This is a genomic window from Nocardia sp. NPDC051756 (assembly GCF_040681495.1).
Taxonomy (GTDB): domain Bacteria; phylum Actinomycetota; class Actinomycetes; order Mycobacteriales; family Mycobacteriaceae; genus Nocardia.
In genome coordinates, this window is record NZ_JBFAYV010000001.1 from 625,982 (window position 1) to 681,356 (window position 55,375).

General features: G+C 67.9%; 58 protein-coding genes and 1 riboswitch (2 of these 59 cut by a window edge). Of the genes, 39 read left to right on the forward strand and 19 right to left on the reverse strand.

Features of this window, described 5'->3' with window-relative positions; genetic code table 11:
- Positions 1–515, reverse strand: partial view of an RNA degradosome polyphosphate kinase gene (locus AB0M22_RS02985; RefSeq protein WP_364720306.1) — the 5' end (the start) only. The gene continues 1,645 nt to the left of window position 1, outside the view; 515 of the gene's 2,160 nt are visible here — the first part of the coding sequence; the start codon lies at positions 513–515; its stop codon lies beyond the left edge, outside the window.
- A 160-nt stretch (positions 516–675) separates the two neighbouring features.
- Positions 676–1,359 carry a 2-phospho-L-lactate guanylyltransferase gene (gene cofC, locus AB0M22_RS02990; protein WP_364720308.1) on the reverse strand — a complete coding sequence of 228 codons (684 nt, stop codon included), beginning with the start codon at positions 1,357–1,359 and terminating at the stop codon, positions 676–678.
- Between the two features lie 31 nt (positions 1,360–1,390).
- On the opposite strand from cofC, the gene AB0M22_RS02995 reads away from it, so the two are divergent.
- A complete protein-coding gene (locus AB0M22_RS02995; protein ID WP_364720310.1) occupies positions 1,391–2,386 on the forward strand; it encodes an NAD(P)H-dependent glycerol-3-phosphate dehydrogenase in 996 nt (331 codons plus the stop codon).
- Between the two features lie 45 nt (positions 2,387–2,431).
- A complete protein-coding gene (locus tag AB0M22_RS03000) occupies positions 2,432–3,535 on the forward strand; it encodes a D-alanine--D-alanine ligase family protein (protein ID WP_364720312.1) in 1,104 nt (367 codons plus the stop codon).
- Positions 3,536–3,539: 4 nt separating this feature from the next.
- On the opposite strand, the gene AB0M22_RS03005 is transcribed toward AB0M22_RS03000, so the two are convergent.
- A complete protein-coding gene (locus AB0M22_RS03005) occupies positions 3,540–4,202 on the reverse strand; it encodes a DUF3515 domain-containing protein (RefSeq protein WP_364720314.1) in 663 nt (220 codons plus the stop codon).
- A gap of 162 nt (positions 4,203–4,364) precedes the next feature.
- Here AB0M22_RS03005 and AB0M22_RS03010 point away from each other — a divergent pair, with 162 nt between their 5' ends.
- The 4 genes from AB0M22_RS03010 (at position 4,365) to AB0M22_RS03025 (ending at position 7,285) form a co-directional block, all read left to right on the forward strand.
- On the forward strand, positions 4,365–5,336 hold the full coding sequence (locus AB0M22_RS03010; RefSeq protein WP_364720316.1) for a thiamine-phosphate kinase: 972 nt from the start codon (positions 4,365–4,367) through the stop codon (positions 5,334–5,336).
- An 11-nt stretch (positions 5,337–5,347) separates the two neighbouring features.
- Complete coding sequence (locus tag AB0M22_RS03015) at positions 5,348–6,031, forward strand: uracil-DNA glycosylase (protein ID WP_364720318.1); 684 nt, start codon at positions 5,348–5,350, stop codon at positions 6,029–6,031.
- A gap of 52 nt (positions 6,032–6,083) precedes the next feature.
- Positions 6,084–6,359: a hypothetical protein gene (locus tag AB0M22_RS03020; RefSeq protein ID WP_364720320.1), complete on the forward strand. Its 276-nt coding sequence runs from the start codon at positions 6,084–6,086 to the stop codon at positions 6,357–6,359.
- Between the two features lie 62 nt (positions 6,360–6,421).
- On the forward strand, positions 6,422–7,285 hold the full coding sequence (locus AB0M22_RS03025) for an alpha/beta hydrolase (protein ID WP_364720323.1): 864 nt from the start codon (positions 6,422–6,424) through the stop codon (positions 7,283–7,285).
- Positions 7,286–7,288: 3 nt separating this feature from the next.
- Here AB0M22_RS03025 and AB0M22_RS03030 read toward each other — a convergent pair whose 3' ends face one another.
- The 3 genes from AB0M22_RS03030 to rpmB form a co-directional block, all read right to left on the reverse strand.
- The gene (locus AB0M22_RS03030) at positions 7,289–8,068 is read right to left on the reverse strand and encodes an enoyl-CoA hydratase-related protein (RefSeq protein WP_364720325.1); all 780 of its coding nucleotides are present in this window, start codon (positions 8,066–8,068) and stop codon (positions 7,289–7,291) included.
- A gap of 59 nt (positions 8,069–8,127) precedes the next feature.
- Positions 8,128–8,634 carry a GNAT family N-acetyltransferase gene (locus AB0M22_RS03035; protein ID WP_364720327.1) on the reverse strand — a complete coding sequence of 169 codons (507 nt, stop codon included), beginning with the start codon at positions 8,632–8,634 and terminating at the stop codon, positions 8,128–8,130.
- Positions 8,635–8,721: 87 nt separating this feature from the next.
- Positions 8,722–8,913, reverse strand: coding sequence for a 50S ribosomal protein L28 (gene rpmB, locus AB0M22_RS03040; RefSeq protein ID WP_011210730.1), 192 nt, complete (start codon positions 8,911–8,913; stop codon positions 8,722–8,724).
- 295 nt (positions 8,914–9,208) lie between these two features.
- On the opposite strand from rpmB, the gene AB0M22_RS03045 reads away from it, so the two are divergent.
- Both AB0M22_RS03045 and recG read left to right on the forward strand, forming a co-directional pair.
- Positions 9,209–10,858, forward strand: coding sequence for a DAK2 domain-containing protein (locus tag AB0M22_RS03045; RefSeq protein ID WP_364721622.1), 1,650 nt, complete (start codon positions 9,209–9,211; stop codon positions 10,856–10,858).
- Positions 10,859–13,141, forward strand: a complete 2,283-nt coding sequence (gene recG, locus AB0M22_RS03050; RefSeq protein ID WP_364720330.1) for an ATP-dependent DNA helicase RecG — start codon at positions 10,859–10,861, stop codon at positions 13,139–13,141.
- Positions 13,142–13,171: 30 nt separating this feature from the next.
- Here the strand turns inward: recG and AB0M22_RS03055 are convergent, their stop codons facing one another.
- Positions 13,172–13,576, reverse strand: a complete 405-nt coding sequence (locus AB0M22_RS03055) for a nuclear transport factor 2 family protein (protein ID WP_364720333.1) — start codon at positions 13,574–13,576, stop codon at positions 13,172–13,174.
- A gap of 95 nt (positions 13,577–13,671) precedes the next feature.
- Positions 13,672–15,132, reverse strand: coding sequence for an MFS transporter (locus AB0M22_RS03060; RefSeq protein ID WP_364720335.1), 1,461 nt, complete (start codon positions 15,130–15,132; stop codon positions 13,672–13,674).
- Between the two features lie 165 nt (positions 15,133–15,297).
- Here AB0M22_RS03060 and sigJ point away from each other — a divergent pair, with 165 nt between their 5' ends.
- On the forward strand, positions 15,298–16,215 hold the full coding sequence (sigJ, locus tag AB0M22_RS03065; protein ID WP_364720338.1) for an RNA polymerase sigma factor SigJ: 918 nt from the start codon (positions 15,298–15,300) through the stop codon (positions 16,213–16,215).
- A 61-nt stretch (positions 16,216–16,276) separates the two neighbouring features.
- Complete coding sequence (locus tag AB0M22_RS03070) at positions 16,277–17,215, forward strand: LLM class flavin-dependent oxidoreductase (protein ID WP_364720340.1); 939 nt, start codon at positions 16,277–16,279, stop codon at positions 17,213–17,215.
- A gap of 6 nt (positions 17,216–17,221) precedes the next feature.
- Here the strand turns inward: AB0M22_RS03070 and AB0M22_RS03075 are convergent, their stop codons facing one another.
- Positions 17,222–18,643: a short-chain fatty acyl-CoA regulator family protein gene (locus tag AB0M22_RS03075; RefSeq protein WP_364720343.1), complete on the reverse strand. Its 1,422-nt coding sequence runs from the start codon at positions 18,641–18,643 to the stop codon at positions 17,222–17,224.
- A 170-nt stretch (positions 18,644–18,813) separates the two neighbouring features.
- On the reverse strand, positions 18,814–18,987 hold the full coding sequence (locus tag AB0M22_RS03080) for a DUF1737 domain-containing protein (protein ID WP_364720346.1): 174 nt from the start codon (positions 18,985–18,987) through the stop codon (positions 18,814–18,816).
- Positions 18,988–19,122: 135 nt separating this feature from the next.
- On the opposite strand from AB0M22_RS03080, the gene AB0M22_RS03085 reads away from it, so the two are divergent.
- The gene (locus AB0M22_RS03085) at positions 19,123–19,500 is read left to right on the forward strand and encodes a limonene-1,2-epoxide hydrolase family protein (protein ID WP_364720348.1); all 378 of its coding nucleotides are present in this window, start codon (positions 19,123–19,125) and stop codon (positions 19,498–19,500) included.
- 400 nt (positions 19,501–19,900) lie between these two features.
- Here AB0M22_RS03085 and metE read toward each other — a convergent pair whose 3' ends face one another.
- On the reverse strand, positions 19,901–22,168 hold the full coding sequence (gene metE / locus AB0M22_RS03090; RefSeq protein WP_364720350.1) for a 5-methyltetrahydropteroyltriglutamate--homocysteine S-methyltransferase: 2,268 nt from the start codon (positions 22,166–22,168) through the stop codon (positions 19,901–19,903).
- 173 nt (positions 22,169–22,341) lie between these two features.
- Positions 22,342–22,481: riboswitch (cobalamin riboswitch) on the reverse strand.
- 299 nt (positions 22,482–22,780) lie between these two features.
- Between metE and AB0M22_RS03095 the strand changes: the two genes are divergently transcribed.
- From AB0M22_RS03095 to coaD, 4 genes are all read left to right on the forward strand, one after another.
- The gene (locus AB0M22_RS03095) at positions 22,781–23,656 is read left to right on the forward strand and encodes a glycosyltransferase family A protein (RefSeq protein ID WP_364720352.1); all 876 of its coding nucleotides are present in this window, start codon (positions 22,781–22,783) and stop codon (positions 23,654–23,656) included.
- A gap of 115 nt (positions 23,657–23,771) precedes the next feature.
- Positions 23,772–27,170 carry a pyruvate carboxylase gene (locus tag AB0M22_RS03100; RefSeq protein ID WP_364720355.1) on the forward strand — a complete coding sequence of 1,133 codons (3,399 nt, stop codon included), beginning with the start codon at positions 23,772–23,774 and terminating at the stop codon, positions 27,168–27,170.
- Positions 27,167–27,718 carry a 16S rRNA (guanine(966)-N(2))-methyltransferase RsmD gene (gene rsmD / locus AB0M22_RS03105; RefSeq protein ID WP_364720357.1) on the forward strand — a complete coding sequence of 184 codons (552 nt, stop codon included), beginning with the start codon at positions 27,167–27,169 and terminating at the stop codon, positions 27,716–27,718. Before AB0M22_RS03100 ends, rsmD begins: the two co-directional genes overlap by 4 nt.
- Positions 27,719–27,778: 60 nt before the next feature.
- Positions 27,779–28,264 (forward strand): pantetheine-phosphate adenylyltransferase, encoded by a 486-nt coding sequence (gene coaD / locus AB0M22_RS03110; RefSeq protein ID WP_150405507.1) that lies wholly within the window; start codon positions 27,779–27,781, stop codon positions 28,262–28,264.
- Between the two features lie 70 nt (positions 28,265–28,334).
- On the opposite strand, the gene AB0M22_RS03115 is transcribed toward coaD, so the two are convergent.
- Positions 28,335–28,853, reverse strand: a complete 519-nt coding sequence (locus AB0M22_RS03115) for a GtrA family protein (RefSeq protein WP_364720360.1) — start codon at positions 28,851–28,853, stop codon at positions 28,335–28,337.
- Positions 28,854–29,245: 392 nt separating this feature from the next.
- Between AB0M22_RS03115 and AB0M22_RS03120 the strand changes: the two genes are divergently transcribed.
- The 9 genes from AB0M22_RS03120 (at position 29,246) to AB0M22_RS03160 (ending at position 36,386) form a co-directional block, all read left to right on the forward strand.
- Complete coding sequence (locus AB0M22_RS03120; RefSeq protein WP_364720363.1) at positions 29,246–29,992, forward strand: DivIVA domain-containing protein; 747 nt, start codon at positions 29,246–29,248, stop codon at positions 29,990–29,992.
- 85 nt (positions 29,993–30,077) lie between these two features.
- Positions 30,078–30,746, forward strand: a complete 669-nt coding sequence (locus tag AB0M22_RS03125; protein WP_364720366.1) for a DUF177 domain-containing protein — start codon at positions 30,078–30,080, stop codon at positions 30,744–30,746.
- Between the two features lie 2 nt (positions 30,747–30,748).
- Positions 30,749–30,931: a 50S ribosomal protein L32 gene (gene rpmF / locus AB0M22_RS03130; protein ID WP_014987105.1), complete on the forward strand. Its 183-nt coding sequence runs from the start codon at positions 30,749–30,751 to the stop codon at positions 30,929–30,931.
- A gap of 22 nt (positions 30,932–30,953) precedes the next feature.
- Positions 30,954–31,667, forward strand: a complete 714-nt coding sequence (gene rnc, locus AB0M22_RS03135; RefSeq protein ID WP_364720368.1) for a ribonuclease III — start codon at positions 30,954–30,956, stop codon at positions 31,665–31,667.
- Positions 31,668–31,669: 2 nt separating this feature from the next.
- Positions 31,670–32,530 carry a bifunctional DNA-formamidopyrimidine glycosylase/DNA-(apurinic or apyrimidinic site) lyase gene (mutM, locus tag AB0M22_RS03140; RefSeq protein WP_364720371.1) on the forward strand — a complete coding sequence of 287 codons (861 nt, stop codon included), beginning with the start codon at positions 31,670–31,672 and terminating at the stop codon, positions 32,528–32,530.
- Between the two features lie 64 nt (positions 32,531–32,594).
- Positions 32,595–33,176: a dihydrofolate reductase family protein gene (locus tag AB0M22_RS03145; RefSeq protein WP_364720373.1), complete on the forward strand. Its 582-nt coding sequence runs from the start codon at positions 32,595–32,597 to the stop codon at positions 33,174–33,176.
- Positions 33,177–33,181: 5 nt separating this feature from the next.
- Positions 33,182–34,243, forward strand: coding sequence for a PHP domain-containing protein (locus tag AB0M22_RS03150; RefSeq protein WP_364720376.1), 1,062 nt, complete (start codon positions 33,182–33,184; stop codon positions 34,241–34,243).
- Between the two features lie 94 nt (positions 34,244–34,337).
- Complete coding sequence (locus AB0M22_RS03155) at positions 34,338–35,876, forward strand: substrate-binding domain-containing protein (protein ID WP_364720378.1); 1,539 nt, start codon at positions 34,338–34,340, stop codon at positions 35,874–35,876.
- A gap of 78 nt (positions 35,877–35,954) precedes the next feature.
- Positions 35,955–36,386, forward strand: a complete 432-nt coding sequence (locus tag AB0M22_RS03160) for a carboxymuconolactone decarboxylase family protein (protein ID WP_364720380.1) — start codon at positions 35,955–35,957, stop codon at positions 36,384–36,386.
- Positions 36,387–36,444: 58 nt separating this feature from the next.
- On the opposite strand, the gene AB0M22_RS03165 is transcribed toward AB0M22_RS03160, so the two are convergent.
- Entirely contained in the window at positions 36,445–36,741 is a 297-nt protein-coding gene (locus AB0M22_RS03165) for a hypothetical protein (RefSeq protein WP_364720383.1), read from the reverse strand.
- Between the two features lie 81 nt (positions 36,742–36,822).
- Between AB0M22_RS03165 and AB0M22_RS03170 the strand changes: the two genes are divergently transcribed.
- The 4 genes from AB0M22_RS03170 to AB0M22_RS03185 all read left to right on the forward strand — a co-directional run bounded on the left by AB0M22_RS03170 (position 36,823) and on the right by AB0M22_RS03185 (position 41,870).
- A complete protein-coding gene (locus AB0M22_RS03170) occupies positions 36,823–37,911 on the forward strand; it encodes a winged helix DNA-binding domain-containing protein (RefSeq protein ID WP_364720385.1) in 1,089 nt (362 codons plus the stop codon).
- Between the two features lie 429 nt (positions 37,912–38,340).
- Complete coding sequence (locus AB0M22_RS03175) at positions 38,341–39,444, forward strand: glycosyltransferase family 4 protein (RefSeq protein WP_364721624.1); 1,104 nt, start codon at positions 38,341–38,343, stop codon at positions 39,442–39,444.
- Positions 39,445–39,479: 35 nt separating this feature from the next.
- The gene (locus AB0M22_RS03180; protein ID WP_364721626.1) at positions 39,480–41,579 is read left to right on the forward strand and encodes a glycogen debranching N-terminal domain-containing protein; all 2,100 of its coding nucleotides are present in this window, start codon (positions 39,480–39,482) and stop codon (positions 41,577–41,579) included.
- Between the two features lie 105 nt (positions 41,580–41,684).
- On the forward strand, positions 41,685–41,870 hold the full coding sequence (locus AB0M22_RS03185) for a hypothetical protein (protein WP_364720388.1): 186 nt from the start codon (positions 41,685–41,687) through the stop codon (positions 41,868–41,870).
- Positions 41,871–41,942: 72 nt separating this feature from the next.
- Here AB0M22_RS03185 and AB0M22_RS03190 read toward each other — a convergent pair whose 3' ends face one another.
- Positions 41,943–42,155, reverse strand: coding sequence for a hypothetical protein (locus AB0M22_RS03190; RefSeq protein ID WP_364720390.1), 213 nt, complete (start codon positions 42,153–42,155; stop codon positions 41,943–41,945).
- 293 nt (positions 42,156–42,448) lie between these two features.
- Between AB0M22_RS03190 and AB0M22_RS03195 the strand changes: the two genes are divergently transcribed.
- From AB0M22_RS03195 to AB0M22_RS03205, 3 genes are all read left to right on the forward strand, one after another.
- Positions 42,449–43,549, forward strand: coding sequence for an XRE family transcriptional regulator (locus tag AB0M22_RS03195; RefSeq protein WP_364720392.1), 1,101 nt, complete (start codon positions 42,449–42,451; stop codon positions 43,547–43,549).
- The gene (locus tag AB0M22_RS03200; RefSeq protein WP_364720395.1) at positions 43,546–44,085 is read left to right on the forward strand and encodes a hypothetical protein; all 540 of its coding nucleotides are present in this window, start codon (positions 43,546–43,548) and stop codon (positions 44,083–44,085) included. The genes AB0M22_RS03195 and AB0M22_RS03200 overlap by 4 nt, the downstream gene beginning before the upstream one ends.
- A gap of 234 nt (positions 44,086–44,319) precedes the next feature.
- Positions 44,320–45,387 (forward strand): NAD-dependent epimerase/dehydratase family protein, encoded by a 1,068-nt coding sequence (locus AB0M22_RS03205; RefSeq protein ID WP_364720397.1) that lies wholly within the window; start codon positions 44,320–44,322, stop codon positions 45,385–45,387.
- A 7-nt stretch (positions 45,388–45,394) separates the two neighbouring features.
- On the opposite strand, the gene AB0M22_RS03210 is transcribed toward AB0M22_RS03205, so the two are convergent.
- From AB0M22_RS03210 to AB0M22_RS03220, 3 genes are read right to left on the reverse strand one after another with little or no spacing between them, the layout of a single operon-like run.
- Entirely contained in the window at positions 45,395–46,420 is a 1,026-nt protein-coding gene (locus AB0M22_RS03210) for a HAMP domain-containing sensor histidine kinase (RefSeq protein WP_364720400.1), read from the reverse strand.
- A complete protein-coding gene (locus AB0M22_RS03215; RefSeq protein WP_364720402.1) occupies positions 46,413–47,117 on the reverse strand; it encodes a response regulator transcription factor in 705 nt (234 codons plus the stop codon). Before AB0M22_RS03215 ends, AB0M22_RS03210 begins: the two co-directional genes overlap by 8 nt.
- Positions 47,118–47,121: 4 nt before the next feature.
- Complete coding sequence (locus tag AB0M22_RS03220; RefSeq protein WP_364721628.1) at positions 47,122–48,411, reverse strand: hypothetical protein; 1,290 nt, start codon at positions 48,409–48,411, stop codon at positions 47,122–47,124.
- Positions 48,412–48,589: 178 nt separating this feature from the next.
- On the opposite strand from AB0M22_RS03220, the gene AB0M22_RS03225 reads away from it, so the two are divergent.
- The 8 genes from AB0M22_RS03225 to AB0M22_RS03260 all read left to right on the forward strand — a co-directional run bounded on the left by AB0M22_RS03225 (position 48,590) and on the right by AB0M22_RS03260 (position 53,861).
- The gene (locus AB0M22_RS03225) at positions 48,590–49,261 is read left to right on the forward strand and encodes a glycosyltransferase family 2 protein (protein WP_364720404.1); all 672 of its coding nucleotides are present in this window, start codon (positions 48,590–48,592) and stop codon (positions 49,259–49,261) included.
- Positions 49,258–49,938 carry a DUF2064 domain-containing protein gene (locus tag AB0M22_RS03230; RefSeq protein WP_364720407.1) on the forward strand — a complete coding sequence of 227 codons (681 nt, stop codon included), beginning with the start codon at positions 49,258–49,260 and terminating at the stop codon, positions 49,936–49,938. The genes AB0M22_RS03225 and AB0M22_RS03230 overlap by 4 nt, the downstream gene beginning before the upstream one ends.
- On the forward strand, positions 49,935–50,138 hold the full coding sequence (locus AB0M22_RS03235) for a hypothetical protein (protein ID WP_364720409.1): 204 nt from the start codon (positions 49,935–49,937) through the stop codon (positions 50,136–50,138). Before AB0M22_RS03230 ends, AB0M22_RS03235 begins: the two co-directional genes overlap by 4 nt.
- Positions 50,135–50,794, forward strand: a complete 660-nt coding sequence (locus AB0M22_RS03240; RefSeq protein WP_364720412.1) for a class I SAM-dependent methyltransferase — start codon at positions 50,135–50,137, stop codon at positions 50,792–50,794. The genes AB0M22_RS03235 and AB0M22_RS03240 overlap by 4 nt, the downstream gene beginning before the upstream one ends.
- A gap of 130 nt (positions 50,795–50,924) precedes the next feature.
- Entirely contained in the window at positions 50,925–52,226 is a 1,302-nt protein-coding gene (locus tag AB0M22_RS03245; protein ID WP_364720414.1) for a molybdopterin-dependent oxidoreductase, read from the forward strand.
- Positions 52,223–52,660: a hypothetical protein gene (locus AB0M22_RS03250; protein WP_364720416.1), complete on the forward strand. Its 438-nt coding sequence runs from the start codon at positions 52,223–52,225 to the stop codon at positions 52,658–52,660. The genes AB0M22_RS03245 and AB0M22_RS03250 overlap by 4 nt, the downstream gene beginning before the upstream one ends.
- Positions 52,657–53,361 carry a flavodoxin family protein gene (locus AB0M22_RS03255; RefSeq protein WP_364720418.1) on the forward strand — a complete coding sequence of 235 codons (705 nt, stop codon included), beginning with the start codon at positions 52,657–52,659 and terminating at the stop codon, positions 53,359–53,361. Before AB0M22_RS03250 ends, AB0M22_RS03255 begins: the two co-directional genes overlap by 4 nt.
- Before the next feature lie 95 nt (positions 53,362–53,456).
- A complete protein-coding gene (locus AB0M22_RS03260) occupies positions 53,457–53,861 on the forward strand; it encodes a VOC family protein (RefSeq protein WP_364720421.1) in 405 nt (134 codons plus the stop codon).
- Positions 53,862–53,988: 127 nt separating this feature from the next.
- On the opposite strand, the gene AB0M22_RS03265 is transcribed toward AB0M22_RS03260, so the two are convergent.
- Both AB0M22_RS03265 and kdpB read right to left on the reverse strand, forming a co-directional pair.
- Positions 53,989–54,879 (reverse strand): potassium-transporting ATPase subunit C, encoded by an 891-nt coding sequence (locus AB0M22_RS03265; protein ID WP_364720424.1) that lies wholly within the window; start codon positions 54,877–54,879, stop codon positions 53,989–53,991.
- A 1-nt stretch (position 54,880) separates the two neighbouring features.
- Positions 54,881–55,375: the 3' portion of a potassium-transporting ATPase subunit KdpB gene (kdpB, locus tag AB0M22_RS03270; RefSeq protein ID WP_364721630.1), read on the reverse strand. Its footprint extends 1,566 nt past the window's final position; only the last 495 of its 2,061 coding nucleotides appear in the window; its start codon lies beyond the right edge, outside the window; it ends in the stop codon at positions 54,881–54,883.

Below are 55,375 nucleotides of genomic sequence, written 5' to 3' on the forward strand. Positions count from 1 at the left end.
ACCGCGAGCGGGGTGAGCACCGGGAACACCTGATCCTGGAAGTGCCCCGAGAGGCGTTGGCGCTCATCGTCGTTCAGGTCGGTCCAGTCGATGATCGCGATGCCCTCGGCGGTGAGCGCGGGCAGCACGTCGTCGAGGAAGACGCGCGCGTGCCGCACGGCGATCTCCTGCGCGCGGGCGGCGATCAGTTCCAGCTGCTCGCCGGGCGAGCGGCCGTCCGCGGAGCGCACCAGCAGGCCGGTCTCGGCGCGGCGCTTGAGTCCGGCGACCCGGACCATGTAGAACTCGTCGAGGTTCGAGGCGAAGATGGCGAGGAATTTGGCGCGCTCGAGCAGGGACAGCGACGCGTCCTCGGCCAGGGCCAGAACTCGGGCGTTGAAATCGAGCCAGCTCAACTCGCGGTTGAGGTAGCGATCACGTGGCAACTGTTCGATGTTCGCATCGGTCGGCACCGGGGTCGCCGCGGGTGGCGGCGTCGGAAGCAACTGCGTCTTGACGGTCTCTGTCTCGCTCATGCCGTCACCTCGCTGGGGATCGACCCCGACACGCGCGATGCGCGCTGGCGGATGGATAGCTCGCTTCGCTCACTCACGCCAACGATCATCCCCTACGAACCGGGTGGTGTGGAGCCCGACACTATGATTGCCGTGAGCGTCACCTCACTCTGGCGATCTCCTAGCACACTCGGCGAACCGGCTGGTGAACGCGATCTGGCCAGCCGATGTCGTGCAACGCGACTCTGGTCGCATTCCCCGCGCCGAGCTCAATCGCCAGGTCCAGGTCGTCGGCCGTGTCGACATCGAGCCGTAGACCGGGCCAATCACCGGTCAGGTCGACCGCGCCGGCGGCGATGTGCTTGCCCGCCGAACCGGGGCCGAACCGCGGTTCCAGGCCGGCGACCGGGTCGCGGACAAGTAGCGCGGCGGTGCCGGTGCTCGCGTGATCGACCACGATCGAGCGCAGTCCGCGCGGCGCGACGGTCAGCACGTCGGCGAGTTCCTCCGGGCGCAACGCGGGCAGGTCGGCCTGCAAGGCGAGCAGATCGACCGGTCCGTGCCGGTGCCGCAGCCCGGCCGCGGCGTCGGCCAGGGCGCTGTTGAGTGGGTCGTGCTCGCCGATCAGTGGCTCGGGATGCACCGCGGCGCCCAGCGACAGGGCCAGGTCGGCGACGGCCGGATCCGGGGTGACGACGGTGACCGAGACGATGCCCGGAACGGCCGCGGTGGCGGCCAGGGTGTCGGCGAGCATGGCGAGGACCAGCCGGGCCCGGTGTTCCGGGCGCAGCCGGTCGGCCAGTCGGCTCTTGGCCTGATCGAGGCTCTTGACCGCGATCACGGCATGCACGGCGTGCGGGCGCATGCGTCCAATCCTTCCATGGCATATTGGGCAGATGACGAGGGCGGCAGTACTGGGCGCGGGATCTTGGGGGACCGCGTTCGCAAAGGTCTTGGCGGACGCGGGAACCGACGTCACCATCTGGGCGCGACGAGCCGAGGTCGCCGAAGTACTGCACACTCAACATCGCAATCCGTCCTACCTCACCGATATTCCGCTGCCCCCGCTGGCGGCCACGCACGACCCGGCCGTCGCGCTCGACGGCGCCGACATAGTGGTGCTCGCCGTGCCGTCGCAGTCGTTGCGCGCGAATCTCGAACAGTGGAAGGGCTTGATCGCCCCGGACGCGTCGCTACTCAGTCTGGCCAAAGGCATCGAGAACGGCACATTGCTGCGGATGAGTCAGGTGATCGGCGAGGTCACCGGGGCCGACCAGGGCCGGATCGCGGTGCTGTCCGGACCGAATCTGGCCCGTGAGATCGCCGTCGGGCAGCCCGCGGCCACCGTGATCGCCTGTTCCGATGCCGACCGTGCCGTCGCGTTGCAGCACGCCAGTGCCACCGGATACTTCCGGCCCTACACCAACACCGACGTGGTCGGCTGCGAGGTCGGCGGCGCGTGCAAGAACGTGATCGCCCTCGCCTGCGGCATCGCCTCCGGAATGGGCTTGGGGGACAACACCGTCGCGAGCATCATCACCCGCGGCCTGGCCGAGATCATCCGGCTCGGGGTCGCGCTCGGCGCCGAGCCCGCCACGCTCGCCGGCCTGGCCGGTGTCGGCGATCTGGTCGCCACCTGCACCTCGCCGCTGTCGCGCAACCGCTCGTTCGGGCATGCGCTGGGCACCGGCGGTTCGATGGAGACCGCGCAGGCGGCGACGCACGGACAGGTGGCGGAGGGCGTGAAGTCGTGCACGTCGATCCGCGCGCTGGCGGTGAAACACGAGGTCGACATGCCGCTGACCACCGCGGTGAACCAGGTCTGCCACGAGGGCATGGCGGTGCGCGAAGCGGTCGGCAATCTGCTCGGCCGGCGGATCAAGCCGGAGTAGTCCCAGCGGTGCGGCGGGTGCGCCGCGACGGGTACGGTTCGGGGCATGAGTAACCGGATCCGGGTGGCTGTGGTTTTCGGCGGGCGGAGCAATGAGCACGCCGTCTCCTGTGTGTCGGCGGGCAGCGTGCTGCCGAACCTGGATCCGGAGAAGTACGACGTCGTGCCGATCGGCATCAGCACCGAAGGGGCCTGGGTCCTGGCCGATTCGAACGTCGCGGCGCTCGGGTTCCACGATCGCACGCTGCCGCAGGTGGACAGCACCGGCACGGCCTTGACCCTCACCTCGGGCCCGAGCAGCTCGGGTGCGCTTGTCGCACTCGACGATCCCGGCGCCGCCCTCGGCGCGGTCGACGTGGTGTTCCCGCTGCTGCACGGGCCGTTCGGCGAGGACGGCACGTTGCAGGGCTTGCTGGAGCTCGCCGGTGTGCCGTACGTCGGCGCGGGCGTGCTGGCCAGCGCGGCGGGCATGGACAAGGAGTTCACCAAGAAACTCCTTGCGGCCGAAGGCTTGCCGATCGGCCGGCAGGTGGTGCTGCGGCGCGGCACCGACACGCTGAGCGAGGCGGATCGGGCGCAGCTCGGGCTGCCGGTGTTCGTGAAGCCCGCGCGCGGCGGTTCCTCGATCGGCATCACGAAGGTCACCGACTGGTCCGCGTTGGACGCGGCCATCGCCACGGCCCGCGCGCACGATCCCAAGGTGATCATCGAGGCGGGCATCGTCGGGCGCGAAGTCGAGTGCGGCGTACTGGAATTCCCGGACGGCCGGGTGGAAGCCAGTGTGGTGTCGGAGATCCGGATCCCGGAGGAGTCGACCACCGCGACGAACCCCGAGTTCTACGACTTCGAGACCAAGTACCTCGACGACGTCTGCGAGTTCGACGTGCCGGCCAAGCTGGACGACGAGGTGTCCGACAGCATCCGCGAACTCGCGGTGCGGGCGTTCCGCGCGCTGGACTGTCAGGGCCTGGCCCGCGTCGACTTCTTCATCACCGCCGACGGCCCGGTGATCAACGAGATCAACACGATGCCCGGCTTCACCCCGATCTCGCAGTACCCGCGGATGTGGGAAGCCACCGGCATCGACTACCGAGACCTGGTGTCCACCTTGATCGAAACCGCGCTCGCCCGCGGCACCGGACTGCGCTGACGACTCAGTTGGGTAGTGGGCCCGGGTCGAGGGGGGTGGCCGGGAGGTTCGCGGTGATGGTGTCGGAGACCGCTTGCAGCGGGGTCGGGCCGGAGCCGTCGGGGACGGTCAGCGCGATGTAGGTCTCGCGGTCGACGGCGAACCAGGTGCTGGCTTTGGCGGCTTGGTCGCGGGCCTCGAACCACTGGACGCCGTTCACGATCTGCAAGGCCGAGGCGCGGTTGAATTCGAGCGGGCGGTCCAGGCCGCAGCGCAGCACGATCGGGTCGCCGCCGTCGCTGCGCTGCCAGGCGCGGGTGGCCGGCGGGGAGGGTTCCACCAGGGTGGATTTGGTGTAGTCGCCGAGTTCGGTGGGCAGCGCGGGGAGCAGGTTGGTGCAGGCGGGTCCGCCCGCGGCGGGAGCCGGGACCGGGCCGAGGACCAGCGGTTCGCGTTCGACAGGGGCGCGCGCGGCGAGGATCGCGAGCACCAGCACGGCGACCACGAGCACGACCGGCAACGCGACCGCGGTGGCGATGAGTGCGGGGGAGAAGTGGCGAGTGCTCACGGCCGGGTCGGTGCTCGGGGTGGCCGTGGGCTCGGTGTCGGTCGGCGTGGTGTTCTCCGCCTCCGTGACCTGCCCGGCCGTCTCCTTCGCCGAATCGTGGTCCGACGATTCCGCCGCCATGCTCACCGATCCTTCCTGTCGTGCTGAACGGGTGCGACCGCCGCGGCGCCGTGACCGGCCCGGTAGCAGTCGATTGCCCTGAAAAGGGTACCTTCGGGTCGTTTCCAGTCGGCAGCGCATCGGAAAGGACCGGTCATAATCGAGCACACGGGACCGCGGACGGTGCGTGAACTGGGGGAGTTCGCGCTGATCGAGCGGATCAACCGCGGTCGGGTCCAGGCGGCGAGCGTCCTGCTCGGCCCCGGTGACGACGCCGCGCTGGTCGCCGCGCCGGACGGCCGGTTCGTGGTGACCACCGACATGCTCGTGCAGGACCGGCATTTCCGGCTCGACTGGTCGAGCCCCGAGGACATCGGGCGCAAGGCGATCGCGCAGAACGCGGCCGACGTGGTCGCGATGGGCGCGTGGCCGAGCGCGTTCGTGGTCGCTCTCGGCTGTCCGGCCGATACTCCCCTGGACGTGATCGACGGCCTGACCGAGGGAATGTGGGCCGAGGCGAGGCGGGCCGGCGCGTCCATCGCGGGCGGCGACCTGGTGCGCAGCCGCGACCTCGTTATCTCCGTCACCGCGTTCGGCGATCTGCGCGGCCGCGCGGCGATCACGAGAGCCGGTGCGCGCGTTGGCGACACGGTCGCCGTGGCCGGACGCCTCGGTTGGTCCGGCGCGGGCCTCGCGATCCTCACCGCCGGTGCGGAGTCCGGCGAGTTCGCCGAAGCGCTTGCCGCACACCGGGTCCCACAGCCGCCCTACCCGGCGGTGCTGGACGCGCTCGAGGTCACCGGCCTGAACGCGCTCACCGACGTGTCCGACGGCCTGCTCGCGGATCTCGGTCATATCGCCCAGTCATCCAGTGTCGCTATAGATCTGGATTCCGCGGCGCTGCGCGACCCGGCCCTCGAACAACTGGCCGCGCGAATGGATGCCGATGCGGCGCAATGGATTCTGACCGGCGGTGAGGATCACGCGTTCGCCGGGACCTGGTCACCAGACTGTGACCTACCCGCCGGCTGGGTGCGGATCGGGCGCGTGTGCGCCGGTCAAGGCGTCACGGTCGACGGCGCGCCCCGGCCGGGCAGCGCCGGCTGGGAATCGTTCGGTGGGGCGGGCTCGGCGGGCGCGAGCCAACCACGATAAGTTGTGCGGTCATGGGCGCGAAACCACTGTCGGAAATCATCGATCCGGGATGGGCGAAGGCACTCGAGCCGGTGGCGGAACGCATCTCCGCCATGGGCGAGTTCCTGCGCGAAGAGAACGCGGCGGGCCGCGGTTACCTACCGGCCGGTGAGAACGTGCTACGCGCCTTCCAGCGTCCGTTCGACGCGGTGCGCGTGCTGGTCGTCGGCCAGGACCCCTACCCGACCCCCGGCCATGCCATGGGTCTGAGTTTCTCTGTCGCGCCGGATGTTTCGCCGGTGCCGCGCAGCCTGTCGAACATCTTCGCCGAATACACCAAGGACCTCGGCCACCCGACGCCGTCCTGCGGCGACCTCAGCCCCTGGTCCGATCAGGGCGTGCTGATGTTGAACAGGGTGCTGACCGTGGCCCCCGGCCAGCCCGCGTCGCATCGCGGCAAGGGCTGGGAGGCCGTGACCGAGCAGGCGATTCGCGCGCTGGTCGCGCGGGACGAGCCGCTGGTCGCGATCCTCTGGGGCCGCGACGCGTCGACGCTCAAGCCGACCCTGGTCGAGGCCGAGATCCCCTACATCGAATCCGCGCATCCGTCACCGCTGTCGGCCTCGCGCGGCTTCTTCGGTTCCCGCCCGTTCTCCCGAGTGAACGAACTGCTCGACGAACTGGGCGCCGAACCCGTTGACTGGCGCCTGCCGTGAGCCGGCGTCTGTGTGTGAGTTACCTAGATTGATTCGAGTGAGGAGCTTTTCTATGCCCAACACCACTGTTCGCGGCGCATTGCGCGGCACCACCGCCACCCTGGTCCTCTGTGCCGCCCTTGCCGGTGGCGCCGCGACCGCGAGTGCGGCGGGCCTGCCGCTGGAGCCGGCCACCGACACCACCTCGGCCCCCGCGAACACCCCCTCGACGCAGATCGGCGAGGAATTCACGTCCAACGGCTCCTCCACCATCTCCTCCTCGGTCAACGCCAAGGTCGCCTGCCTGCTGCAGCGCACGCTCAGCGCCTCCGGCAAGTGGGACTGCTGACCGGAACCGGCGTTCGGGGGCTCGCCCGCGAACCGTAACCGGTTCTATGCGATCCTCGGTTAGTGAGTAATGCGAACAATCTGCTCGACCCCGCACCCCTGCGGTTGCGCGGTTCGGGTGGGCTCGAACTGGTCGCCGACCAGTTCGGCCCGGTCGACGGTCCGCTCGTCGTCTTTCTGCACGGCGGCGGGCAGACCAGGCACTCGTGGAAACAAACCGGCGCGAAGCTCGGCGCCGCCGGAATGCGCGTGGTCACGCTGGACGCGCGCGGACACGGCGACAGCGCGTGGTCCGAAGACGGCGACTACCGCCGCGACACCATGGTGCGCGACCTGCTACTCGTGCTCGAACAGCTAGGTGCGCCTGCGGTCGTGGTCGGGGCGAGCATGGGCGGCGTCACCGCCCTGCTCGCCACCGCCGTCCCCGGCGGCGAGGCGATCACCGCGCTCGTCCTCGTCGACATCGTGACCAGGCCGGAGCAGGCCGGGGTCGCGCGGGTGATCGACTTCCTCGGCAAGCATCGCGACGGCTTCGACTCGCTCGAACAGGTCGCCGACGCGGTCGCCGAATATCTGCCGCACCGGCCGCGGCCGAAGAACACCGACGGCCTGCTGCGCAATCTGCGTCAGCGCGACGGCCGCTGGTACTGGCACTGGGATCCGGACATGCTGGCCCAGCGCGTCGAGGATCCGTCGGACATGACCGAACAGATGGAAGCGGCCGCCCGCAAGCTGACGATTCCGGTGCTGCTGGTCCGCGGCATGCAGTCCGACGTGGTGAGTTCCGAAGGGGCAGCCGCGTTTCAGGAGCTGGTGCCGCACGCGCAGCTGGTCGAGATCGGCGGCGCGGCGCACACCGCCGCCAGCGACGACAACGACTCCTTCACCGACGCGGTCGCGAAATTCGTTGTCCAGACCGCGTCTTAGCCACTACACGTAGTTCGGCTTGCGCTTCTCCACGAACGCGTCGACGCCCTCGCGGCCGGTCGCACCGTTGGCCGCGGCGGCGATCGCGTCGCGCTCGCGGTCGAGCTGATCGCCGAGCGCCGACGAAGACGACAGGGCCAGCAGCGTTTTGATGCTCGAGTAGGTGGAACGCGGTCCGGCGGCCAGGGTTCGGGCCAGGGTCAGCGCCTCGGCCTGTACTTCCTCGTCGGCGACCAGCCGGCTGAGGATGCCGAGCCGCACCGCCTCGTCGGCGTCCAGAATCGCGTCGGTGAGCAGGATTTCGCGGGCTCGGCCGAGTCCGACGATGCGCGGCAGCGTCCAGGACATGCCGCCGTCGGGGCTGAGGCCGATGCCGGGGTAGGCGGGGCGCAGCTTGGTGCTCGGCCCGCCGAGCGCGATGTCGGCCGCGCAGACCAGGCTCATGCCCGCGCCGGCCGCCCAGCCCTGCACGCCGACGACCACCGGGACCGCGGTCGCGTCGAGCGCGCGCACGAAGTGGTGCAGATCGGTGGCCAGGCCGTAGATGTGCGCGGCCCGATCGGGCGCGGCGGCGAAGCCGCGCACGTTGCCGCCCGCGCAGAAGTTCGCGCCGGTGCCGGTCAACAGGACCGCGCCGACCTCCGGGCTCAGTGAGCGCAGCGCGGCGGTGCCCGCGACGATCCCGCCGAAGTCCATGGACGTGCCGTTGGCGGCGGTCGCGATGGTGATCTGCAGAACGCCGTCGACGGTGCTGACGTACCCGGCTTGCTCGGTGGAGGTCATGATCAGCACCCTATCGCGTGGAAATGTGGGGCTCGGACGGGTGCGGAGGAGGCTGGTGCTCAGTGCCAGGGGCCGGGCGCGCGCAGCATCCTGACCTCGATCGACGGCGAGAACGCTTCGACGCGGCTGGTGCCGTCCAGCGCGAATCCGTGCTTGCGGTAGAAGGATTGGGCGCGCGGATTCTGCTCGAACACCCACAGCGAATACGTCGCCGACGGATCGACCGCGGCGTACAGCAGTTCGCGGGCAACGCCCGTGCCGTACCAATCCGAACGGATGTAGAGCGCGTTCAGCTGGAGTGCGGGTTCAGGCGGATCATCGAGGGTCGCCCCCGCGCTGGCGAAGCCGATCACCGTGGTGCCGACGAGCGCCACCCACGTGCGTCCGGGGTCCTTGACCCGATTGCGCTCCCATTGCTCGGCCCGTCGATCGACGTCGAAGGCGTCGAGCAGGTGTGCGGGCACCAGGTCGCGGTAGGCCTCGCGCCAGCAGGCGATGTGGCATTCGGCGAGACTGTAGGTGTGCTCGGCGGCAAGTGGGGCGATGCGCCAGTCGGACGGGGTCATGGTCCCCTGTCAATGACTACGCCCCGGACCACCCGTGATGGGTGCCGGGGCGTGCGTCAATTCTCGTACTCGGGTCGGCCGTGGCAATCAGCCGCGGACGACCTTGCCCGCCTTGAGGCAGGAGGTGCACACGTTCATGCGACGGGTGTTACCCGGCGCAACCTGGGCGCGAACGGTCTGGATGTTCGGGTTCCAGCGACGGTTGGTGCGCCGGTGCGAGTGCGAGACCGACTTCCCGAAGCCGGGGCCCTTGGCGCAGACGTCGCAGACGGCAGCCATAGTCGCGAACTCCTTCATGTCATGTGGAGGACCGTCGCCCGCGGGCAACATGTCCGGAAACAATGTTTGACGTACCCCTGCCGACAGACGTCGGCCAGCGCAAACCGGCAACGGCCACGCGAGGCAACCCTGCAAGGGTAGCGGGACCGCCCCCGATCCACCAAACCGGGTGCGCTCCGGACGTAGCCGGAACACGTGGTGGGTACCAGCAGTATGTCAGCCTCGCCCGCTAACCTTGCGGGCGGTGCAGGTGGCGACAAGTAAAGGGGTGACGGTGCCCGGAGTGCGGGATGTGATGGACGGCACGGCGTTGCTGCGCTGGGGTCGAGCCTGCCTCGACGGTCTGGAAAACCGGCGCGAGGAGATCAACGCACTCAATGTCTTCCCGATCCCGGATGCGGATACCGGCACCAACCTGCTGGCCACTATGCGGGCTGCGATGGATGCCGCCGCGGCGCGCGGTCCCGCGGAGGTACTGACGACGCACGATGTGGCCGCCGCGATGGCGCGCGGCGCGACCATCGGCGCGCGCGGGAACTCCGGCATCATCCTGTCGCAGGTCTTACGCGGCATCGCCGAGGCGGTTCGGGACGAGCCGTTGACCGCCACCACCCTGCGTGACGCATTGCATCGCGCGTCGGTCCTGGTGCGCGAGGCCTTGAGCGAGCCGATCGAAGGCACCATCCTCACTGTGCTCGATTGCGCGGCCGCCAGTGCGGCCGCGTGCCCGGACACTTCGCTCGCCGACGTGGCGTTGGCCGCCGCCGACGGTGCCGCCAAGGCGCTCGGTGACACGCCCTCCCAGCTCGGCGTGCTGCGCGCGGCCGGAGTGGTCGACGCGGGCGCGCGCGGACTCGTCGTACTGCTGGACAGCCTGGTCGCGCTCACGCTCGGCGAGATCCCCGTCCGGCCGGAATACCACCCGCCCGATCCCGTTGCCGTGCGCTCCGCCGAGGGCAATACCGAAACCGGTTCGGCGGAACCGCAATACGAGGTGATGTACCTGCTCGCCGACACCGGCCAGGACCGGATGGCGCAGCTGCGCAACCGGCTCGCCGAGCTCGGCGACTCGGTCGTGGTCGTCGGCGACGGCGACCGTTCCTGGTCCGCCCACGTGCACTGCGCGGACGCGGGCGCGGCGGTGGAGGCCGGTCTCGCCGCCGGAAAGCTCAGCGGAATCCGCATCGAGAGCTTCGCGCCGGCCAGGCACGGCGCACCGCACGACATGACCCCCGGACACCTCGTCACGCACACCACGATGGACTCGGAGAAGGAGACCGACGGACCCGCCGACCGCGGCATTCTGGCCGTGGCCGCCGGTGACGGCGCCGCCGGACTGTTCGAGGATGCCGGCGCCGTGGTGCTGGCCGGCGACGGCGTCGTGACCGCCGCCGCCCTGCTCGCCGCGATCCGCGCGATGCCGAACCGCGAGGTGCTCGTCCTGCCCAACGGTGCGCTGCCCGCGCACGACCTGGTCGCCGTCGGTGTCGCCGCCCGGGACGCGCACCGCGACGTCCTGCTGCTGCCGAGCGCGTCCATGGTCCAGGGCTTCGCCGCGCTGGCCGTGCACGACCGCGGCCGGATCGCCGTCGACGATGCCTTCGCCATGTCCGAGGCGGCCGCGACCACCCGCTGGGGATCGTTGCGCGCCGCACCGGAACGCGCGCTCACCATGGTCGGCACCTGCGAAGCGGGCGACGGCCTCGGCTTGGTCGGCCACGATGTCGTGGTGATCGACCATGATGTGCGCGCGGCGGGCCTGACCCTGCTGGACCGGATGCTCGCCTTCGGCGGCGAACTGGTCACCCTGCTGATGGGTGCGGCGGCGCCGGCCGGCCTGGCCGGCGAACTCGCGGCACACATCGGCGAAAGCTTTCCCGGCGTGGAGGTCACCGTGTATTCCGGTGGGCAGCACGGGGATCTGGTGCAGATCGGAGTGGAGTAGATGGCGACCCTGAGTGATCGGCTCGACCATATTCTCGGCGTGAAGGCGGCGGGCTCGCTGGTCGACGCGTTCGACATGCACACGGTGGAGGACCTGCTGCGGCACTACCCGCTGCGCTACGCGACGCAGGGGCAGCCGCTCACCGAGGAGGAGCCGGAGGACGGCACGCACATCACCGTGATCGGCCGGATCACCAAGGCCGAGCTGCGGCCGATGCGCAACCGGCGCGGTTCGCTGCTGAAGGTGGTGCTGGACACCGGATCCGGCACCGGCCGCGGCGTCGACGTCACCTTCTTCAACGGCGACAAGGTGAAATACGTTGTCCGGGAAGGTCTTCGGGCGATGATGTCGGGCACGGTGAGCTACTGGCGGCCGGGCCAATGGAACCTGAACCATCCGGGCTACCTGATCCTGCCGGAGAACGACGACGAGTCGGTCGCCACGGTGAAGACCGTGCGCGGCGGCGGTGACCTGCGCGGGCTCGCACAGAGCGCGAAAGGCGCCGAGGGCGTGGACACCTCGTTCATGGAACGCGAGTTCATCCCGGTGTACCCGGCCACCGCGAAGGTGCAGAGCTGGGACGTGCTCGCCTGCGTGCGCCAGGTGCTCGATCAGCTCGATCCGATCGACGATCCGCTGCCGGACGAGCTCCGGACCGACCGTTCGCTGATGAAGATCTCCGACGCGCTGCGCCTGATCCACCTGCCGGAGCGCAAGACCGACATCGAACAGGCCCAGGAGCGTTTGCGTTTCGACGAGGCGCTGGCGTTGCAGCTCGTGCTCGCCGAGCGCAGGCACGAGGTGTCCGGCCGGGCCGCGCGCCCGTGTCCGCCGCGACCCGACGGCATCGCGGCCGAGTTCGAGAAGCGCCTGCCCTTCGAGCTGACCGCGGGACAGCAGCAGGTGGTTTCGGAGATCTCCGCGGATATGTCCCGCAGCCACCCGATGCACCGGTTGTTGCAGGGTGAGGTCGGCTCGGGCAAGACGATCGTCGCGCTGGAGGCGATGTTGCAGATCGTCGATGCGGGCCAGCAGTGCGCGTTGCTCGCGCCGACGGAAGTGCTTGCCGCCCAGCACTATCGGTCGCTGCGCGGGATGCTCGGCGATCTCGGCAACGCCGGTGAGCTGGGCGCGGGGGAGCACGCGACCAAGGTCGTGCTGGTCACCGGGTCGATGTCCACCGCGACCAAGAAGGCCGCGCTGCTGGAGGCGATGACCGGTGAGGCGGGCATCGTCATCGGCACGCACGCGCTGATCCAGGACAACGTCGAGTTCTTCGATCTCGGCATGGTGGTCGTAGACGAACAGCACCGCTTCGGGGTCGAGCAGCGGGATGCGTTGCGCGCCAAGGCAAAGGCAGGCACCAGCCCGCACCTGCTGGTGATGACCGCGACGCCGATCCCGCGCACCATCGCCATGACCACCCTGGGCGACCTGGAGACCTCGACGCTCACCGAACTGCCCCGCGGTCGTTCGCCGATCACCTCCAAAGTCGTTCCGCGCAAACAGCATCCGAACTGGGTCGACCGCGCGTGGGAGCGCATCGTCGAAGAGGTCAAAGCCGGTCGGCAGGCGTACGTGGTGTGTTCCCGCATCGGCGACGACGAGGAGAGCACCGGTAAGACGCGCAACGGCAAAGCGAAGGCGGCGGAGCCGGAGAAGGAAGGGCCGACCACGCAGGCCGCGCTCGACGTCTTCGAGATGCTGAGCGCCGGTCCGTTGTCCGAGCTCCGCGTCGGCCTGCTGCACGGCCGGCTGCCCGCGGACGAAAAAGACCAGGTGATGCGCGCTTTCAACGACGGCTCGGTCGACGTGCTGGTCTGCACGACCGTGGTCGAGGTCGGCGTGGACGTGCCGAACGCGACCGTCATGGTGATCGTCGACGCGGACCGCTTCGGCGTCAGCCAGCTGCATCAGCTGCGCGGCCGCATCGGCCGGGGCAAGCATCCCGGATTGTGCCTGCTCATCACCGATTCCGCGCCCAGCGGTTCGGCGATGGCCCGGCTGGACGCGGTCGCCGCCACCACCGACGGCTTCGAACTCGCCGTGCTCGACCTGCGCACCCGCCGCGAGGGCGACGTGCTCGGCGCGGCCCAGTCCGGCACCGCCCGCTCGCTGAAGCTGCTGTCGCTGCTCGACGACCTCGAAGTCATCACCGCCGCACAGGAACTCGCCCGCGAAGTGGTCGAGGCCGACCCGGGCTTGCAGAACCATCCCGGCCTGGCCAGCATGATGCACGCCGCGGTCGACTCCGAACGCCTGGAGTACCTGGCCAAGTCGTAACCGGCTGCCCCGCAACCGAACCGGGGCAGCTCAGCCGGTCGAGACGGCGGTGATGTGGGTGAGCGAACACCGCCATCCCTGCTCGGTCTCGACGAAGACGTCCGTCGTCCACTCGTCGGCGTCGAACCGTTTGCCCTGGAAGTGCGCGGTATTGGTGGCCCGCACGGTCAGCACCGCGACATTGCCGCGGTATTCGAACGTGGCGTCGCTGGTCCGCCGCATCGCCGAATGGCTGAGCGCGCCGGTCTGGACCAGCGTGAGAAACCGCTCGGCTGGCGTGATCCCGTTTTCCGAGACCATGATCCAGTCGTCGGTCATGTAGTCGGCGATCCGGGACGCGTCGTTGCTGACGATGGCCGCCATCCACTCATCGAGGAGCGCCACGAGGCGATCCTTGATCGTGTCGTCCGCGGCGGAGGGCTGTGTCGTTGCCATGCTTTGCACGGTAAACCCGGTGGTGGGGCCGCGGCTTGGACGAATGGAATGCGTGCGCCGGGTACCGGTGATCCGGTACCCGGCCTTCGGTCGCGCTATACGGCAACGGGTTCGGCAGCCGGGGCCGCTGCGGTCTCGCCGCGCGAGTTGACGGTCCGCAGTCCGATGACCGCGGCGCTGAGGGTGATGAACCCGCCGATCAGCAGCGCCAGCCGGAACCCGGAGGTCATCGCGTCCAACGGTGCGTCGCCCGCGGTCAGCTGCGCCGCGGTGTGCGAGGTGGCGACGGCGGTCAGCACGGCCAGACTCAGTGCGCCGCCGATCTGCTGCCCGGTATTGAGCAGCGCCGCGGCCAGTCCGGCTTGTTCGGCGGGCACGCCCGCGTTCGCGGCGGTGGTGTTGGCGACGAACACCACGCCGAGCCCGACCGACATGAACACCATCGGCGGCAGCACATCGACCAGATACGAGCCATCGGTGGAGATCCGGGATAGCCAGATCAGCCCGAGCCCGGAGATCACCGACCCGACCACGATGAGCGGCCGGGTCCCGGTCTTGCCGATTATCTTGGCGGTCACCCCGGCGACCGCGCCGATGGTGAGGCTGATCGGCAGGTAGGCGTTGCCCGCCTGGAACTCCCCGTACCCCAGCACTTCCTGCAGGTAGAGCGTGACGAAGAAGAACATCGCGAGCATGCCCGCGGCCAGGGTCAGGTGGGTCAGGTTGGCCGCCGCGAGACCCTTGACCCGGAAGATCGACGGCGGGACCAGCGGATCCGCCGTCACCCGCTCGTTGAACACGAAGCCGATCAGCAGCGCGACCGCGAGGCCGAGTTGCAGGATCGTGCGCGCATCGCTCCACCCGTACTCCGGCGCCTTCACCAGTCCGTAGACCAGCAGCATCAGTCCACCGGTCGCCAGCGCGGTGCCGAAAACGTCGAAGCCGCCGCGGATTTCGTTGCGCCGGTCGTTCGGCACCAGGAACGGGAGCACGGCCAGCACGAGCAGGCACACCGGTGTGTTGACGTAGAAGACCCAGCGCCACCCGGGCCCCTCGGTCAGCACGCCGCCGAGGAAAACCCCGGCGGCAGAGGCGAGCCCGGCGGTGCCGCCCCAAACACTCAGCGCGGTAGTGCGATCGGAGCCCACCCGGAAGTTCGTGGTCAGGATGGACAGGGCGGCAGGCAGCATCAGCGCCGCGCCGACCCCCTGCGCGAAGCGGGCGCCGATCAGCAACCCGCTGCTCTCGGCCAGCCCGCCGATCGCCGACGCGGCGCCGACCAGGATCGTCCCGGCGATCAGCACCCGCCGCCGCCCGAGCAGGTCGGCCAGCCGGCCGCCGAGCAGCATCAGCCCGCCGTAGGTCAGCAGATAGCCGCTGGTGATCCATTGCAGCGTCGGCACCGACAGGCCCAGCTCGTGCTGGATGGTCGGCAGCGCGACATTCACGATCGAGCCGTCGACGAAGTCGAGGAAGGCGACCAGGCACAGCAGCATCAGCGTGAGCTTGCCGCGGCGGGTCGCCAGAAACGACGGTGATTCGGTGGGTGCACTCACTCCGATGTCCTCTCTCGGGCCGGACGAGGTTTCATCCGTTGCCAATCCGAGAGGGCCGAGCCGGGGCCGGACGTGACATGGGGAGAGCTGAATCACATTTCCCGCGTCCGCGTCACTTTTCACCGGGCTGTCTCGCTCTCCATAGCGACACCAGGAGGAGCGGCGATGATCGACAACTTGGACGAGGATGCGACGAGCGTGTTCGCCGACCATCGGGAACTGCTGTTCTCGGTCGTCTACAACATGCTCGGCAGCGTCGCCGACACCGAGGACGTATTGCAGGACACCTGGCTGGCCTGGGTATCGCGGAATCGGGCGGACGGCGCGGAGATCGAGCATCCGCGCGCGTATCTGGTGCGCGTCGCGGTCAACCACGCGCTCGGCCGGCGGGCCGCGATCAACCGCAGGCGCGAAACCTACATCGGCCCATGGTTGCCCGAGCCGCTGGTGTCCGACGAGCCGACGGTCGGCGACGACGCGGCCGACTCCGCACTCCGCGCCGAATCGGTCTCGATGGCGATGCTGGTCGTGCTGGAGACCCTCACGCCGCTCGAGCGCGCGGTGTTCGTGCTGCACGACGTGTTCGGCTATCCGCACGCCGACATCGCCGACATGCTCGGCCGCAGCACCGCCGCGATCCGGCAGCTCGCGCATCGTGCGCGCGAACACGTCCATGCCCGCAGGCCGCGGCATCAGGCCGACCCGTTGGTGCAGCGGAAGGTGACCGAGAAGTTCCTGGCCGCTCAGCTCGGCGGCGACCTGGCCGGGCTGCTCGCGCTGCTGGCACCGGACGTGACGTTCTGGACCGACGGCGGCGGCAAGCTGCGGGCGGCGCTGCGCCCGATCCACGGCGTGGACAAGGTGGTCCGGCTGATCACCAGTCCCGTTGTGCTCGGCGATATCTCGGAGATGACCGTCCGCTACCGGTGGGTCAACGGCGATCCGTCGGCGGTGGTGTTCACCGGCGACGCGCCGCTCGCGGTCGTGGTGCTCGACATCGATCCGGAGACGGAGCGGATCCGCGGCATCTACGCCGTGGCCAACCCGGACAAGCTCGCCAGGATCGACGCCGACTTGCCCTAGGGGGCTGTCGATTACCTGTCGGGTAATCGACACGGTTCACCCTGCGCGCGACGATCGACGGATGATCGAGGTCGGAATTCTGTTGCCGAGCCGGGAAACCGCGATGACCGGGCAGCACGACGCGGCGAGTCTGGTGCGGCTCGCGACGCTCGCCGAAGACGCCGGATTCGACTCCGTGTGGACCGGTGATTCGCCGTTGGCGCGCACCAGGGTTGATCCGCTCACCCTGCTCGCCGCGGTCGTCGCCGCCACCTCGCGGATCCGAGTTGGCACCGCGGCCTGGACCGCCACGCTGCGGCATCCGGTGCTCGGCGCGCACGCGGCCGCCACCGTCGATCAACTCGGCTCGGGCAGGCTGGTTCTCGGGCTCGGTGCGGGATTTCCGTTGTCGGAGAGCCGGGCCGAGTTCGAGGCGATCGGCGTCCCGTTCGACGAGCGGGTCGGGCGCTTGGACGAGACGGTGCGCATCTGGCGCGCGGCCTGGGCCGGTGAACCTGATTTCGACGGGAAGTATTGGCAGATAGCGGATCTGGCGCGGGCACTGCCGGCCTCGACGCCGGGCGGGCCACCGCTCTGGTTGGCGGGCAGTGACACACCGAAGGTGCTGACGCGGGTCGCGCGCCACTATGACGGTTGGCTGCCCTACCTCCCGGACCCTGCCGCATATGCCCGTGCGTGGCAGGCGATTCAGCAGCAGACGACCCGTGCGGTGACTCCCGCGATGTACGCGACGATCGTGCTCGACACCGACGCCGCACGGGCGCAAGCCGAGCTGGAAGGTTATGTGCGCCAGTACTACCGCCGATCACTGGCGGAAATGTCCACCATCCAAGCCTATTTCGGCGGCACCGCGGAAGACTGCGCCGACTGGCTGACCCGTTACCTCGACGCGGGCGCCACCCACCTCATCCTGCGGCTCGGTTCGTTGGACGTGCTTCGCCAACTCGACCTGGTCGCCGAGAAAGTGCTGCCCGCGTTGCGATCCCGCGTCGCGGCCTGACTCCGATCAGTGCCCGACCCGCGGATAAGGCAGATCGGTGCTGGTGTTCTCGGTGACCGCGAGCGGACTGCCGATGTGTGGAAACGCGCGCTGCGGACAGGCCGCCCGCTCACACACCTTGCACCCCGCGCCGATCTGCACCGCCGTCGTCGGATCGTCGAGCTGAAGTCCGGACGAATACACCAGCCGGTCCGCGTATTCGATGTCGCAGCCCAGCCCGATCGCGAAGTTCTTTGTCGCGGTGCCGAACCCGTGCGGCGCGGTCATCGCGGTGCGCGCGATCCACAGGTAGCGCCGCCCGTCCGGCATCTCCGCGATCTGCGGCAGGATCCGGCCGGGATGCGCGAACGCCTCGTGCACCACCCACAGCGGACAGCTGCCGCCGACCCGGGAGAAGTGAAAGGCGGTGGCGGACTGCCGCTTCGAGATGTTGCCCGCGCGATCGGTGCGGACGAAGAAGAACGGCACCCCGCGCTGCCCCTGCCGTTGCAGGGTGCTCAGCCGGTGGCAGATGGTTTCGAAGCCGACCTCGAAGCGCAGCGCGAGCAGGTCGATGTCGTAGTGCAGTTCCTCGGCCGAGCGCAGGAACCGCCCGTACGGCAGGACCAGCGCGCCGGCGAAGTAGTTGGCCAGCCCGACCCGGGCCAGCGTGCGGGATTCGCCGGTGAGCGAGGGGCTTTCGGCGAGCACCCCGTCCAGCTCGGTCCCGTACAGCAGGAACGCCAGGGTGGTGGCGATCTGAAAGGCGCGCTGCCCCGGGCGAAGTCGCCGGGCCAGGGTCAGGGTGCGGCTGTCCGGATCGTATTGGCGTTTCGGGATGGACGGATCGGCGCCGTCGCCGCGGACCAGCACGGTGACCCCGGCGCGTTCCTCGGCGACCCGGGCGAGCTGGCGGTCCAGCGAGCCGATGGTCAGCCCGGACTGCTCGAACAGCTGCTCGGCGGCGATATCCAGCTGCGGGATGTGATTGTGATGGTCGTAGAAGAAGTCGCGCACGTCCTCGTACGGCATGGGCAGGCCGGGCGCGCCGGTCGGTGCGGACACCCGGGCGGAGAGCAGGTCGAGCTGGTCGGTGGCGGCGCGCAGCCGGCGATGCATCGCGACGACGATCCGGGCCACGTCGGGTTGCCTGGTCGCCAGTTCCTCCACCTCGGTCAGTGGCGCGGTGTGCCCGCCCGCGGCGTCGATCAGCACCTCGTGCAGGTCGGACACGAGGCGGGCGTCGGAGTCCGCGGCGAAGAACTGGACGTCGAGGTCGAAGGTGGAGTTCAGTTTCAGCAGCACCGGGATGGTGAGCGGCCGCTGATCGCGTTCCAGCTGGTTGAGATAGCTGGGTGACAGATCAAGCGACTTGGCCAGCGCCGCCTGGGTGAGTCTGCGTTCCTCGCGCAACCGCCGAAGGCGCGCGCCCGCATACATCTTCCGCACGGAAAGATCGTAGCTCCGGCCCTTCGCAATCATCGCAATATGCGTACTTATTTTGCCTGGAAATATGCTGCAGCAAGGTATTTTGCGGGATCTCCCAGCTGCGTAGCGTGCGAAGAGGGTTACCGTCCAGTTCGGGCGGGCGTGTCGAAGAAACGCATCCTGCGCAGCCGCTACTCGTCGTCCAGGATCACTGCCTGTGCCGCGATCACGTTGGTGCCGTTGAAGGTAACCGAAGGGGAGCCGTGCAGTCGATAGCCCTGCTCGAGCAGTCCGCTGATCCGCTCGCAGAACGAAGCATCGTCGACGCCGGTGATCAAGCGATAACGCAGAGGGTGGTCGTTCATGCCGCCAGCCTAGAACGCGGGTGCGACAGTTCCTGAAGCCCAAAGGGTTCCGAACCGAGCAATTGCTTGGTTGAATCGGGAGGGCGTTGCGCACAACGCGGTTCGCCCGCCCGGCAGCAGAAAGTGAGCCCGCCCATGCCGACTCCTGACGAACTCGTCCGCGATATGTGCCGCAGTTGGTCCGATCCGGATCCCGACCGCATCGCCGCCTTCTTCGCCGAAGACGCTGTGTATCACAACATTCCGATGGAACCGGTGGTCGGCCGCACCGCCATCCGCGACTTCCTCACCGGCTTCCTGACTACCTTCGAGGGCGTCGACTTCGATATCCATCACCAGATCGCCTCCGGCAACGTGGTGATGAACGAACGCACCGACACGTTGCGCACCGCGGGCAAGGCCATTCCGCTCCCGGTCACCGGCGTCTTCGAGGTGGCCGACGGCGCCATCGTCGCCTGGCGCGACTACTTCGACATGGCGGCCATCAACCGCGCCTTCAACCTGGCGGAGTGACCGGCCACCCCCGGGAAATCCGTGGCAACTGGTCGGAACCGAATCGCGGCGGCACGCGTCGAAGGTGGATAGGGGCGATTCATGGAGTGGTTTCACCAGGTGCGAGGAGGGGTTGGCATGGATCGGTGCCCGGGGTGTCACACGGCGTGGCGACGAGGGATGAGTGTCAGGTCGCGGCAGCAGCCGGTCAAGCGGGGCGCGGAGCCGTGCGAGCGGTACACGTCACGGCGGCAGCAGGTGCCCCGATCCGAACCCGAGCCGGGCTGACGGCGAGGGCGCTTGGGGTAGTGCGGGTTTCGTGACCCGGCGGGAGGTGCCCGCCGAGTGCACACGATCCGCGGCTCGGCACCTCCGCCAGGGCGAGGAGGAGGTGCCGAGCGTCAGCGAACGGCCGAGACGATCAGCGCACGGCGGTCGCGGCGGCGACCATGTTGCGCAGTGACGCCTCCACCTCGGCTTGCCCGCGGGTCTTCAGACCGCAGTCCGGGTTGACCCACAGCCGTTCGGCGGGAACGGCTTTCAGCGCCGCGCGCAGCGAGGTGGTGATCTCCTCCACGCTGGGCACCCGCGGCGAGTGGATGTCGTAGACACCCGGCCCGACGCCGAGGTCGAAGCCCGCCGCGTTGAGGTCGTCGAGCACCTCCATCCGCGAACGGGCCGCCTCGATCGAGGTCACGTCGGCGTCCAGCCCGGCGATCGCGTCGATCACCTCGCCGAACTCCGAGTAGCACAGGTGGGTGTGCACCTGGGTGGCATCCGAGACGCCGGAGGTGGCGACCCGGAACGACTGCACCGACCAGTCGAGGTAGGCCTGCTGATCGGCCTTGCGCAGCGGAAGCAGCTCGCGCAGCGCCGGCTCGTCGACCTGGATGATCCGGATGCCCGCGGCCTGCAGGTCCACCGTCTCGTCCCGGATGGCCAGCGCGACCTGCCGCGCCGAGTCGCCGAGCGGCTGATCGTCGCGGACGAACGACCAGGCCAGGATGGTGACCGGCCCGGTGAGCATGCCCTTGACCGGCTTGTCGGTCAGCGACTGGGCGTAGCTGCTCCAGTCGACGGTCATCGGCGTCGGCCGCTTGACGTCGCCGAACAGGATCGGCGGCCGCACGCAGCGCGAACCGTAGGACTGCACCCAGCCCAGCTCGGTGGCGGCGAAGCCGTCGAGCTGTTCGGCGAAGTACTGCACCATGTCGTTGCGCTCGGGCTCGCCGTGCACCAGCACGTCCAGGCCCAGCTTCTCTTGCAGCGCAATCACATCGGCGACCTCGGCGCGCATCCGGCGGACGTACTCCGCCTCGTCGATCTCGCCCTTGGTGAACGCGGCCCTGGCCAGCCGGATGGCCGAGGTCTGCGGGTAGGAGCCGATGGTGGTGGTCGGCAGCGTCGGCAGCTGGAGCCGTTCCTGCTGCAACACCCGGCGCTCGTCGGCGGGGGCGCGCCGGATCGCGTCCGGGCCGAGCGCCGCCAGCTTGTCCCGCACCTGCGCGTCGTTCAGTCGCGGGTCGCTGTGCCGGGTCGCCAATGCCGCACGGGTGTCGGCCAATTCGGCGCCGATCGCCTCGGTGCCCGCGGCCAGCGCGGTGGCCAGCAGCCGGACCTCGGCCACCTTCTCGGTGCCGAACGCCAGCCACGAGCGCAGCCGCTCGTCCAGCTTGGTCTCCGCGGCCAGCGTGTACGGCACGTGCAGCAGCGAGCAAGAGGTCGAAACCGCCACCGACGCAGCCGAACCCAGCAGCGTGCCCAGGGTGGACAGCACGGCGTCGAGGTCGGCGCGCCAGACGTTGCGCCCGTCGACCACGCCCGCCACCAGCAGCTTGCTCGCCAGCGCTGGCACCCCGGCCACATCGGAAACGGTGGTGCCGGAGGTGAAGTCGAGCGCGATGCCCTCGATGTCGGTGCCCGCCAACGCGGTCAGCGCGGCATCGGTGTGGCCGAAGTAGGTCGCCACCACGATCGCCGGCCGCTCGGACGCCGCGGACAGCTCCGTGTAAGTGCTTCGCACCAGGGCGAGTTCGTCGTCGGTGAGGTCGGTGACCAGCACCGGCTCATCGATCTGCACCCAGCCGACGCCGGCCTCGGCCAGCTGCCCGAGCAGGTCGCGGTAGAGCGGAACCAGCTCGGCGAGCCGGTCCAGCGGCGCGCCGCCGGTGGCCTTGGCCAGCTCGAGGAAGGTGATCGGGCCGACCACCACCGGGCGAGCGGGCGCGCCGAGCGCCAGCGCCTCGCGCACCTCGTCGAGCAGTTTCTCCGGGTTCAGCGCGAACACGGTGTCCTGGTCGATTTCCGGGACCAGGTAGTGGTAGTTGGTGTCGAACCACTTGGTCATCTCCAGCGGTTCGACCGTCTCGTTGCCGCGCGCGGCGGCGAAATACCGGTCCAGCGGATCGGCGATCCCGGCCACCCGCGGCGGCAGCGCGCCGAGCAGCAGGGCGGTGTCGAGCACCTGGTCGTAGTACGAGAAGGTGCCGACCGGGATCGAATCCAGGCCTGCGGCAAGTAATTCGGTGATCTGGGCGTGGCGCAGGTCGCGCGCGACAGTATGGAGCTGCTCGGCGTCGATCTTGCCTGCCCAGTAGGCCTCGGTGGCCCGCTTGAGCTCACGCCGCGGTCCGACCCTAGGTAGCCCGAGAACCGTTGCGGTGAACGGTGTCTGATTTACAACAGTCACGTTGTCTCTCCAGTGCTGGTGTCGTGGGCCGTCGCCATACGGGCCACGCGGCTACCGGAGACAGGTCAGGAGATTCCGACAACAGAGCCCCGACGCATCACGTACTGGTAGAACCGCGCGCCCAGATCCACGAGGCGGTGGCCGTCGGATACGGCGTACCCGACACGGCTGGCAGGTCTTCGGACTCACAGGCACCGGCCTCTCGGCCGACCTACTGGCCGTCGCTTCCCGGGCCTTGCACCCAGTGCGTGTGACGGCGGTCGTTCCTGCTTACCGCTGCGGGACAGTCCCGGATTCCCACCGGGTTCCCTCTCGCCCGACCGCCCTTTCGGGGCGGCCGAACTCGGCTCCGCGACACGACGACGGGGCTCCATCTCGTACGCGCGCGGTGAACCAGCTGCACCCACCAGCATAGGGGGCGCGACGGGTGCGTGGTGGGGCCGGGCGGAGAAGTCGGCGAAGGCCGATCGGCTCGGCGCCGCTGTTTGGTCATCTGTCCAAGTCTGTGAGGAAGCCCACGGAAGTTCGGTGTGGCCCGAATTTCCTATTTATGTCTAAGGTTGTCTTCCTCGGGGGAGGGCTCCGGCGTGGGGATCGATAGCAGGAGTGCTTGTGGTAACTGAACGGTCGGTATCGATCGTCATTCCAACGTACATCGGGACGGCCGAGGGCCGTGACCTCCTGGATGTGCAACTCGACGCCTTGACACGTCAAGATTATCGGGGTGAATTCGACGTTTTAATAGCCGACAACGGCTCACCTGTCGATGTGCAGGCTCATATTGAAAGCCACGCGGCGAGGGATCGGCTGGGACTCCGATATGTTGACGCGTCAGGTACCTCGGGTGCCGCGTTTGCACGAAATGTCGGAGCCGGGCAGGCAACCGGTGAGACGTTGCTGTTCTGTGATCACGACGACCGCGCGCACCCGAATTGGATCAGCCGCATGGTCGGATTCCTGGACGAGGGCTACGACCTCACTTGTTCTGCGATCGAGGGCGATTCGCTCAACGCGGAGCACCCGCGGCACGTCGCCAACATCCCGGCGCCTGACCAATTCCAGCCACCTGGCGTTTATGCGCCTGTGATCGTCGGGACGAGCATGGCGTGCCGTGCCGAGGTCTATCGTAAGCTCGGCGGACAAGATGTCAGCTACGCTGCAAACGAGGATCTGGAATTCGGCTGGCGCGCGCATCGTGAGGGGTACCGGCTCGGCTATCTCGCCGAGGCGCTCGTCGCCTATCGGTATCGCCAGGGCTTCCGGCCCGGCTATCGGCAAGGCCGTAGCAGAGGAATCGGTCTGGCGCGGCTGCATGCCGAATTTCCGAAGAATGGTTTACCCGAGATTCATCTGCCGGAAGTTATGTTACGGATGATTCGGCTTCCTTTTACCCGCGGATTAGTTCCGGAGGAACGCGGATTGATGATCGGCCTCGCGGTCGGTCAGTTCCGCGGCGGGCTCCGGTATCGCACGATGCACTGGATCTGAGGATGTGACGGCCCGATGAACGGATCTTCGCAACGCTGCTAGACCGCGTTGTGAAGATGCTTGCGAAGGGGCCTTCCGTGTCTGTGAGGGCGGTGGGTCCGGGTACCTTAGGCCAATGTTCACGAAAGTCTTGGTAGCCAACCGCGGCGAGATCGCCATCAGGGCCTTTCGCGCGGCCTACGAACTCGGCGTGGGGACGGTCGCCGTCTTCCCGTACGAGGACCGCAACTCGGTCCATCGGACGAAGGCCGCCGAGTCCTACCAGATCGGCGAGGAGGGGCACCCGGTCCGGGCGTACCTGTCGATCGACGCGATCATCGACGCGGCCAAGTCCGCGGGCGCCGACGCCGTCTACCCGGGATACGGCTTCCTGTCCGAGAATCCGGATCTGGCGGCTGCCTGCGCCCGCGAGGGCATCACCTTCATCGGTCCGTCCGCCGAGGTGCTCGAGCTCGCGGGCAACAAGGCGCGCGCGATCGCGGCGGCCAAGGCGGCCGGGCTGCCGGTGCTGCGCTCCAGCGCGCCGTCCGCCGACGTGGACGAGTTGCTCGCCGCGTCGCACGAGCTGGACTATCCGATCTTCGTCAAGGCGGTGGCCGGCGGTGGCGGGCGCGGCATGCGCCGGGTCGCCGACGCCGAGCACCTGCGCGAGTCCATCGAGGCCGCGTCGCGCGAGGCCGAGTCGGCGTTCGGCGATCCGACCGTCTTCCTCGAGCAGGCCGTGGTGAACCCGCGCCACATCGAGGTGCAGATCCTGGCCGATCAGCACGGCAACGTGATGCACCTGTTCGAGCGCGACTGCTCGGTGCAGCGCAGGCACCAGAAGGTGATCGAGCTCGCGCCCGCGCCGAACCTGGATCCCGAACTGCGCGAACGCATCTGCGCCGACGCCGTGGCCTTCGCCAAGGAGATCGGTTACAGCTGCGCGGGCACCGTCGAGTTCCTGCTCGACGAGCGCGGCAACCACGTCTTCATCGAGATGAACCCGCGCATCCAGGTCGAGCACACGGTGACCGAGGAGATCACCGACGTCGATCTGGTGCAGTCGCAGCTGCGCATCGCGGCGGGGGAGACCCTCGAACAGCTCGGCCTCAGCCAGGACACGGTCAGCATCCGCGGCGCCGCGATGCAGTGCCGGATCACCACCGAGGACCCGAACAACGGCTTCCGCCCCGACACCGGCCGGATCACCGCCTACCGCACGCCCGGCGGCGCGGGCATCCGCCTGGACGGCGGGGCCAACCTCGGCGCGGAGATCGGCGCCTACTTCGATTCGATGCTGGTGAAGCTCACCTGCCGCGGGCGCGACTTTCCCGCCGCGGTCTCGCGGGCCCAGCGCGCGCTGGCGGAGTTCCGAATTCGCGGTGTCACCACCAACATTCCGTTCCTGCTAGCGGTGCTCGACGATCCGGACTTCCGGGCCGGGCGGGTCACCACGTCGTTCATCGACGAGCGGCCGGAGCTGCTCAACCAGCGCGGTTCGGCGGACCGCGGGACCAAGATCCTCACGTATCTGGCCGATGTCACGGTGAACAAGCCGCATGGGGAGCGGCCGACGACGGTGTATCCGCATGACAAGCTGCCGGCGATCGATCTGTCGGTGGCTCCGCCGCACGGTTCGCGGCAGCGGTTGTTGCAGCTCGGGCCCGAGGGTTTCGCGCAGGCGTTGCGGGCGCAGAAGGCGGTGGGGGTCACGGACACGACGTTCCGTGACGCGCATCAGTCGTTGTTGGCGACTCGGGTGCGGACCAATGGCCTGCTCGGTGTTGCCGGACACGTCGCGCGGATGACGCCGGAGTTGTTGTCGATCGAGGCGTGGGGTGGCGCGACTTACGATGTGGCGCTGCGGTTCCTGTACGAGGACCCGTGGGAGCGGTTGGCGGCGTTGCGCGAAGCGGTGCCGAACATCTGTTTGCAGATGCTGCTGCGTGGCCGGAACACGGTGGGCTACACGCCGTATCCGGAGCAGGTGACGCGGGCGTTCGTGTCCGAGGCGACCGCTACCGGGATCGATATCTTCCGAATCTTCGACGCGCTCAACAACGTTGATCAGATGCGGCCGGCGATCGATGCGGTACGCGAAACCGGTACCGCCATCGCCGAAGTCGCGATGAGCTACACCGGGGACCTGGCCAACCCGGACGAAACCCTTTACACCCTGGACTATTACCTCAAGCTCGCCGAGCAGATGGTCGATGCCGGTGCGCACATCCTCGCCATCAAGGACATGGCCGGACTCCTGCGTGCCCCCGCGGCCGCCAAACTGGTGACCGCACTGCGCAGCAACTTCGACCTGCCCGTGCATGTCCACACTCACGACACCCCGGGCGGGCAGCTCGCGACCTACCTTGCCGCGTGGCAGGCCGGTGCGGACGCGGTCGATGGTGCGAGTGCGGCGATGGCCGGAACAACCAGTCAGCCAGCGCTTTCCGCGATCGTCGCCGCGGCAGCGCACAGCGACTACGACACCGGATTGAACTTGCAGAACGTGTGCGATCTGGAACCGTATTGGGAAACCCTGCGCAAGGTGTACAAGCCCTTCGAGTCCGGGTTGCCCGCACCGACCGGACGCGTCTACACCCACGAAATCCCCGGCGGGCAGCTGTCGAACCTGCGCCAGCAAGCCATCGCCCTCGGCCTGGGTGACCGGTTCGAGGAAGTCGAAGCCAAATACGCTGCCGCGGACCGTCTTCTGGGTCGTTTGATCAAGGTCACCCCGTCCTCGAAGGTCGTCGGTGACCTCGCCCTCGCCCTGGTCGGTACCGGTGTCGAGATCGAAGACTTCGCCGCCGACCCCGGCCGCTACGACATCCCGGATTCGGTGATCGGTTTCCTGCGTGGGGAACTCGGCACCCCCGCCGGTGGCTGGCCTGAACCGTTCCGCAGTCGCGCCCTGGCCGGACGCGGTGCGGCCAAGCCCGAAACTCCGCTCACCGCAGCCGATGAGGCCGGTCTTGCGGGTACGTCGGACGAGCGTCGCGCGACGCTGAACCGTCTGCTGTTCCCCGCTCCCACCGCCGAATTCAACGCCCACCGCGAAAAGTACGGCGACACCATGGGCCTGTCGGCGAACCAGTTCTTCTACGGCCTGCGCCACGGCGAAGAGCACCGCGTCCAACTGGAGAAGGGTGTCACCCTCCTCATCGGCCTCGAAGCCATCTCCGAGCCCGACGAACGCGGCATGCGCACCGTCATGTGCATCCTCAACGGCCAACTCCGCCCGGTCGCCGTCCGCGACCGCTCCATCGCCAGCGAAATTCCGGCCGCGGAGAAGGCGGACAAGGGCAACGCAGGCCACATCGCCGCCCCGTTCGCCGGCGTCGTGACCTTGGCTGTCTCCGAAGGCGATTCGATCGGGGCGGGCGACACCGTCGGCACGATCGAGGCGATGAAGATGGAGGCCGCCATCACCGCGCCGCGGGCGGGCACCGTCGGCCGGGTCGCGATCGGTCAGGTGCAGCAGGTCGAAGGCGGCGACCTGCTGATCGAGCTGGCCGTGCGCGAGTCCGAATGACCCGGATCGTCGCCGGAACGGCAGGCGGGCGGCGGCTACGGGTGCCGCCCGCCGGCACCCGCCCGACCTCCGACCGGGTGCGCGAGGCCGTGTTCAGCGCGCTCGACGCGCGGATCGACTTCGACGGCATCCGGGTGCTCGACCTGTACGCGGGCTCGGGCGCACTCGGTTTGGAGGCGTTGTCCCGCGGCGCCGCCCACGCGCTGCTGGTCGAGGCCGATCGCAAGGCGGCCGAGGTCGTGCGCGGCAACATCGCCGATGTCGGGCTGCCCGGCGCGGAACTGCGCGTGGCGACCGTGGCCAGCGTGCTGGCGCTGGGCGGTGCGGGCGAATTCGACCTGGTCCTGTCCGACCCGCCGTACGCCGTCGAGATCGACGCGGTGCTCGGCGATCTGCGGGCGCTGGCCGACGGCTGGTTGCGGCCCGACGCCCTGGTCGTGGTCGAGCGGGCGCGCCGGTCGCCGGAAATCGAATGGCCGGCGGGTTATTCGGCGATGAAGCCGCGCAAGTACGGCGAAACCCGGATCGAGATGGCGACTTTCGGCTGACCGTGTGGTCTCGAGCACCCTCGGTGCCGCCCGCGCGGTCCCGCAGGATAGCGTCTGACCATGGCAGGAGCATTGTGCCCCGGGTCCTTCGACCCCGTGACCAACGGTCACATCGACGTCTTCGCGCGGGCCGCGGCCCAGTTCGACGAGGTCGTTGTCACCGTCAATATCAACAAGAACAAGCAGGGCATGTTCACCGTCGACGAGCGCATGGAGATGCTGCGCGAGGCGACCGCGCACCTGCCCAACATCCGGGTGGAATCGTGGTACGGCCTGACCGTCGACTTCGCCAGGGAACAGGGCATCACGGCCATCGTGAAGGGCCTGCGCGACGCGACCGACTTCGGTTACGAGATGCAGATGGCCCAGATGAACAAGAAGCTCTCCGGGGTCGACACCTTCTTCATCGCCACCAACCCCGCCCTCAGCTTCCTGTCCAGCTCCTTGGTCAAGGAGGTGGCGACCTTCGGCGGCGACGTCACCGACATGCTGCCCCCGTCCGTGCACAAGCGCCTGCTCGCCCGGCTCGCCGAACGCAAGAGCTGACCTCGAACGTAAATCAGCCCCGGTCCCAACGGCATTGGGACCGGGGCTGATTCCCCTCACTCGACGAGGTTCAGAAAACCAGACCGCGCAGGGCCAGGAAGCGCATGCCGCCGACGACCGCGGTGATGCCGAGGATGGCCGTCGCCTCCGCGGTGCCGCCGATGGTCGGGGCCCAGACGTCCAGGGCCGCCAGTCCGGCGGTGGTGATGGCGAGCCCGACCAGGGCCAGGCCGCCGCCTTCCCACTGTGCGGTGAACCAGCCGACTCGGCCGCTTGCGTGGAAGGTGAGCTGGCGGTGCAGCTCGTTGGCGATCACCGTGCTGACGATCGAGCCGACCACGTTGGCCAGCAGCGGGCCGATGCCGTGCATCGCGAAGAACAGCAGCACGTAGGCGATATTGCTGGAGCCGCCGACCAGCGCGAACCGGATCAGCTGGGCGAAGGCGCGGTCGCCGCGCAGGTAGGCCATCAACTGCTCGAACCGCGCGGACACCGGTGGTGCCGTCAGCACCGGGTACGGGCCTACCCACGGCATGAAGTAGCTGGTGGTGCTAACTCCCGCCGATCTCTGTAGATCCAGAACAGTCATGGTCTTTCCGATCGAACATGAGCCTTTGCTGGGGACAACAGCGACGGTGATCGCTTCCTTCCCACCGACTCTTGATAGGTTCCGCTTGTACGATGTGTTCAGCATCTACTGAACATTCGGAACCTGTCAACACTCGGCGGACCGGCTGGGCCCTTCCCTCTGGCTTCCTCAATCCCGCGGTCCCGGTGGGGGCCGCGCTCGGGATGAAGACCTTGTCGATCTTCCTATTGACGATAACACGAAGCGGAGACAGATCCTCCACTTGATTTGTGTGGCGTACGAGACACTGCGACGACACACCGGAGGGTGACTCGGCACAGGCCGTGATGAGGGGCACACTGGGGCTCGGCGGACAGTTCGCCATAGAGTCGTAGGAGAGTGGGGTAGTCAGCATGTATCGCGTATTCGAAGCCCTCGACGAGCTGGTCGCCATCGTCGAGGAGGCGCGTGGCATCCCGCCGACCCGCAGTTGCATCGTGCCGCGCGGCGACGTGCTCGAACTGCTCGACGACGTGCGCGACGCACTCCCGGGCGAGCTCGACGATGCCCAGGACGTGCTCGACATCCGGGACAAGATCGTCTCGGACGCCCGTTCCGCCGCCGAAGTGACGGTGACCAGCGCCAACGAGCAGGCCGGCCACACCATCGGGTCGGCGCGGGAAGAAGCCGACCGGATCCTCGCCGATGCCAAGGCGCACGCCGACCGGATGGTCGCCGAGGCGAGCGCGCACGCCGATCATCTGGTCAGCACCGCGCAGGCCGAGGCCGACCGGGTCGTCGCCGACGGCAACGCCGAGTTCGAGGCGGTCACCGGCCGGGCCCGGCTGGAATCCGAGCGAATGATCGAGGCGGGCAAGGCTTCCTACGATCGTTCCGTGGCCGAGGGCGAGGCCGAGCGCGATCGCCTGGTGGCGCAGACCGAGGTGGTGCGCGCCGCGCACGCCGAATCCGCTCGCGTGATCGACGGCGCACACGCCGAGTCCGACCGGATGCGCGAGGAATGCGACGTCTACGTCGACTCCAAGCTCGCCGACTTCGAGGAGACCCTGAGCAACACCCTGCGCACCGTCGGCCGCGGCCGCCACCAGCTCCGCTCCGGCGCGGGCGCACCCGACTACGCGGCGGACTACCGGCGCTGAGCTGCGGCCGGCATTTGGGCCGAAACGAACCCTCGCGTATCGTGGTGTGGTTGCCCATTCCCCTCGATAGTGAAGTGAGTTCGTGATGTCCGCCGGTTCCAGTTCTGCCCCGCGTAAAGGCTCGGTCGCGCGCCGAGAGCCCGACGCGGCCTTCGTGCTGGATGTACGCAGTCTCGGCCGCCGGGCCGGAACGATGCGTGAGTTCCAGCGCACCATCACCACTGTCGAGCGGATCGGGCTCGATCTCATCGCGGTGCCGGTGGGCGTCGAACTCGACCTCGACCTGCAATTGCAGGCGGTGTCCGAGGGCGTGCTGGTCACCGGGACGGCGAGCGCGCCGATCGAGGGCGAGTGCTCGCGCTGCCTGGAGCCGTTCACCGACACGGTGAGTGTGTACATCACCGAGCTGTTCGCCTACCCGAACAGCACGACCGAGCAGACCACCGATGACGACGACTCCTACCGCATGGTCGACGACACCATCGACCTCGAACCGGTGATCATCGACGCGGTCGGCATCGAGCTTCCGTTGCAGCCGCTGTGCACTCCCGACTGCGCCGGACTGTGCGCCGAATGCGGCGTCCGGATGGCGATTGCGGGATCCGAGCACTCGCATGAGATACTTGACCCTCGCTGGGCCGGGCTGGCGAAATTCGCCACTGCATCGCCCGGCAACGGCAGCCCCGACCAGGGTGCGGCCACAGCAGCAGACCAGTCAGCCGAAATGGCAAGCAATATGACAGAGGAGAAGTAGTCGTGGCCGTTCCCAAGCGCCGGATGTCCCGTTCCAACACCAGGTCGCGGCGCAGCCAGTGGAAGGCCACCGCGCCGACCCTGATCACCTGCCCGAACCGCGCCTGCGGCGAGAAGACCCTGCCGCACATCGCGTGCCCCTCCTGCGGCACCTACAAGGGCCGTCAGGTCACAGCAGCTGTCTAACAGTTCAATCTGTCGTACCGACGTGACCGACGAACCCGACTCGTCCGGTGGACACGCGAGCTTGCTCGCGGCGCTCGGCGTCGAGGTGCAGCCGGAGCTGCTGCGCCTGGCGCTGACGCACCGGTCCTACGCATATGAGAACGGCGGCCTGCCGACCAACGAGCGCCTGGAATTCCTGGGCGACTCCGTGCTCGGTCTGAGCATCACCGAGCGGCTTTACCACGAGCACCCGGACAAGTCCGAGGGCGAACTGGCGAAGCTGCGGGCGAGCGTGGTGAACATGCACGCGCTCGCCGAGGTGGCGCGTCAGCTCGGCGAGGGCGGCCTCGGCGTGCACCTGCTGCTCGGCAAGGGCGAAGAGCTCACCGGCGGCCGGGACAAGCCGAGCATCCTCGCCGACGGCATGGAGTCGCTGCTCGGTGCGGTGCACCTGGAGCACGGCATCGACGTCGCGCGCGAGGTGGTGCTGCGGCTGTTCGCCGACCTGCTCGAGCGCGGTCCCCGCATGGGGGCCGGCCTCGACTGGAAGACCAGCCTGCAGGAGCTCACCGCCGAACGCGCCCTCGGCGTGCCCAGCTACGAGATCACCTCGACGGGCCCCGATCACGACAAGGAATTCACCGCGACCACCGTGGTCGGCGGACGGGCCTACGGCCAGGGCGTCGGTCGCTCCAAGAAGGAAGCCGAGCAGAAGGCCGCCGGCACCGCCTACCAGGCGCTGACCGCGGAATCCTGATCGTGCCGGAGCTTCCCGAGGTAGAGGTCGTCCGGCGCGGCGTCGCCGAACACGTGGTCGGACGCGTCATCGAGTCGGTCGCGATCAGTCATCCCCGCGCGGTGCGCAACCATCTGGAAGGCGCCGCCGATCTCGCCGCCCGGCTGACCGGCCTGAAGGTCGAGTCCGCCGAGCGGCGCGGCAAATTCCTGTGGCTCACCTTCGACGAGCCGGACACCGCGCTCGTCGTGCATCTCGGTATGAGCGGGCAGATGCTGGTGCAGGACGCCGACGCACCCGTGGAAAAGCACGCGCACATCCGCGCGAGTCTCAACGACGGCACCCAGCTCCGCTTCGTCGACCAGCGCACGTTCGGCGGCTGGGCGCTCGCGCCGCTGGTCGAGGTGGATGGCACCCTGGTGCCCGAGCCGGTCGCGCACATCGCCCGCGACCCGCTGGATCCGCGCTTCGACGCCGAATTCGTGGTGGCCAGGATGCGGGCCAAGCAGGTCGACATCAAACGCCTGCTGCTCGATCAGAGCGTCATCTCCGGCATCGGCAACATCTACGCCGACGAATCCCTGTGGCGGGCAAAGCTGCACAGCCTGCGCATCGCCGCCGGGCTGTCCCGCCCCGCCCTGCGCGCCCTGATCGCCGACGCGGGCGCGGTCATGGCCGAGGCACTCGCGGCCGGCGGCACCTCGTTCGACGCGCTGTACGTGAACGTCAACGGCCAGTCCGGCTACTTCGAACGTTCGCTCGCCGTCTACGGCCGCGAAGACGAGCCGTGCCGGCGCTGCGGTGCGCCGATTCGGCGGGAAAAGTTCATGAATCGTTCCTCGTATTCTTGCCCGCGGTGCCAACCGAAGCCTCGCGTCCGTTAGCGAGGGCGAGCTACCTTTCTTGTAGGCGGTTCGGGAAGTCGGTCCGGCCGTGGAGGAAGGACACATGCGCAAGCTCACGTATTACGTAGCGTCGACCATCGACGGATACATCGCCACCGAAGAGGGATCGGTCGATTTCTTCCCGGTCGGCGGCGACCACGGGCCTGCGATCACCGCGCAATATCCCGAGACCCTGCCGACCAAGGTCCGCGAGTCGCTGGGGATCGACAAGCGCAATCGCTACTTCGACACCGTGCTGATGGGTCGCAAGACGCACGACTTCGGCGTGCGTACCGGCACCTCCAGTCCGTACGCGCATCTGAAGCAGTACGTGGTGTCCACCACGCTGCCGGAGAATCCCGATCCCGACGTCGAGCTGATCGCGTCCGATCCGCTGGCGAAGGTGCGGGAACTCAAGCGCGACAACGGTCTCGGGATCTGGTTGTGCGGTGGCGGGGAACTGGCGCAGGAATTGCTGCCGGAGATCGATCAGATCTTCCTCAAGCTGTACCCGGTCCTGCTCGGCCGGGGTAAGTCGCTGTTCGGCTCCGGACCGCGGCTGCCCGACGCGGCCAAGTTCCGGGTGATCACCAGCCGGGTGTTCGAGGACGGAGTGGCCTTCATGAAGTACAGCAGGATTCGATAACCGCTGTGGCGGACGACGATTCGATCGCCGCGGACCCGGCCGCCACGCCGGGTCCGGTGGAGGTGCTGCGCGAGATCGGCTTCTGGCTGGAACGCTCGCGGGCCGAAACGTATCGGGTCAAGGCGTACCGCCGCGCCGCCGATATCGTCGCCGAGCTGTCCGACGAGGAGCGCGAAACGCACCGCACCGCACACAGCTGGCGCGATATCGCCGGGATCGGGCCGAAGACCGCCGCGGTCATCGAACAGTCCTACGCCGGGACGGTGCCGCAGCAGCTGCTCGACCTGCGCAAGGCGGCCAAGCCGATCGGCGTGCCGGGCAAACCGCTGCGCGCTCGGCTGCGCGGCGACCTGCACACCCACTCGGACTGGTCCGACGGCGGCAGCCCGATCGCCGAGATGATGGGTGTCGCGGCCGCGCTCGGCCACGAATACTGCGCGCTGACCGATCATTCGCCGCGCCTGACCGTCGCCAACGGGCTGTCCGCCACCCGGCTGCGCAAGCAACTCGACGTGATCGCCGAACTCAACGACCGCCTGGCGCCGTTCCGTATCCTCACCGGCATCGAGGTGGACATCCTCGACGACGGCACCCTGGACCAGCAGGCCGACCTGCTCGCCGAACTCGACATCGTGGTGGCGAGCGTGCACTCGCACCTGCGCGCGGACAGCGCGACGATGACCAAGCGGATGGTCTACGCGGTGGCCGATCCCAACGTCGACGTGCTCGGCCACTGCACCGGCCGGCTGGTCGAAGGCGGGCGCGGCACCCGACCGGAGTCCACCTTCGACGCGGAGCTGGTTTTCGAGGCGTGCCGGACCTACGGCACCGCCGTCGAGATCAACAGCAGGCCGGAGCGCCGCGACCCGCCGTCGCGGCTCATCCAACTCGCGGTCGAGATGGACTGCCACTTCTCCATCGACACCGACGCGCACGCCCCCGGCCAATTGGACTGGCAGGGTTACGGTTGCGAACGCGCCCTCGCCAATGGCGTTGCGGCCGAACGGGTTATCAACACCTGGCCGCTGGCCGACCTGCTGGCCTGGACCGAGTCGCCCGGCCGGTGATGGCCGCCGGGTTAACGGTTGCCGAATAGTCCTGTCGTTCCGGCGACTTTCGCCGCTCCCGGCCGAAAATGGTGGCCAGACAGAATGTGTGGGGGTGGACGGACCGTTGGGCGACTTTCCGGTCGAAATCGTGCTGGCGCTCATCGGTATCGCGGTGCCGATCGGTGCGTTCCTGTACGAGTTCGTGTTCGTCGGGCGCAAGCGCCTCGGCTATCGCGTGCAGATGGACACGCCCGTCACCGGCGAGGTCGAGTCGGTGTTCCCCGGCGTGCTGCCGCAGCTGCGTCCCGCGCGCGACGGCGCGAGCCCGGACCTGAAGGATCTCTCGGTTGTCCTGGTGCGCATCGAGAACAGCGGCGCGACCACCATCGACACCAGCGACTACCGCGCGCCCGACCCGGCCCGCATCGGCCTGCACCTGCGGTTCCCGCAGCGCCTGGTGATCGGCATGGCGGTGACCGAACTCAGCGATCCCGGCCTGGCCGACAGCCTGGACGGCGACTCCGGCATCGCGGTGCGCGAGGACATGGCCGGGCACATCGGCGTCATCGACCTGCCCAAGGTGCCGCTGAATCGTGGTGAGCACTACAAGATCCTGGCCATCCTGCAACGCTCCGAGGGCGCGGGGGAGTACCCGGTTCCGGTGCTCACCGGCGGCATCAAGGGCGGGCGCATCCTCGAAACCCACAGCCGGACCGGCATTCCCCGAATGATGGTGGGGCTGACCATCTTTCTGGTGCTGGTCATCGCGGTTCAGCTCATCGTCGCCGCGGTCGAGCCCGCGCCGACGCCACTGGAGTGTGCCGCGGGCAAGCTCACCGTGATCGGCTCGTCGGCGTTCGCGCCGGTCGTGCAGCAGGCCGCGGATCAGTATGGAAAGCGGTGCACCGGAGCGGAATTCGCGTTCAGCTTCGAGGGCACCGAACGCGGGCTGGACCGGCTGGCCGAAACCGGCAAGGACAATTCGAGTCTGCTGGCCATCAGCGACGGATCGAAGGGACGCGGGTATCCAGGGTTGGTGCCCCGCCCGCTGGCGTTGTCGCTGTTCAGCATGATCGTCAACCAGGGCGTCGGCGTGCGGAACCTCACCGACGCGCAGATCCGCGATCTGTATCAGGGCCGGATCGGCAACTGGCGCGAGGTCGGCGGACCCGATCTCCCGGTCGTGCTGGTGAATCGGATTCCCGGTTCGGGCACCCGGAATACGTTCGAGCGCAGGCTACTCGGCCCGGGCCAGCCCGATCGGCCGCACGTGAGCTGCACCGCGATCAAGGACACGGTGATCTCCGCCGCGACGCACTGCGACGTCCAGGTGACCAAGGACATGCAGAAGGCGGTCGCCGAAATCCCCGGCGCCATCGGCTATTCCGAGTCCTCCGAGGCGGTGGACGCGGGCCTGCCGACGGTCACGATCAACGGCGTCACCGCGGGCCGCGACGCGGCGATCGATCGCACGTACCCGTTCTGGGGCGTCGAATACGCCTACAGCTACGGCGAATTGCCCGGCGACTCGCTGGCCGCCGCGTTCCTGCGCTTCCTGGTCGACCAGACCGGCAAGGACGTGCTGCGCGCGCACGGCAACGCGCCGTGCGCCGAACTGCCCGACCCGGCCCGGTGCCTCCCGGATTCCTGAACCGCGTCACACTTCCGGTGGCTGTCTCGTCTAGGTGATGTAGGAGAACACCGAGGAAAGGACGACAACGTGTCACGGATGAAGCTGGCGAAGGTTGCGCCGGAGCTGTACCAAGCGTGGTTCGCGGCCGAGGGCGCCATCCGCCGCGGCCCGCTCGACCCGGTGGTCCGGGAGCTGGTCAAGATTCGCGCCTCGCAGATCAACGGCTGCGTCTACTGCATCGACCTGCACACCACCGACGCCCGGCTGGCCGGGGAAACCGAAAAGCGCATCTTTCAACTCGACGCCTGGCGTGAGTCCGCGCTCTACACCGACGCCGAACGCGCCGCCCTCGCCTACGCCGAAGCGGTGACCAAGCTCGGCGACCACGGCGTCAGCGACGAGGTGTGGGCCGGCGTCGAGCAGCACTTCGACGAGGGCGCCGCGGCCGGGCTGGTGGCGGTCACCGCGATGATCAACCTGTGGAACCGCATCGGCGTGCCACTGCGGATGCAGCCCGACGTCGACTGAGGCGCAAGCACATTCGCGGACGGAAGGCGACCGGGACATCGGTCGCCTCCGGTCGGCCTCAGTCCGTCGGCGGCAGGATCGGCCGGGTGAAGTAGTCCTCGACCGGCAGCGGCCCGGTGTAGCGGCGACACGGGCAGCGCACCCACTCCCACGTGGCCGGCGCGATCGACCGCCGCTCCTCGGCGTGACACTCACCGGCCTGCGCGTCGTGGATGGCGAGGTCGTGCCCGCACCCGCATTTCGCGACGCTGCGCGTCGTTTTGCCACCGATGGCCCCGCGGTGGCCGTATCGTCCGACTGCCCAGCCGACGCCGAGGATTCCGGCGCCGACCGCCAGGGTAATGGGATCGAACATAGGTTAATTGTACGTATACGTATGCGAAGTTGATCGCCGAAGGGCCCCGATCTGTCGGTGGTATCGGCGAAGATGGCAGGTATGACGGAACTATCGCTGCGTGAGCTGAATCGAACCCTGCTGGTGCGTCAGATGTTGGCGCAGCGGGTCGCGATGACCCCGTTGGAATTGGTGCGCCATCTGGTGGCGGTACAGGGACAGGAACCGAACTGGCCCTACGTCGGGTTATGGTCCCGGCTGACCGACTTCGCGCACGACGACCTGGCCGCGCTGCTGCGCGAGCGAAAACTGGTGCGTTCGACCATGATCCGGCGCACCGTGCACCTCGCCGACGCGGACGACTTCGGCTGGCTGCGCCCGACGGTGCGCCCGATCGTGCACGCCGCTTTGCAGGCGGCCTACTACCGCGACGAGATCGAGGGCATCGATCTGGACGAGCTCGCCGCCGCGGGCCGGGAACTGCTGTCCGGCCGCATCCTGTCCCGCAGCGACCTCGGTCAGCTACTCGGCGAGCGTTTTCCGGACCGGCACCCGCGCAGGCTCGCCGAGTCGGCGGAGCTGCTGGTTCCGATGGTGCACAGCCCGGTCACCGGAGCCTGGGGCAAGTGGCGCAACCGCTCGGTGACCGTTGCCCTGGCCGACGAATGGATCGGTCTGCCGATGTCGACGGAGCCGCAGGCGGAAACCCTGATCCTGCGCTACCTGGCCGCGTTCGGCCCGGCCACGGTCGCCGACATGCAGGCCTGGGCCGGGGTCACCCGGCTCGCCGAGGTGGTCGACGAGATGCGTACCCGGCTGCGCGTTTTCACCGACGACCAGCACCGGGTGCTGTTCGACCTGCCGGACGCCCCGCTCGCCGACCCGAATCTGACCGTGCCGGTGCGTTTTCTGCCCGCCTTCGACAATGCGCTGCTCGGCCACAAGGATCGGCGCCGGATCATCAGCGACGAGGATTACCAGCGGATCGCCAGGGAGGCGTCCGGGGGCGTGCCGATGTACCTGGTCGACGGCTTCGTGCACGGCCGGTGGTCCTTGGACGACAGCACGATTCGGGTTACCCCGTGGCATCCGTTGTCGGCGACCGAGGCGGAGGAGCTGCGCGTCGAGGCCGAGCGCATGCTGACCTTCGTCGTCCCCGGTCAGGACGGAAAGGTCGTCATCGAAGGCTGAGTCGATATCCAGACCGGTAGACATATTCGGTTGAAACTCGCAAAGGCCGCTCCCACCTGGGGATCTCGGCAATCGATCAGCAACGTATCCGACTGCATGGTTTGAGAAGGCTCCGGTGAGGTACATCACTGGCGGCCCCCCTGATCGCGCGGCTAGCGACCAGGCCAACCAAGCCCTACGGACCGGCGGTGCGGCAACGCTTCACCTCCGCCGCGGTGGCCACCAGCTCGGCGCCTTGCGTGCGCTTCGAAGCGCGGGGTGTGTGCGGATTGCTCACGGTTGTTGTGCCCAAGCAAATGGTTGTGTCCTGCACGGTTGTGCCCTTTTGGAAGGAGGGTCATGAGCGAGTTGCCCATGTCGGTTTCGGGTCAGGTTTCCACCTCGGACTTGCTGTCGATCGATCACAGCGGCTCCCGATTCCGCATCGCGATGGTTGTTCCGCCGTACTTCGATGTGCCGCCCAAGGCGTACGGAGGCGTCGAGGCCGTCGTCGCCGATCTGGTCGATTCGCTGGTGGCGAGAGGACACGACGTCACCCTGCTGGGTGCGGGCGAGCCGGGCACCAAGGCCGCCAGGTTCATTCCGCTGTGGGACCGTATCTGCCCCGAGCGGCTGGGCGAGCCGTTCCCCGAGGTGCTGCACGCGCTGCGGGCGCGCCGGGCGATCGAGAAGCTCGCCGCCGCGGGCAGCATCGACCTCGTGCACGAGCACACCTTCGCGGGCCCGCTGAACGCGCCGGCGTATAGGGCCCTTGGCTTGCCGACCGTGGTCACCGTGCACGGCCCCGTCGAGGGCGAATGCCATGAGTACTACCGGGAAATGGGCGACGACATCTCGCTCGTGGCGATCAGCGATCGGCAGCAGGAGCTGGCGCCGGATTTGAATTGGGCTGGGCGAGTGCATAATGCTCTGCATCCCGAGGAGTGGCCGTTCCGTGCCGAGAAGGACGACTACGCGCTGTTCCTCGGCCGCTTCAACGAGTGCAAGGCGCCGCATCTGGCGCTGGAGGCCGCGCACGCCGCGGGCATGCCACTCGTGCTCGCGGGTAAGTGCAGCGAGCCGCCCGAGATCAAATACTTCGAGGAGCAGGTACGCCCGTTGTTGACCGACCAGGACCACGTGTTCGGCCTCGCCGACGCCGCAGCCAAGCGAAAGCTGTTGGCGGGAGCGAAATGTCTGCTCTTCCCGATCCGTTGGGAGGAACCCTTCGGCATGGTGATGATCGAGTCCATGGTGTGCGGCACCCCGGTGGTCGCGTTGCGCGGCGGCGCGGTGTCCGAGGTGATCGTCGACGGGGTCACCGGTCGCGTGTGTGACGATCCGGCCGAACTCACCGCCGCCATCGCCGAGGTGCAGACCATGGATCCGGCAGCCTGCCGCGCGCACGTCGAGGCCAATTTCGGCGCCGACACGCTGGGGCGCGGCTACGAGCAGGTCTACCGCAAGTTGATGCGGGCGCGGAAGCGCACCGGTTACCGCCGGTACCAGGACCAGGCCATCCCGATGCCCGCCGCGGCGAGCGGTCTCGCGTGACGGCGGATCCCACCGCCGCGCTCAGCCCCGCCCCGCTGAACTCCGGTGAGCCGACGGGGTTCGGTGGGGCGGGCTCGGTGACGCTGGTGGAGGGCGGCACCTTCTGTCTGTCGAACCGGCTCGGCGATGTCGAGCCGGGCCGTCCGCATGGCCTGTTCTTCCGGGACGCGCGGGTCATCTCCCGGTGGGAGCTGCTGGTGGACGGCCATCTGCCCGAACCGCTTTCGGTGCTCAGCCCGGAGGCGTTCGCGGCCCGGTTCGTCTTGCGAAGACCGCCGACGGCCGGGCTGGCCGACAGCACGCTGCTGGTGGTGCGCGAGCGGGTCATCGCCGACGGCATGCACGAGGTGCTCACGCTGGAGAACATGGGGCGCGAGCCCACCGCGGTCACCCTCGAATTGCATGTCGACGCCGACTTCGTCGACCTGTTCGCGGTCAAGGAGGGCCGGGCAGGCAACGGACGGTCCGAGGTGACGGTGGCCGAGGGCGAGCTGCTGTTCCATGATCGGGCCGATCGGATGCGCGGGCTCTCGGTGTCCGCGACCGTCGAACCCACGGTCTTGCCGGGCACGTTGATGTGGCGGGTGGTCGTGCCCGTCGGCGCGAGCTGGCAGACCGAGATCACCGCGCAGCCCACGCTCGGTAATCAGCGGTTCCAAGCGCCGCTGGCTCCCGGCGAGCATTACGGGGTGAGCGCGCCCGGTCGCAAGATCGCGGCTTGGCGGCACACCGCCACCGACATCGCCGCATCGCTTCCGGAGCTGAGTCAGGTGCTGCGGCGCACCGAAAGCGACTTGGGCGCCTTGCAGATTCACGACGAGTCCGGCGAGAACAGACCGTTCGTCGCGGCCGGCGCGCCCTGGTTCATGACGTTGTTCGGCCGCGACAGCCTGCTCACCGCGTGGATGGCGTTGCCGCTCGAGGTCGACCTGGCGCTCGGCACGTTGCAGCAGCTGGCGGAACTCCAAGGGCAGACGGTGAATCCGCTGACCGAGGAGGAACCCGGGCGGATCATGCACGAGATGCGTCGCGGTCCGGCGGGTGGGCTGGTGCTCGGCGGCAACATCTATTACGGAACCGTCGATGCCACACCGCTTTTCGTGATGCTGCTGGCGGAATGCCTGCGCTGGGGCGCGGATTCGGACGCGATCCGCGACCTGTTGCCCGCGGCCGACGCGGCGTTGGATTGGATCAGAGACTACGGCGATCGGGACGGCGACGGGTTCGTCGAATACTGTCGCGCCACCGATCGCGGCCTGGTCAATCAGGGGTGGAAGGACAGTTGGGACGGCGTCAACGACCTGGAGGGGCACGTCTCGGAAGCGCCGATCGCGCTGTGCGAGGTCCAGGGTTACGTGCATGCCGCGCTGCTGGCTCGCGCCGAACTCGCCGACGCTTTCGACGACGCGGCCCGCGCGGCTGAGCTGCGCGATCAGGCGGCAGAGTTGCGCGGAAAGTTCGCCGAACAGTTCTGGCTGCCCGAGCGCGGGTGGTACGCCATCGCGCTGGACAAGGGCAAGCGTCGCGTCGACGCACTGACCAGCAATGTGGCGCACTGTCTTTGGTCCGGCATCGCGAGCGACGTGCACGCAGCCGAACTGGTGCAACGACTTTCGGGACCGGAGATGGACAGCGGCTTCGGCTTGCGCACCCTGTCCTCGGACATGGGCGCCTACAACCCGATGAGCTACCACTGCGGTTCGGTGTGGCCGCACGACACCGCGATCGCGGTGGCCGGCCTGCTGCGCTACCGGCATGTACCCGGTGCGGTGGATCTCGCGACCCGCCTGGCCACCGGATTGCTCGACGCCGCAGCGGCTTTCGACGGCAGACTACCCGAGCTGTACTGCGGTTTCCCGCGCTCGCGGTTCCCAGCCCCGGTGCCGTACCCGACCTCCTGCTCACCCCAGGCCTGGGCGAGCGCGGCCCCGCTGTTGCTGGTGCGGGCGTTCCTCGGCCTCGACCCCGACGTGCCCAACCGCACCATCACCGTGCGTCCGCTGGTGCCGGCGGAGTGGGGCCGAATCACCTTGTCCGCCTTGCGCCTCGGCCCGATCACCGTCGATCTCGAGGTGGAGGGCGCTCAGGTCACCGCCGCCCGCCTGCCCGACGATTGGCAATTGGTCACCAGATGAGTTTCCGATCTTGGTATGAATAGCCCGGCAACGGGGTATTCCTCCGGTGTAAGCATTTCGGTCATGCTGTTCAGGCGGATAGACGACGCAGGCTGGAGGCGCACCATGCAGACATCGCTGGATATGCGGGACCTGTGGAGCACACAGCACCGCGATTGCACCATCGAACCCCTCGACCTGGACATGGACCTCGCCCAGTTCGTCCGCAGTACCCACGCCGGCCACGGCCCCGATTGCTGCCAGTACCTGGCCGCCTCGGCCTACTATTTCGGCCACGCCGAAGTCGGCTGACGCCAACGGGTTCCGGTGACGACAGTGCCCCGGCTCCTGATGAGGCCGGGGCACCGTCGGGTCCGTGCGCGACTAAGTGGTGGGCGCCGGGGCGCCGATGCTGCCGGACAGGCTCGACAAGGTCTTTGAGAAGGTGTTCGCGGAGCCGGTCACGGGGTCGTCGATCGGCTGGACGCTGGACGGATCCAGGGGGAGGCCGGGTTCGGCAGCTGCGTGGGCGGCTCCGAGCAGTACGCCGAGTCCGAGGGCACTGAGTAGCAGGCTGTTCATCAGTATTCGCTGCATCGAGGTCCTTTCTTGGACGGCCATGGCCGTTGAATTTTGGTAAGCATTCGTTGCCGTGTCCGTTTTGGATGGTTGCGGCGGTCAGGAGTGACGAAAGTCTGACGTTGCGGCGTGGTCGACGCTGTTCAGGCCTGTACCAGGCACGATCGGAGTACGGCAGCCGTCTGAGGCGGAGTTGTCGGACACTGAGGTATCGACCCGGCTAGGACGTTGCGCGTCCGCTGACCGGTCACAATAAGGCCTTTTCGGCCAGGGAGGTGTCCGAAACCACATCTATGTGCGAAAATCGCACTATGACGGAAGATGCCGTATGGGCGGAGATAGGGGATCGCGTTCGCGAGAGCCGACTCGCGGCGAGCCTGTCTCAAGAACAGCTGGCGAACGAGGTCGGTCTGGAACGTACCAAAGTCGCCAAGATCGAGTCCGGAAACCGGCAGATCAATGCGGTCGAGCTGACGCGCCTCGCCAGGGCGCTCGGCATGCCGCTCAGTCATTTTCTATATCCCCGTCCGGAAGTGATATCCAGGCGCGCGCCGCTAGTCGATGATACAAACTCATCAGCTGCTCGTGAGTCGTATCAGATCGAAGCCAAGCTTTCTGCGTGGCTGAGAGATGTTCGACAATTAATGGATTTAGGCGTGCTTTCACCCAAGCCATTATTGAAGTATCCCGGTGCGTTGAACATGTCGGACGCCGCTCGGCAAGCGGCAGTTTGGACTCGAAGCCGGCTGGATCTGGACGATACACCGATATCAACTCTTATGGCGGTATGCGAATCGGCTGGACAATTCGTCCTGGTTGTTGATCTGCCGGGTGACGGAGCGTCGCTCGTCGATCGTGACGTAGCGGTCGCCGTAGTCAGCAATAAGCATTCGCCGGGAAGGCGGAGGGCGACGGCAGCCCATGAATTGGGCCATCTAGTTCTAGGCGATGAATACTCGAGCGATCTCGGCGGTGGAATCGCAGCCTCGCGCGCTGACCGGGAAGGCCTGATCGACGCCTACGCGGCTGAACTTTTGCTGCCTATCCAGGTAGTTAGAAAATTCAGGCCGAACTCTGACCTCCGTAAGCACCTTACCAAGCTCTGTGCCACGTATCGGACATCGTGGTCGCTCGCGGTTCGGCAAGCGGCGGCGGCAGGACTGATAGCTGCCGATCAGTGTGCTGGATGGCAATCGAAGCCTCCCCCAACACATGCCGAGATGATGGAGTCTGTCGGCTGGACGCCTCCTCCGGATTTTGAAAAGGTGCGGGTACCGCCGAGTTACGCCGATGCGGTCCTTGCGGCTTGGCGAGCTGACATGATAACAACAAGCCGAGCGATAGAACTTATGCACGGCCAGATCAACGCTGAAGATTTAGGGCTCAAACCAGAAGATGGATTCGCGCCATGAAATTGGCCCGAACACGGCTCGTATTCGACGCTATGTGTTTGAACCATTTCGCGCAAATAGACCGGCTGGACGTCTTGCGTGATCTTCTGGTTCAATATGAATGCTCCACGACAGAGTTTGTGCGTAAAGAGCTTCGCGCGGGGATGGCTGACCATCCACTCTTGGTCAATGCGCTCGAGTCGGATTGGTTGGGGGTCGTCCCGCTGGATTCTATCGAGGAGTTGATCCTTTTCGATCAATGGGCCAACAGGATTGGTGCAGGGCAGCGTGATGTCGGCGAAGCAAGTATATTTGCAGCGGCAGAGATATTGAACGGTATTGCAATTACTGACGATAAAGACGCTACACGCGTTGCAAGAAAATTTGGACTGGAAGTGCATGGCACGCTGTGGTTGCTGGCCAACGCGTGCAAATTAGGAAAGTTGTCTGAGGGTGCTGCGGGCAATCTCATCGATATGCTGATAGACAGCGAGATGCGCTTGCCATGCATAGGTTTCGAGTTTCCTGCATGGGCTCGTTCGCATGGCCTTCTTTGAGCTTGCGGTTTGCTGAAGGTCGCCGTGCCGGAGGGTGTATTCGCTCGGCTGAGCGCTGGGAGCTGTGCTCGTCGCAGAGCTGGGGTGGATGGTCGGACACAGTCGAGGTGGTCAGGAGTGACGAAAGTCTGACGTTGCGGCGTGGGCGACGCTGTTCGGTGCTCGGACCAGGCACGATCGGGGTATGACGTCAGATCCAGCGGATACGGTCGGTGCCCCGTCGAAGCGGCGGGGGTGAGTGGCGTGCGGGTGCTGTTGACCGGTGCTGCGGGGTTCATCGGGTCGCATGTTCGGCGGGAGTTGGTCGATGCGGGGCATGAGGTGGTTTCGCTCGATCTGATGGTGTCGGCGGCGCATGGTCCGTCGGCACCTACGCCCGAAGGTATTGAGCGGGCGGACGTTCGTGACGGTGCTGCGCTCGACGCGGCGTTGCGGGGCGTCGAGGTCGTCTGTCATCAGGCGGCGGTGGTCGGTAACGGCGTGAGTGCGCAGGATGCGCCCGCCTATGCCAGCCACAACGACTTCGGGACGGCGGTCTTGCTGGCGGCGATGGATCGTGCGGGGTGCCGGCGGCTGGTGCTCGCGTCCTCGATGGTCGTGTACGGCGAGGGGCGGTATCGCGGCGAGCGTTGCGGCGCAGTCGAAGTCGGTGTTCGCCGAATCGAGGATCTGGACGCCGGGATGTTCGAGTACCGGTGTCCGGACAGCGGCGAGATACTCACCTGGGATTCCGTGCCCGAGGATGCGCCGTTGCGCCCGCGCAGCTTGTACGCGGCGAGCAAACTCGCACAGGAGAATTACGCTTCGGCGTGGGCGGCGGTGACGGGGTCATCGGTGACTGCGCTCCGCTACCACAACGTCTACGGCGACGATATGCCCAGGGACACACCCTATTCCGGGGTCGCGGCGATCTTCCGGTCTGCGCTGGAGGCCGGTCAGCCGCCGCAGGTGTATGAAGATGGCGGGCAGACACGGGATTTCGTGCACGTCACCGATATCGCCGCGGCGAACCTCGCCGCGGTGGAGCAGCCGCTGCCCGGTTTCGTCCCGCTCAATGTCTCCTCCGGACGCCCCATCACGATCCGGGAGGTAGCGGTCACGCTGGCGGCGGCGCGCGGCGGGCCCGACCCGGTGGTGACCGGGCGTTATCGCCCGGGTGACGTGCGACATGTGGTCGCCGATCCGGACAAGGCCAGGCGCGCACTGGGTTTTGCCGCGCGAGTGGATCCCGTCAACGGCCTCACCGAGTTCGCGTTCGCGCCGCTGCGCAGTAGTGCGGGGGTCTACGCGCCCACCTTGTGATGGTCGGTCAGTTGCCCGACAGCGGTAACCGAACCTCGAAACGACTACCGGTAGGCCGGTTCTCGGCGGTGATGTCGCCGCGGTGCGCCTCGACCAGTCCGGCGGCGATCGCCAATCCCATTCCGCTGCCGGTGGGTACGCCGTCGGCGGCGACCGGCGAACGCGCCGCGGTGCCGCGATAGGCGACCTCGAAGATGCGCGGCAGATCCGCCTCGGCGATCCCGGGCCCGGTGTCGTCGACCCTGGCCCACGCCTGACCGTCGGCGGCGCCCGCCGAGATGGCGACCTCGCCGCCGGGCGGGGTGTGCGCGATGGCGTTGGACACCAGGTTGGTCAGCACCCGGCCGAGCGCCTGATCGTTGGCCGACACGACGATTCGGGAATCCGGCTGCTCCGCGCGCAGTTCGACCTGCGCGCGTTCGGCGGTCGGGCGGTTCGCGGCGAGCACCTCGTCGATCAGCTCGCGCAGATCCACCGGTTCCAGTTCGAGGCGCAGCGCACCCGCGTTGATCTTCGACATCTCGAACAGGTCGTCGACCATGCGGGACAGGCGGTTGGTCTCGATGCCGATCTGCTCGGCGTAGGACGCCACGTCGGCCTGCCCGCTGACCACGCCGTCGGACAGCGCCTCGGCCATCGCCCGAATTCCCGCCAGCGGGGTCCGCAAGTCGTGACTCACCCAGGCGACCAGCTCGCGCCTCGACTTCTCCGCCGCCCGCTCCTGCTCGCGGATCTGCTTCTCCCAGACCATCTTCCGCGCCTGCTCCCGGCCGAGCAGAACCGCGGCGGGCACGGTCACCGCAGCGACGATGCCGAGCACCACCGCGGTGCGTTGCAGCTGCTCGGTGAACATCAGGCCGCTGACCCCGATGATGCCCGCGAGGGTGGACAGCGTCGGAATCAGCACCAGCACAGCCATACTCGTGGTCACCGAGCGATTGCTGGTGGCGCGCAGGATCAGCGCGCCGATCAACACCACCGGCACCGAGCAGGCCAGCGAGTACAGGATCAGCTGGGTGGTGTCCTCAGGCATCGACGGCTCCATTTCCCGGTTCGGTTCGCGCCCACGCATATCCGCGACCCCACACCGTCTCGATGCGATGGCGGGCGCCGAGTTTCGCGCGTAACCGCTTGATGTGCACGGTGACCGTGGATAAATCGCCGAAATCCCAGCCCCACACCTGGGCGAGCAGCTGCTCGCGGCTGAACACCTGCTGCGGATGCTGGAGCAGGAAGACCAGCAGATCGAACTCGCGGGGCGTGAGGTCCACCGGAGCGCCGTCGACCAGCGCGAGCCGGAAGGCGGGCCGCACCTCGATCGCGCCGTCGCGCAGCGGCGGCGGGGCATCGTCGCGCACGACCTGTGCGCGGCGCAGCACCGACGCGACCCGCAGCGCGAGTTCGCGGGGACTGAACGGCTTGGTGACGTAGTCGTCGGCGCCTGCCTCCAGCCCGAGCACCCGGTCGTCCTCGTCGCCGAGCGCGGTGAGCAGGATGACCGGCGTCTGCGGGCGTGGACCCGAGCGGATCGCGCGGCAGATCTCGATGCCGTCCGGCGCCGGCATCATCACGTCCAGCACGGCCAGGTCGATCTGATCGCCGGTGTCCGCGAGCGCCGCCAAAGTGGTTGGGCCGTCGGCGGTTTCGCGGACGGTCAGACCGTCGCGTTCGAGGTAGCGCCGCACCACGTCCCGGACAACGGGATCGTCGTCGGCGATCAGGATGGTCATCGTTTCACCAATTCGTCAGGATCGAGTGGGCCAGCACCAGGGTGCCGAAGCCCTGCACCGCGAGCCAGCCGCGGGCAGTGGACCGGGGTAGGAACGCGGTGGCGGCGATCAGCCACATATCGAACGGTAACCAGATGCGTTCGGTTTCCGCCTTACTCAGCCCGCTGATGTCCGCGGCCAGGATCGCGCACAGCGCCGCGGCGACGAGCAGCGCCGTTGGATCGAAGGCGCGCAGCACGCGCGGGGACAACGCGCGATGCAGCGCCGCGGTGCTCGCGAGGCCGACCGCGCAGACCGTCGCGGCCAGATTGCCCCACCACCAATACGCGTACGACCGATTCTTGGCGACGCCCTGGTAGTAGCGCTCCACCACCAGGTGATAGCCGTCGAGCCACCAGAATCCGGACAGCGTGAAGGCCGCGACGACCACCAGCGCGCCGGCCAGCGCGGGCAGCAGCGGCCGGATGGTCCGGCCGGCGATGAGGACCGCCACCGCGGGTAACGCCATCAACGTCAATCCATAACTGAGATAGATGCCGAAGGCGAACAGCACCCCCGCCGCGACCGCCGTTACCTGACTGCCCGCGGGCTGAGCGGCGAGCGCGAGCAACGCGACCGCCCACGCGGTGACGCCGGCGAACATCGCGTCGGCGGAGACGGCAATCCAGACCGCGGCGGGCGCCAGGGTGAGAAACGGTAACGCGGACCGAGCGCGATCCTCTGCGCCGAGCGCGCGCAGCGCGACCGCGACCGCGACCACCGCACTCGTGCCGATCAGCATGCAGGCGAAGGCCGCCCATGTACTGCCGCCGAGACCGAGGCGATCCAGCAGCACGAAGAACAGCAATGCGCCCGGCGGATGTCCGGACACGTGGGTGGTCCACGAGTCCGGCTGGAAATCGAGGATGCGATCGGCGAATCCGCGCAGCATCGCGGCGATGTCGGTGACCCCGCCGACCTCGTGCAGGTATTCGTTGGGGTCGTTGAACCGGTCGGTGAAGCCGCGCTGCCAGCCGTCGACCATGGCCAGCGCGAACGTCCAGCCGATCGCGGTGACCCACGACAGTGCCAGCAGCCGCCGCCAGGCCAAGCGCTGGGCCAGCGCCGGACCTTGCACGGCAACGAATGCCGCGATGACGATCGCGGGGCCGGTGCCCCAGCCGAGGTGCGGTACCCAGGAGCCGAAGATCGGCGCGGCGGCCGCGTAGAGTTTGCTAGTCCATTGCGGGCTGGCGACTCTCGGGATGATGAACGCTGTCGCGACGAGTGCGGCAGCGATGCCGGCACTGATCAGGTCGCCGCGGACACGGACACGCGGCTGGGCTGCGACCTCGGAGACGTCATGCACGGCTATCACGATAGGTTGCCCGCCGGACGGTTAGCGCTGTTCCGACCGCTTTTTCTGACGACGTCACTGTTTCGTCACAGGTTTTTCGGCCGTGTGGGGAGTCCGACGGCTTAGCGTCATTCCCGTGACTCGAACCCAGGGTGATCCAGACGGAGTGACCGTGGTGATTCCGTGCCGAGACGAAGCTGATGCGTTGCCGGATGTGCTTGCCGCCATCCCCGCGGGGTACCACGCGCTGGTCGTGGACAACGGCTCGACCGACCAGACGGCGGCCGTCGCCCGCGCTCGCGGCGCCACGGTGGTGCACGAGGGCAGACCGGGCTATGGGGCCGCGGTCCAAGCGGGCATCGCGGCGGCGAGCACCGAGATGGTCGCGGTGCTCGACGGCGACGGTTCGATGGACCCGGGCGAACTGCCGGGTCTGGTCGAATTGGTCCGGGGCGGAGCCGATCTCGCGGTCGGACGCCGTCGGCCCACCCGCGCCGGGGTCTGGCCGTGGCATGCGCGGCTCGGCAATCTGCTCATCGCGCGTCGGCTGCGGCGCAAATACGGTCTGCCGGTGCACGATATCGGCGCGATGCGGGTGGCGCGGCGGGGCCAGATGCTGTCGCTCGGGCCGTTGCATCTGCGTTCCGGGTATCCCCTCGAACTGCTCGTCGGTGCCGCCTGCGCCGGTTGGCAGGTGGTCGAGCGGGACATCGCCTATCGACCACGGGCCGGGGGAGTGTCGAAGGTGTCGGGCTCCTGGATCGGAACCGCGCGGGCCACCAAGGATTTCCTGGCGGTGCTGCGATGAGCCCTTGTCCGGCAACACTGTTGGTGATCGCGAAAGCGCCGATCGCCGGGTTCGCCAAGACTCGATTGACGCCGCCGTTGACGCCGCAGGAGGCCGCGCGGGTGGCTGCCGCCGCATTGCTCGACACTCTCGATTCGGTGATGCGCAGCGAGGTCGCCCACCGGGTGGTCGCGTTCACCGGAGACCTGGCGTCCGCCGAGTGCAGCCGTGAATTATCCACCGCGCTTGCGCAATTCGAGGTGATTCCGCAGCGCGGTGACGGGTTCGGCGCTCGGCTCGCCAACGCCCATGCCGACGCCGCACGGTTCGGTGCACCGGTTCTCCAGATCGGCATGGACACCCCACAGGTCGGGCCGGAGGTGCTGACGGCGGCCGCAATCGAACTGGCGGAAGGGGACAGCGCACTGCTCGGTCCGGCCGACGACGGCGGCTGGTGGGCGCTCGGACTGCCCTCTGCCCAGCCGGCCCGGGTACTCGCGGACGTTCCGATGTCCACTGATCGAACCGGCGAGCTCACCCGAAAGGCATTGCAGGACTGCGGGTGCCGAGTCGACCCGTTGCCGCAGTTCAGCGATGTCGACACCTTCGCCGATGCGCTCCGCGTGGCCGCGGAATCCACCGGCCGGTTTGCTCGGACATTCCAGGAACTACGCGACCGGGGGTTGGTGTTGCGATGAATGCTTCGGTGGATTTCGCGGGTTGGGTTGTGCCGACATCGGAAGTCGTTGTGGCGGTGCAGCCGACGAGCAACATGAGCACGGATCGTGCTGCGCTGAATGACTCGGTGGGCTTCGTGGGTGTGCCGCGTGCAGGCGTCGGAAGCCGCCGCGGCGATGTGGCAGTAGAGCTGCCCCGGCGCGGGACGGTGCTGCGATGATCGGCGCGGACTTCGACATCTTCGATCGGGCGCTGGCCGGCGAAAGATGCTGGATGCGTGCGGCCGACGGCACCCGGCAACGGTTGCCCACCCGGCGCTGGCTGGGGCTCGCCGGCGGCGACCGCGGTGCTGATCGGGCGCTCACCCGCTGCTGCGACGGACCGACATTGGACCTCGGTTGTGGCCCGGGACGATTGGTCGCGGCCCTATTGCAACGAGGGGTACTGGCGCTCGGCGTAGACATCTCACCGACAGCGGTCGCCATCACCAGGTTTCGCGGTGCGCCCGCGTTGCGCCGGGACCTGTTCGGACCGTTGCCCGGAGCAGGCCGCTGGTCCTACGCACTGCTGGCCGACGGCAACATCGGCATCGGCGGCGACCCGAAACGCATCCTCGCCCGCACCGCGGAACTGCTCGCGCCGAACGGCCTGGCGATCGTCGAATTCGGCCGTCCGGGAACCGGTTCGGTAACCCGCCAGATGCGTCTGGAGTCCCGATCACGGATCGGATCCTGGTTCCCCTGGGCCTCGGTCGGCATAGACCACGCACACCACCTCGCAAACGCCACCGGCTTCCAGGTACTGAACACCGCCGAAATCGGCGGACGACACATCGCATGGCTACGCCGCCACACCCCGACGCCGGCGATCACATGACGCGCCCTCGCGCAGCCACTCCAGGCGGTGTCCGTGCATCCATCAACCGGAGAACCACTTCCGTGGCGCGATGGTCTCAGATGTCCGACGGGCGTGGCCCCGAGGTCGCCAGCGGGATAGGCGGTGTCCGATGAGCATCCGCGAGTCCATCGAGCGCAGAGGCACTTCCGTGGTGCGGTGGTTCCGCGTGTCCGACGCGCGCGGACCCGAGGTTGCCAGCCGGATAGGGATTGCCCTCGGCACTGCGATCCTGATCTGCTTCATCACCGGCCTGCTGAGCCACTGGATCCAACACCCGCCGACCTGGTTCTGGTGGCCCGCCCACCCGGTATGGCTGTACCGCCTGACTCAGGGCTTACACGTCATTTCGGGTGTTGCCGCGATCCCGTTGCTGCTGGTGAAGCTTTGGGCGGTCTACCCGAAACTGTTCCAGCGCCCCATCATCGGCTCACCCCTCCGCATGTTGGAGCGTGGATCGATCGCCTTGCTCGTCGGCGCGATCGTCTTCGAGCTGACCACCGGCCTCCTGAACATCGCCCAGTACTACCCCTGGAAGTTCTTCTTCCCCGCCGCCCACTACGCCATGGCCTTCGTCGCTATAGGCGCACTGGCCATACACCTGGCAGTCAAACTCCCGGTCATCCGAGACGCATTAACCCGCCCACTCGACTCGGCCCCCCATACAGCCACCACCCCCGCTGCTGCCGCCAACGTTGCTACCTCCACCACTCCCGCTGCTGGCGATGCCAGTGAACGTGCCGGGCGCGGTGCTCATAGTTATGCCGATGCCGATGCCGATGCCGATGCCGATGCCGATGCCGATGCCGTTGGGCGGAGGCATGTTTCGCGGCGCGCGGTGCTGACCGCGGCTTGGGTTTCCGCGGGGGTGGCGGGGTTGGCGGTTGCTGGTCAGACTGTTCCCTTTCTGCGGTGGGCGGCGGTGCTTGCGCCGCGTAGCGGGGAAGGGCCGCAGGGGCTTCCGGTCAACCGGTCGGCTAAGGCGGCGGGTGTCGTGGAGCTGGCGCGTGCCGCTGACTATCGGCTGACAGTGGTTGTCGGCGATCGCAAACGCGGCTTCAGCAGGGACGAATTGCTGGCGATGCCGCAGGTGCGTGCTCGGCTGCCGATCGCATGCGTCGAGGGGTGGAGCGCGTCTGGCGACTGGTCCGGCGTTCGGTTGCGTGATCTGCTTGCCGCAGTCGGGTCCTATCCCGGTGGCGACGTGCGCTTCCGCTCATTGGAGACCAGCGGCATCTACGCCAATTCGGTGCTACCGCAACGACATGCCATCGATGCGGACACACTCGTGGCGCTCACCTTGAACGGCGAAACACTCGACGTCGACCACGGCTATCCCTGTCGGCTGATCGCGCCGAGTCGTCCCGGAGTGCTGCAAACGAAATGGCTTTCGACGATCGAGGCACGCGCATGAACGCGATCAGAATTCTGCTGCTACTCGGCGGGCTGTGGCTCGGCTGGTACGGCATCACCCTGCTGCTCGACTTCCCGCGCGCCGATCTGTTGTCGGTCGCACTGTGGTTCGCCGGGGGAATCCTGTTGCACGACGCGGTATTCGCACCGCTCTGCGCTGCCATCGGCGTGACCGCCCGCCGCATGCTTCCCGGAACCTGGTGGGGCCCAATGGCATGCGGAGCGGTATGCACGGTGGCGTTGGTCGCGATCGCCGCCCCCGTCATCGATCGCGGCCACGCCATGTCGGACAATCCGACCGTTCTCGACCGGAACTACCCACTCGGACTAGCGGTGGCACTCATCCTGATCTGGGCGCTGGTGGTCGCCGCCGCGGTAGTGAGACTCGCCAACGATCACCGATCCCGCGCCGAAACCCCAAGGAGCACACCATGACCAGCTACGACGACCTGCGAGCAGTGTTCATCAACTGCACCCTCAAGCGTTCGCCGGAGGTGAGCAACACCCAGGGCCTCATCGATATCAGCGCCCGCATCATGGAGAAGAACGGCGTGCAGGTCTCGCACATCCGCGCGGTCGACCATGACATCGCCTTCGGCGTGTGGCCGGACATGACCGAACACGGCTGGCCCACCGACGAATGGCCCGCGCTGCAACGCCAGGTGATGGATGCCGACATCCTGGTCATCGCCGGCCCGATCTGGTTGGGCGACAACAGCTCGGTCACCAAGCAGGTCATCGAACGCCTCTACGCGAACTCGTCGATCCTCAACGACCGCGGCCAATACGCCTACTACGGCCGGGTCGGCGGCTGCCTGATCACCGGCAACGAGGACGGCGTCAAACACTGCGCCATGAACATCCTCTACAGCCTCCAACATCTCGGCTACACCATCCCGCCGCAAGCCGACGCAGGCTGGATCGGCGAGGTAGGCCCCGGCCCCTCCTACCTCGACCCCGACTCCGGCGGCCCCGCCAACGACTTCACCAACCGCAACACCACCTTCATGACCTGGAACCTCCTGCACTTCGCCCGAATGCTCAAGGACGCCAACGGCATCCCCGCCCACGGCAACCAACGCTCCGAATGGGACGCCGGCTGCCGCTTCGGCTTCGAGAACCCCGAATACCGCTGACTCCGGTTCGGCCCGCCCGCTGTCCGGTCCGGTGAGCGGACCCGGACGGTGGTCGACCTTCGTGCTATCCGCAGTCGCGGTCGTACGATCGAGGGGTGGCTATCGCTCAGTTGAGTTTGATCACGTTGAACTGTGCCGACAAGGAGGAGCTGGCGGCGTTCTGGGCCGCGCTGCTCGGAGGGGAGATCGTTTATCGTGCAGATGATTTGGCTGTGGTGCACACCGAGCGCGGGTCGCTGTGCGCATTGACCGTGCCGGACTATCGGCCGCCGACCTGGCCCGGGGGTGACACCCCGAACAACATTCATTTCGAACTGAAGGTCGACGACATGGACGACGCGCAGGCCGAGGCCGTCAAACTGGGCGCCCGCGTCGCCGAGGTGCAACCGGACCCGAAGACCTGGCGGGTGCTGTTCGACCCCGCGGGCCACCCGTTCTGCCTTGTCCCGCACGCCCCGTTGTTGCCGCTGGGTCCTCGCCCGACCGAAGACAACGCCTGAATCCTCATTCAGTGGCACACTGCGGCGGCAAAGTGCGAGTACGCCCCACCATGGTGTGCCACTCGACCGGCTGGAACGGCCGGAGGGCCGGTGACGACGTCTCACCGGCCCTCCGTCAGTATGCAGCTCAGCCCCGGAACGGATACTTCTGGTCGAGGTCGAGGTTCAGCTCGACCACGCTGACCCGCGGTTCACCGAGGAAGCCGAGCGTACGGCCGCTGGTGTGCTGGTCCACGAGTGAACGCACCTGGGTTTCGGAGATGCTGCGCGCCTTGGCGATTCGCGCGATCTGGATATCCGCGTACCGCGGCGAGATGTGCGGGTCCAGCCCACTGCCGCTGGCGGTGACCGCGTCCGTGGGCACCGGGGTATCGACGGGAGCATCGCCGAAGACCGGGACGATCCGTCCGGCCGAGTAATCCGCACCGGGCCTGGCGCACTCGACCTGGACACCCTTGTAGGTGGACAGGAACGGCGTCGCCGGGCACGCTTCGTTGACGCTCACCACCTGAGTGGGGTGCGAGACCTGACCGTCGGCGTCGCGCGGCCCGATCACCGAGAGCACCGCCCCGACACCGTCTTTGGTGCAGAACGGGCGGGCGCCGTCGACCCCCTCACGGTCGCCGACCTCCTTGCTGCGCGCGCACACGGTGGACAGCAGGCTCAGCTTGACGTTGGCCGGGTCGGCATCGAGAGTGTCCACGATGCTCTCCGGCCCGAGGTTGCTGGCCGCGGTGGCCAGCGGGTCGTAGCCGGTGCTGCCCGCCGCGGACGGCCTGCCCTGGAAGTACTGCACCAGCGCCTTGCCGTCCGGATCGGTGAAGGACTGTCCGATCAGGCTGGAGCCCACCGTCTTTCCGTCCACGGTGATCAGCGACCCGTCCGCCTTGTCGTGCAGGCCGGGTATCTGAGCGATCGCGAAAACCGCCAGGGGATAGACGATTCCGGTGATCACGGTGAGCACGAGCAGCGCCCGCAACGCGGCGAAGTGCTGCCGGATCCAAGTTGAAAACTGCATGTCAGGACATCCCAGGGAGGAGTTGGACGACGAGGTCGATGATCTTGATGCCGATGAACGGCGCGATGATGCCGCCGAGGCCGTAGATCAACAGGTTGCGGCTCAACAACTTCGACGCGTTGGACGGCGTGTAGTTCACGCCGCGCAGCGACAGCGGGATCAGCGCGACGATGATGATCGCGTTGAAGATGACCGCGGACAGGATCGCCGACTGCGGGCTGTGCAGCCGCATGATGTTCAGCGCGTCCAGCCCGGGGAACAGCGCGATGAACAGCGCGGGCAGGATGGCGAAGTACTTGGCGATGTCGTTGGCGATCGAGAAGGTGGTCAGCGCACCGCGGGTGATGAGCAGCTGCTTACCGATTTCCACGATCTCGATCAGTTTGGTCGGATCGGAATCCAGATCGACCATGTTGCCGGCCTCTTTGGCCGCCGAGGTGCCGGTGTTCATCGCGACGCCCACATCGGCCTGGGCCAGCGCCGGCGCGTCGTTGGT

What these genes read in the sequence shown, in the direction of transcription:
- AB0M22_RS03250 (WP_364720416.1), top strand. Translation starts at nt 52,223, where the DNA reads ATGAACGCGATCAGAATTCTGCTGCTACTCGGCGGGCTGTGGCTCGGC.
- AB0M22_RS03000 (WP_364720312.1), top strand. Translation starts at nt 2,432, where the DNA reads ATGAGTAACCGGATCCGGGTGGCTGTGGTTTTCGGCGGGCGGAGCAAT.
- cofC (WP_364720308.1), bottom strand. Translation starts at nt 1,359, where the DNA reads ATGCGCCCGCACGCCGTGCATGCCGTGATCGCGGTCAAGAGCCTCGAT.
- AB0M22_RS03240 (WP_364720412.1), top strand. Translation starts at nt 50,135, where the DNA reads ATGATCGGCGCGGACTTCGACATCTTCGATCGGGCGCTGGCCGGCGAA.
- AB0M22_RS03100 (WP_364720355.1), top strand. Translation starts at nt 23,772, where the DNA reads ATGTTCACGAAAGTCTTGGTAGCCAACCGCGGCGAGATCGCCATCAGG.
- AB0M22_RS03245 (WP_364720414.1), top strand. Translation starts at nt 50,925, where the DNA reads ATGAGCATCCGCGAGTCCATCGAGCGCAGAGGCACTTCCGTGGTGCGG.
- AB0M22_RS03070 (WP_364720340.1), top strand. Translation starts at nt 16,277, where the DNA reads ATGATCGAGGTCGGAATTCTGTTGCCGAGCCGGGAAACCGCGATGACC.
- AB0M22_RS03030 (WP_364720325.1), bottom strand. Translation starts at nt 8,068, where the DNA reads ATGACCTCCACCGAGCAAGCCGGGTACGTCAGCACCGTCGACGGCGTT.
- AB0M22_RS03145 (WP_364720373.1), top strand. Translation starts at nt 32,595, where the DNA reads ATGCGCAAGCTCACGTATTACGTAGCGTCGACCATCGACGGATACATC.
- AB0M22_RS03085 (WP_364720348.1), top strand. Translation starts at nt 19,123, where the DNA reads ATGCCGACTCCTGACGAACTCGTCCGCGATATGTGCCGCAGTTGGTCC.
- AB0M22_RS03125 (WP_364720366.1), top strand. Translation starts at nt 30,078, where the DNA reads ATGTCCGCCGGTTCCAGTTCTGCCCCGCGTAAAGGCTCGGTCGCGCGC.
- AB0M22_RS03255 (WP_364720418.1), top strand. Translation starts at nt 52,657, where the DNA reads ATGACCAGCTACGACGACCTGCGAGCAGTGTTCATCAACTGCACCCTC.
- AB0M22_RS03020 (WP_364720320.1), top strand. Translation starts at nt 6,084, where the DNA reads ATGCCCAACACCACTGTTCGCGGCGCATTGCGCGGCACCACCGCCACC.
- AB0M22_RS03230 (WP_364720407.1), top strand. Translation starts at nt 49,258, where the DNA reads ATGAGCCCTTGTCCGGCAACACTGTTGGTGATCGCGAAAGCGCCGATC.
- AB0M22_RS03235 (WP_364720409.1), top strand. Translation starts at nt 49,935, where the DNA reads ATGAATGCTTCGGTGGATTTCGCGGGTTGGGTTGTGCCGACATCGGAA.
- AB0M22_RS03080 (WP_364720346.1), bottom strand. Translation starts at nt 18,987, where the DNA reads ATGAACGACCACCCTCTGCGTTATCGCTTGATCACCGGCGTCGACGAT.
- AB0M22_RS03015 (WP_364720318.1), top strand. Translation starts at nt 5,348, where the DNA reads ATGGGCGCGAAACCACTGTCGGAAATCATCGATCCGGGATGGGCGAAG.
- AB0M22_RS03165 (WP_364720383.1), bottom strand. Translation starts at nt 36,741, where the DNA reads ATGTTCGATCCCATTACCCTGGCGGTCGGCGCCGGAATCCTCGGCGTC.
- AB0M22_RS03190 (WP_364720390.1), bottom strand. Translation starts at nt 42,155, where the DNA reads ATGCAGCGAATACTGATGAACAGCCTGCTACTCAGTGCCCTCGGACTC.
- AB0M22_RS03200 (WP_364720395.1), top strand. Translation starts at nt 43,546, where the DNA reads ATGAAATTGGCCCGAACACGGCTCGTATTCGACGCTATGTGTTTGAAC.
- rsmD (WP_364720357.1), top strand. Translation starts at nt 27,167, where the DNA reads ATGACCCGGATCGTCGCCGGAACGGCAGGCGGGCGGCGGCTACGGGTG.
- AB0M22_RS03120 (WP_364720363.1), top strand. Translation starts at nt 29,246, where the DNA reads ATGTATCGCGTATTCGAAGCCCTCGACGAGCTGGTCGCCATCGTCGAG.
- AB0M22_RS03115 (WP_364720360.1), bottom strand. Translation starts at nt 28,853, where the DNA reads ATGACTGTTCTGGATCTACAGAGATCGGCGGGAGTTAGCACCACCAGC.
- AB0M22_RS03170 (WP_364720385.1), top strand. Translation starts at nt 36,823, where the DNA reads ATGACGGAACTATCGCTGCGTGAGCTGAATCGAACCCTGCTGGTGCGT.
- AB0M22_RS03265 (WP_364720424.1), bottom strand. Translation starts at nt 54,879, where the DNA reads ATGCAGTTTTCAACTTGGATCCGGCAGCACTTCGCCGCGTTGCGGGCG.
- AB0M22_RS03215 (WP_364720402.1), bottom strand. Translation starts at nt 47,117, where the DNA reads ATGACCATCCTGATCGCCGACGACGATCCCGTTGTCCGGGACGTGGTG.
- sigJ (WP_364720338.1), top strand. Translation starts at nt 15,298, where the DNA reads ATGATCGACAACTTGGACGAGGATGCGACGAGCGTGTTCGCCGACCAT.
- AB0M22_RS03005 (WP_364720314.1), bottom strand. Translation starts at nt 4,202, where the DNA reads ATGGCGGCGGAATCGTCGGACCACGATTCGGCGAAGGAGACGGCCGGG.
- AB0M22_RS03045 (WP_364721622.1), top strand. Translation starts at nt 9,209, where the DNA reads ATGGACGGCACGGCGTTGCTGCGCTGGGGTCGAGCCTGCCTCGACGGT.
- AB0M22_RS03175 (WP_364721624.1), top strand. Translation starts at nt 38,341, where the DNA reads ATGGTTGTTCCGCCGTACTTCGATGTGCCGCCCAAGGCGTACGGAGGC.
- AB0M22_RS03185 (WP_364720388.1), top strand. Translation starts at nt 41,685, where the DNA reads ATGCAGACATCGCTGGATATGCGGGACCTGTGGAGCACACAGCACCGC.
- AB0M22_RS03055 (WP_364720333.1), bottom strand. Translation starts at nt 13,576, where the DNA reads ATGGCAACGACACAGCCCTCCGCCGCGGACGACACGATCAAGGATCGC.
- coaD (WP_150405507.1), top strand. Translation starts at nt 27,779, where the DNA reads ATGGCAGGAGCATTGTGCCCCGGGTCCTTCGACCCCGTGACCAACGGT.
- AB0M22_RS02995 (WP_364720310.1), top strand. Translation starts at nt 1,391, where the DNA reads ATGACGAGGGCGGCAGTACTGGGCGCGGGATCTTGGGGGACCGCGTTC.
- AB0M22_RS03210 (WP_364720400.1), bottom strand. Translation starts at nt 46,420, where the DNA reads ATGCCTGAGGACACCACCCAGCTGATCCTGTACTCGCTGGCCTGCTCG.
- rpmB (WP_011210730.1), bottom strand. Translation starts at nt 8,913, where the DNA reads ATGGCTGCCGTCTGCGACGTCTGCGCCAAGGGCCCCGGCTTCGGGAAG.
- AB0M22_RS03160 (WP_364720380.1), top strand. Translation starts at nt 35,955, where the DNA reads ATGAAGCTGGCGAAGGTTGCGCCGGAGCTGTACCAAGCGTGGTTCGCG.
- AB0M22_RS03195 (WP_364720392.1), top strand. Translation starts at nt 42,449, where the DNA reads ATGACGGAAGATGCCGTATGGGCGGAGATAGGGGATCGCGTTCGCGAG.
- AB0M22_RS03035 (WP_364720327.1), bottom strand. Translation starts at nt 8,634, where the DNA reads ATGACCCCGTCCGACTGGCGCATCGCCCCACTTGCCGCCGAGCACACC.
- recG (WP_364720330.1), top strand. Translation starts at nt 10,859, where the DNA reads ATGGCGACCCTGAGTGATCGGCTCGACCATATTCTCGGCGTGAAGGCG.